Annotated in this window: 53 protein-coding genes and 4 tRNA genes (1 of these 57 only partly in view); 30 read left to right on the top strand and 27 right to left on the bottom strand. The window is 70.1% G+C overall.

Annotation, left to right across the window (positions count from 1 at the left end):
* The 4 genes from ACFU5G_RS01725 to purM form a co-directional block, all read left to right on the top strand.
* On the top strand, positions 1-4,067 hold the 3' portion of the coding sequence (locus ACFU5G_RS01725) for an ExeM/NucH family extracellular endonuclease (protein ID WP_377240128.1). Its footprint begins 484 nt before the window's first position; 4,067 of the gene's 4,551 nt are visible here — the last part of the coding sequence; the start codon falls outside the window, past its left edge; the stop codon is at positions 4,065-4,067.
* A 137-nt stretch (positions 4,068-4,204) separates the two neighbouring features.
* On the top strand, positions 4,205-4,504 hold the full coding sequence (locus tag ACFU5G_RS01720) for a hypothetical protein (RefSeq protein WP_377240126.1): 300 nt from the start codon (positions 4,205-4,207) through the stop codon (positions 4,502-4,504).
* 58 nt (positions 4,505-4,562) lie between these two features.
* A complete protein-coding gene (gene purF, locus ACFU5G_RS01715) occupies positions 4,563-6,110 on the top strand; it encodes an amidophosphoribosyltransferase (RefSeq protein WP_377240124.1) in 1,548 nt (515 codons plus the stop codon).
* A gap of 37 nt (positions 6,111-6,147) precedes the next feature.
* On the top strand, positions 6,148-7,257 hold the full coding sequence (gene purM, locus ACFU5G_RS01710; protein ID WP_377240122.1) for a phosphoribosylformylglycinamidine cyclo-ligase: 1,110 nt from the start codon (positions 6,148-6,150) through the stop codon (positions 7,255-7,257).
* Positions 7,258-7,317: 60 nt separating this feature from the next.
* Here the strand turns inward: purM and ACFU5G_RS01705 are convergent, their stop codons facing one another.
* Complete coding sequence (locus tag ACFU5G_RS01705; RefSeq protein ID WP_377217428.1) at positions 7,318-7,530, bottom strand: DUF3073 domain-containing protein; 213 nt, start codon at positions 7,528-7,530, stop codon at positions 7,318-7,320.
* 593 nt (positions 7,531-8,123) lie between these two features.
* Here ACFU5G_RS01705 and ACFU5G_RS01700 point away from each other — a divergent pair.
* Positions 8,124-8,333, top strand: coding sequence for a BldC family transcriptional regulator (locus ACFU5G_RS01700; protein ID WP_026365760.1), 210 nt, complete (start codon positions 8,124-8,126; stop codon positions 8,331-8,333).
* A gap of 64 nt (positions 8,334-8,397) precedes the next feature.
* On the opposite strand, the gene ACFU5G_RS01695 is transcribed toward ACFU5G_RS01700, so the two are convergent.
* From ACFU5G_RS01695 to ACFU5G_RS01675, 5 genes are all read right to left on the bottom strand, one after another.
* Positions 8,398-8,721 (bottom strand): DUF3618 domain-containing protein, encoded by a 324-nt coding sequence (locus ACFU5G_RS01695; RefSeq protein WP_377240120.1) that lies wholly within the window; start codon positions 8,719-8,721, stop codon positions 8,398-8,400.
* Positions 8,718-9,170 carry a phage holin family protein gene (locus ACFU5G_RS01690; protein ID WP_377240118.1) on the bottom strand — a complete coding sequence of 151 codons (453 nt, stop codon included), beginning with the start codon at positions 9,168-9,170 and terminating at the stop codon, positions 8,718-8,720. The genes ACFU5G_RS01695 and ACFU5G_RS01690 overlap by 4 nt, the downstream gene beginning before the upstream one ends.
* Before the next feature lie 527 nt (positions 9,171-9,697).
* Positions 9,698-9,770, bottom strand: a tRNA-Phe gene (locus ACFU5G_RS01685).
* Positions 9,771-9,821: 51 nt separating this feature from the next.
* Positions 9,822-9,895, bottom strand: a tRNA-Asp gene (locus ACFU5G_RS01680).
* Positions 9,896-10,039: 144 nt separating this feature from the next.
* Positions 10,040-10,112: transfer RNA gene (locus ACFU5G_RS01675), tRNA-Glu, on the bottom strand.
* A gap of 99 nt (positions 10,113-10,211) precedes the next feature.
* On the opposite strand from ACFU5G_RS01675, the gene ACFU5G_RS01670 reads away from it, so the two are divergent.
* Positions 10,212-10,556 (top strand): metallopeptidase family protein, encoded by a 345-nt coding sequence (locus ACFU5G_RS01670; protein ID WP_377240182.1) that lies wholly within the window; start codon positions 10,212-10,214, stop codon positions 10,554-10,556.
* A gap of 143 nt (positions 10,557-10,699) precedes the next feature.
* Here ACFU5G_RS01670 and ACFU5G_RS01665 read toward each other — a convergent pair whose 3' ends face one another.
* Complete coding sequence (locus tag ACFU5G_RS01665) at positions 10,700-12,118, bottom strand: M15 family metallopeptidase (RefSeq protein ID WP_377240115.1); 1,419 nt, start codon at positions 12,116-12,118, stop codon at positions 10,700-10,702.
* Between the two features lie 408 nt (positions 12,119-12,526).
* Between ACFU5G_RS01665 and ACFU5G_RS01660 the strand changes: the two genes are divergently transcribed.
* Complete coding sequence (locus ACFU5G_RS01660; RefSeq protein WP_377240112.1) at positions 12,527-13,138, top strand: antibiotic biosynthesis monooxygenase; 612 nt, start codon at positions 12,527-12,529, stop codon at positions 13,136-13,138.
* Positions 13,139-13,144: 6 nt separating this feature from the next.
* On the opposite strand, the gene ACFU5G_RS01655 is transcribed toward ACFU5G_RS01660, so the two are convergent.
* The gene (locus ACFU5G_RS01655; protein WP_377240110.1) at positions 13,145-13,993 is read right to left on the bottom strand and encodes a glycerophosphodiester phosphodiesterase; all 849 of its coding nucleotides are present in this window, start codon (positions 13,991-13,993) and stop codon (positions 13,145-13,147) included.
* Between the two features lie 187 nt (positions 13,994-14,180).
* Between ACFU5G_RS01655 and ACFU5G_RS01650 the strand changes: the two genes are divergently transcribed.
* On the top strand, positions 14,181-14,669 hold the full coding sequence (locus ACFU5G_RS01650; protein WP_377240108.1) for a hypothetical protein: 489 nt from the start codon (positions 14,181-14,183) through the stop codon (positions 14,667-14,669).
* Here the strand turns inward: ACFU5G_RS01650 and ACFU5G_RS01645 are convergent.
* Positions 14,644-16,050 carry an FAD-binding protein gene (locus ACFU5G_RS01645; RefSeq protein WP_377240105.1) on the bottom strand — a complete coding sequence of 469 codons (1,407 nt, stop codon included), beginning with the start codon at positions 16,048-16,050 and terminating at the stop codon, positions 14,644-14,646. The two genes, ACFU5G_RS01650 and ACFU5G_RS01645, sit on opposite strands and share 26 nt — an antisense overlap.
* Positions 16,051-16,255: 205 nt before the next feature.
* The gene (locus ACFU5G_RS01640; protein ID WP_377240103.1) at positions 16,256-17,170 is read right to left on the bottom strand and encodes an alpha/beta hydrolase; all 915 of its coding nucleotides are present in this window, start codon (positions 17,168-17,170) and stop codon (positions 16,256-16,258) included.
* 92 nt (positions 17,171-17,262) lie between these two features.
* Between ACFU5G_RS01640 and ACFU5G_RS01635 the strand changes: the two genes are divergently transcribed.
* From ACFU5G_RS01635 to ACFU5G_RS01625, 3 genes are read left to right on the top strand one after another with little or no spacing between them, the layout of a single operon-like run.
* The gene (locus ACFU5G_RS01635) at positions 17,263-18,078 is read left to right on the top strand and encodes an ABC transporter ATP-binding protein (protein ID WP_377240100.1); all 816 of its coding nucleotides are present in this window, start codon (positions 17,263-17,265) and stop codon (positions 18,076-18,078) included.
* Positions 18,075-18,836, top strand: coding sequence for an ABC transporter permease (locus ACFU5G_RS01630; RefSeq protein ID WP_377240098.1), 762 nt, complete (start codon positions 18,075-18,077; stop codon positions 18,834-18,836). Before ACFU5G_RS01635 ends, ACFU5G_RS01630 begins: the two co-directional genes overlap by 4 nt.
* A 15-nt stretch (positions 18,837-18,851) precedes the next feature.
* Positions 18,852-19,619: a MerR family transcriptional regulator gene (locus tag ACFU5G_RS01625; protein WP_377240096.1), complete on the top strand. Its 768-nt coding sequence runs from the start codon at positions 18,852-18,854 to the stop codon at positions 19,617-19,619.
* A gap of 285 nt (positions 19,620-19,904) precedes the next feature.
* Here the strand turns inward: ACFU5G_RS01625 and ACFU5G_RS01620 are convergent, their stop codons facing one another.
* The 3 genes from ACFU5G_RS01620 to ACFU5G_RS01610 are packed head-to-tail and all read right to left on the bottom strand — an operon-like array spanning position 19,905 to position 22,588.
* Complete coding sequence (locus tag ACFU5G_RS01620; RefSeq protein WP_377240094.1) at positions 19,905-21,161, bottom strand: DUF3883 domain-containing protein; 1,257 nt, start codon at positions 21,159-21,161, stop codon at positions 19,905-19,907.
* A 15-nt stretch (positions 21,162-21,176) separates the two neighbouring features.
* Positions 21,177-22,205: a hypothetical protein gene (locus ACFU5G_RS01615; protein ID WP_377240092.1), complete on the bottom strand. Its 1,029-nt coding sequence runs from the start codon at positions 22,203-22,205 to the stop codon at positions 21,177-21,179.
* Positions 22,206-22,210: 5 nt separating this feature from the next.
* Positions 22,211-22,588: a nucleotide pyrophosphohydrolase gene (locus ACFU5G_RS01610; protein ID WP_377240089.1), complete on the bottom strand. Its 378-nt coding sequence runs from the start codon at positions 22,586-22,588 to the stop codon at positions 22,211-22,213.
* A gap of 373 nt (positions 22,589-22,961) precedes the next feature.
* Between ACFU5G_RS01610 and ACFU5G_RS01605 the strand changes: the two genes are divergently transcribed.
* The 3 genes from ACFU5G_RS01605 to ACFU5G_RS01595 all read left to right on the top strand — a co-directional run bounded on the left by ACFU5G_RS01605 (position 22,962) and on the right by ACFU5G_RS01595 (position 26,615).
* Positions 22,962-25,316 (top strand): hypothetical protein, encoded by a 2,355-nt coding sequence (locus ACFU5G_RS01605; RefSeq protein ID WP_377240087.1) that lies wholly within the window; start codon positions 22,962-22,964, stop codon positions 25,314-25,316.
* Positions 25,313-25,705, top strand: a complete 393-nt coding sequence (locus ACFU5G_RS01600; protein ID WP_377240085.1) for a hypothetical protein — start codon at positions 25,313-25,315, stop codon at positions 25,703-25,705. The genes ACFU5G_RS01605 and ACFU5G_RS01600 overlap by 4 nt, the downstream gene beginning before the upstream one ends.
* A gap of 157 nt (positions 25,706-25,862) precedes the next feature.
* A complete protein-coding gene (locus ACFU5G_RS01595) occupies positions 25,863-26,615 on the top strand; it encodes an SHOCT domain-containing protein (RefSeq protein WP_377240083.1) in 753 nt (250 codons plus the stop codon).
* A 165-nt stretch (positions 26,616-26,780) separates the two neighbouring features.
* Here ACFU5G_RS01595 and ACFU5G_RS01590 read toward each other — a convergent pair whose 3' ends face one another.
* Both ACFU5G_RS01590 and ACFU5G_RS01585 read right to left on the bottom strand, forming a co-directional pair.
* Positions 26,781-27,995: a helix-turn-helix domain-containing protein gene (locus ACFU5G_RS01590; protein WP_377240081.1), complete on the bottom strand. Its 1,215-nt coding sequence runs from the start codon at positions 27,993-27,995 to the stop codon at positions 26,781-26,783.
* A complete protein-coding gene (locus ACFU5G_RS01585; RefSeq protein WP_377240079.1) occupies positions 27,988-28,308 on the bottom strand; it encodes a putative quinol monooxygenase in 321 nt (106 codons plus the stop codon). Before ACFU5G_RS01585 ends, ACFU5G_RS01590 begins: the two co-directional genes overlap by 8 nt.
* 158 nt (positions 28,309-28,466) lie before the next feature.
* Between ACFU5G_RS01585 and ACFU5G_RS01580 the strand changes: the two genes are divergently transcribed.
* From ACFU5G_RS01580 to ACFU5G_RS01520, 13 genes are all read left to right on the top strand, one after another.
* On the top strand, positions 28,467-28,697 hold the full coding sequence (locus tag ACFU5G_RS01580) for a hypothetical protein (RefSeq protein ID WP_377240077.1): 231 nt from the start codon (positions 28,467-28,469) through the stop codon (positions 28,695-28,697).
* Positions 28,694-28,999, top strand: a complete 306-nt coding sequence (locus ACFU5G_RS01575; RefSeq protein ID WP_377240075.1) for a DUF6284 family protein — start codon at positions 28,694-28,696, stop codon at positions 28,997-28,999. Before ACFU5G_RS01580 ends, ACFU5G_RS01575 begins: the two co-directional genes overlap by 4 nt.
* 15 nt (positions 29,000-29,014) lie before the next feature.
* Positions 29,015-29,221, top strand: a complete 207-nt coding sequence (locus ACFU5G_RS01570) for a hypothetical protein (protein ID WP_377240072.1) — start codon at positions 29,015-29,017, stop codon at positions 29,219-29,221.
* Positions 29,221-31,458, top strand: a complete 2,238-nt coding sequence (locus tag ACFU5G_RS01565; protein ID WP_377240070.1) for a hypothetical protein — start codon at positions 29,221-29,223, stop codon at positions 31,456-31,458. The genes ACFU5G_RS01570 and ACFU5G_RS01565 overlap by 1 nt, the downstream gene beginning before the upstream one ends.
* Positions 31,459-31,460: 2 nt before the next feature.
* Complete coding sequence (locus tag ACFU5G_RS01560; protein WP_377240069.1) at positions 31,461-32,582, top strand: hypothetical protein; 1,122 nt, start codon at positions 31,461-31,463, stop codon at positions 32,580-32,582.
* Between the two features lie 59 nt (positions 32,583-32,641).
* Positions 32,642-33,013, top strand: a complete 372-nt coding sequence (locus tag ACFU5G_RS01555; protein WP_377240067.1) for a hypothetical protein — start codon at positions 32,642-32,644, stop codon at positions 33,011-33,013.
* A gap of 142 nt (positions 33,014-33,155) precedes the next feature.
* A complete protein-coding gene (locus tag ACFU5G_RS01550; protein ID WP_377240065.1) occupies positions 33,156-33,503 on the top strand; it encodes a hypothetical protein in 348 nt (115 codons plus the stop codon).
* Between the two features lie 19 nt (positions 33,504-33,522).
* Positions 33,523-33,933, top strand: coding sequence for a hypothetical protein (locus ACFU5G_RS01545; RefSeq protein ID WP_377240063.1), 411 nt, complete (start codon positions 33,523-33,525; stop codon positions 33,931-33,933).
* On the top strand, positions 33,930-35,369 hold the full coding sequence (locus ACFU5G_RS01540; protein ID WP_377240061.1) for a DNA cytosine methyltransferase: 1,440 nt from the start codon (positions 33,930-33,932) through the stop codon (positions 35,367-35,369). The genes ACFU5G_RS01545 and ACFU5G_RS01540 overlap by 4 nt, the downstream gene beginning before the upstream one ends.
* 12 nt (positions 35,370-35,381) lie before the next feature.
* Complete coding sequence (locus tag ACFU5G_RS01535; protein ID WP_377240059.1) at positions 35,382-35,606, top strand: helix-turn-helix domain-containing protein; 225 nt, start codon at positions 35,382-35,384, stop codon at positions 35,604-35,606.
* Positions 35,603-37,411, top strand: a complete 1,809-nt coding sequence (locus ACFU5G_RS01530; RefSeq protein WP_377240057.1) for a hypothetical protein — start codon at positions 35,603-35,605, stop codon at positions 37,409-37,411. Before ACFU5G_RS01535 ends, ACFU5G_RS01530 begins: the two co-directional genes overlap by 4 nt.
* A 10-nt stretch (positions 37,412-37,421) precedes the next feature.
* Positions 37,422-38,606 (top strand): tyrosine-type recombinase/integrase, encoded by a 1,185-nt coding sequence (locus tag ACFU5G_RS01525; protein WP_377240055.1) that lies wholly within the window; start codon positions 37,422-37,424, stop codon positions 38,604-38,606.
* 333 nt (positions 38,607-38,939) lie between these two features.
* Complete coding sequence (locus ACFU5G_RS01520; protein ID WP_377240053.1) at positions 38,940-40,817, top strand: ATP-dependent endonuclease; 1,878 nt, start codon at positions 38,940-38,942, stop codon at positions 40,815-40,817.
* A gap of 129 nt (positions 40,818-40,946) precedes the next feature.
* On the opposite strand, the gene ACFU5G_RS01515 is transcribed toward ACFU5G_RS01520, so the two are convergent.
* Positions 40,947-41,022: transfer RNA gene (locus tag ACFU5G_RS01515), tRNA-Lys, on the bottom strand.
* Between the two features lie 221 nt (positions 41,023-41,243).
* On the opposite strand from ACFU5G_RS01515, the gene ACFU5G_RS01510 reads away from it, so the two are divergent.
* A complete protein-coding gene (locus ACFU5G_RS01510; protein WP_020015769.1) occupies positions 41,244-41,528 on the top strand; it encodes an iron-sulfur cluster biosynthesis family protein in 285 nt (94 codons plus the stop codon).
* A gap of 122 nt (positions 41,529-41,650) precedes the next feature.
* On the opposite strand, the gene ACFU5G_RS01505 is transcribed toward ACFU5G_RS01510, so the two are convergent.
* Positions 41,651-42,418: a M50 family metallopeptidase gene (locus ACFU5G_RS01505; RefSeq protein WP_377240051.1), complete on the bottom strand. Its 768-nt coding sequence runs from the start codon at positions 42,416-42,418 to the stop codon at positions 41,651-41,653.
* Positions 42,419-42,604: 186 nt separating this feature from the next.
* On the opposite strand from ACFU5G_RS01505, the gene ACFU5G_RS01500 reads away from it, so the two are divergent.
* Together ACFU5G_RS01500 and msrB are read left to right on the top strand one after the other, a co-directional pair.
* Entirely contained in the window at positions 42,605-44,113 is a 1,509-nt protein-coding gene (locus ACFU5G_RS01500; RefSeq protein ID WP_377240049.1) for a DEAD/DEAH box helicase, read from the top strand.
* Positions 44,114-44,220: 107 nt separating this feature from the next.
* The gene (msrB, locus tag ACFU5G_RS01495) at positions 44,221-44,619 is read left to right on the top strand and encodes a peptide-methionine (R)-S-oxide reductase MsrB (RefSeq protein WP_377240047.1); all 399 of its coding nucleotides are present in this window, start codon (positions 44,221-44,223) and stop codon (positions 44,617-44,619) included.
* A gap of 16 nt (positions 44,620-44,635) precedes the next feature.
* Here the strand turns inward: msrB and ACFU5G_RS01490 are convergent, their stop codons facing one another.
* The 10 genes from ACFU5G_RS01490 to mshD form a co-directional block, all read right to left on the bottom strand.
* On the bottom strand, positions 44,636-45,181 hold the full coding sequence (locus ACFU5G_RS01490) for a MarR family winged helix-turn-helix transcriptional regulator (protein ID WP_377240045.1): 546 nt from the start codon (positions 45,179-45,181) through the stop codon (positions 44,636-44,638).
* 68 nt (positions 45,182-45,249) lie between these two features.
* Positions 45,250-46,866: an MDR family MFS transporter gene (locus ACFU5G_RS01485; RefSeq protein WP_377240043.1), complete on the bottom strand. Its 1,617-nt coding sequence runs from the start codon at positions 46,864-46,866 to the stop codon at positions 45,250-45,252.
* Positions 46,863-47,366 carry a MarR family winged helix-turn-helix transcriptional regulator gene (locus tag ACFU5G_RS01480; RefSeq protein WP_377240041.1) on the bottom strand — a complete coding sequence of 168 codons (504 nt, stop codon included), beginning with the start codon at positions 47,364-47,366 and terminating at the stop codon, positions 46,863-46,865. The genes ACFU5G_RS01485 and ACFU5G_RS01480 overlap by 4 nt, the downstream gene beginning before the upstream one ends.
* A gap of 208 nt (positions 47,367-47,574) precedes the next feature.
* Positions 47,575-49,017: a sugar porter family MFS transporter gene (locus ACFU5G_RS01475; protein WP_377240039.1), complete on the bottom strand. Its 1,443-nt coding sequence runs from the start codon at positions 49,015-49,017 to the stop codon at positions 47,575-47,577.
* Positions 49,018-49,125: 108 nt separating this feature from the next.
* Positions 49,126-50,130: an anion permease gene (locus tag ACFU5G_RS01470; protein ID WP_377240037.1), complete on the bottom strand. Its 1,005-nt coding sequence runs from the start codon at positions 50,128-50,130 to the stop codon at positions 49,126-49,128.
* A gap of 1 nt (position 50,131) precedes the next feature.
* Entirely contained in the window at positions 50,132-50,749 is a 618-nt protein-coding gene (locus ACFU5G_RS01465) for a DUF47 domain-containing protein (protein ID WP_026365765.1), read from the bottom strand.
* Positions 50,750-51,087: 338 nt separating this feature from the next.
* Positions 51,088-51,687, bottom strand: coding sequence for a hypothetical protein (locus tag ACFU5G_RS01460; RefSeq protein WP_377240035.1), 600 nt, complete (start codon positions 51,685-51,687; stop codon positions 51,088-51,090).
* A 94-nt stretch (positions 51,688-51,781) separates the two neighbouring features.
* Complete coding sequence (locus ACFU5G_RS01455) at positions 51,782-52,795, bottom strand: NUDIX domain-containing protein (RefSeq protein ID WP_377240032.1); 1,014 nt, start codon at positions 52,793-52,795, stop codon at positions 51,782-51,784.
* Positions 52,796-52,812: 17 nt separating this feature from the next.
* A complete protein-coding gene (locus ACFU5G_RS01450) occupies positions 52,813-55,362 on the bottom strand; it encodes an RNA degradosome polyphosphate kinase (protein ID WP_377240029.1) in 2,550 nt (849 codons plus the stop codon).
* A gap of 114 nt (positions 55,363-55,476) precedes the next feature.
* Complete coding sequence (gene mshD, locus ACFU5G_RS01445) at positions 55,477-56,436, bottom strand: mycothiol synthase (protein ID WP_377240026.1); 960 nt, start codon at positions 56,434-56,436, stop codon at positions 55,477-55,479.
* Positions 56,437-56,562 lie beyond the last annotated feature (126 nt).

Raw genomic sequence — 56,562 nt, 5'->3', positions numbered from 1 at the left:
TCGAGACCGCCCAGGGCCCGGCCGGCCAGGGCACCGGCGTGGTCGGCTCGCTGGAGCGCACGGGCGACGCGGGCGACAACTCGGCGGACTTCGTGTTCAGCACCGAGGTGACCCCCACCAACGGCGAGGGCTCGGAGCCCGAGCCCGAGCCGTCGGAGCCGACCGAGCCCGGCGAGGTCACCCCGATCGCCGAGATCCAGGGCACCGGTGGCACCAGCCCGCTCGTCGGCGACACCGTCACGACGCAGGGCGTCGTCACCGCCGTCTACCCGACGGGTGGCTTCAACGGCCTCTACCTGCAGACCGCCGGCACCGGCGGCGGCGAGGACCCGACGCCGGGTGCGTCGGACGCCGTCTTCGTGTTCTCCGCGGCGGCCGCCGCCGACCTCTCGGCGGGCGACCACGTGGAGGTCACCGGCACCGTCTCGGAGTTCAACGGCCTGACGGAGCTCACGCCGTCCGCGGGCGGATGGACCGTCCTGGACGAGCCCGCGACCGTCGAGCCGACCGTCACCGCCTGGCCCGCCGACGAGGCCGGCCGCGAGGCGCTCGAGGGCATGCTGCTCGCGCCCGAGGGCGAGTTCACGGTGACGGACAACTACGACACCAACTACTACGGCACGGTCGGGCTGGCGGCGGGCGACAGCCCGCTGGTGCAGCCCACCACGGCCGGGCGGCCCGGGTCGGCGGAGTACGACGCGCAGGTCGCGGACAACGCGGCGCGCGCCGTGCTGCTCGACGACGGCTCGTCCACGAACTACAACTCGACCGCGAACAAGTCGAAGCCGCTGCCCTACCTGACCGGCGGCGCGCCGCTGCGGGTGGGCGCGGGCGTCACGTTCACGCGTCCCGTCGTCCTGGACTACCGGTTCGACGCGTGGGGCTTCCAGCCGACGTCGCACCTGACGCCGGACGTCGCCGACGCCGTGCAGCCGGCCACGTTCGAGAACACGCGCGAGGACGCGCCCGCCGAGGTGGGCGGTGACCTGAAGGTCGCCACGTTCAACGTGCTGAACTACTTCACCACCACGGGCGACGAGCTCACGGGCTGCACCTACTACACCGACCGCGCCGGTGACCCCGTCACCGTCTCGGGCGGCTGCGACGCCCGCGGCGCGGCCGAGGAGGAGGACCTGCAGCGCCAGCAGACCAAGATCGTCGCGGCGATCTCGGCGCTGGACGCCGACGTGGTCTCCCTGCTGGAGATCGAGAACACGGCGTCGCTCGGTGGCGAGCGCGACCAGGCGCTGTCCGACCTGGTCGACGCCCTGAACGCCGCCGAGGGCGCCGGCACGTGGGCCTACGCGGCCTCCCCGGCCGAGGTGCCCGACGCCGAGGACGTCATCCGCAACGCCTTCATCTACCGGACCGCCACGGCGGAGCCGGTCGGCGACTCGACGATCCTCATCGGCGACGAGGCGTTCCAGAACGCCCGTCAGCCCCTGGCCCAGACCTTCCAGCCCGCGGACGGCGCCGCCGACGCGGGTGACGACGTCGTCGTGATCGCCAACCACTTCAAGTCGAAGGGTTCGGCCGGCCCGTGGCCGGGCGACGCGGACCAGGGCGACGGCCAGGGTGCCTCGAACGAGTCCCGTACCCGCCAGGCGACCTCGCTCGCGGCCTTCGCCGAGGACCAGGCCACCGCGGCCGGCACCGACAAGGTGCTGCTGGTGGGCGACTTCAACGCCTACGAGAAGGAGGACCCGATCCAGGTCCTCACCGACGCCGGCTACACGGACCTCGGTCCCACCACCGGCGAGTACACCTACAACTTCGACGGCATGGTCGGCTCGCTCGACCACGTGCTCGCCTCCCCGGCGGCCGCCGAGGCCGTGTCCGGCGCGGACATCTGGAACATCAACGCGTACGAGCCGGTGGCGAACGAGTACAGCCGGTACAACTACAACGCGACGATCCTGTACGACGAGACGCCGTTCCGGTCGTCCGACCACGACCCTGTCCTGGTCGGTCTGGACCTGGGCGACACCACCACCGAGCCCGGCTCGGTGGACCTGGACCTCGTGGCCATCAACGACTTCCACGGCCGCATCGACAACAACACGGTGAACTTCGCGGGCACCGTGGAGGAGCTGCGGGCGCAGAACCCCGAGGGCACGGCGTTCATCTCCGCTGGTGACAACATCGGCGCCTCGCTGTTCGCCTCCGCGCTGCAGCAGGACCAGCCCACGATCGACGTGCTGAACGCGCTCGGCCTGAAGACCTCGGCCGTGGGCAACCACGAGTTCGACCAGGGCATGTCCGACCTCACCGGCCGCGTCGCCGACGCCGCCGACTGGGACTACCTCGGGGCCAACGTCTACGACGAGGCCACGGGCGAGCCCGCCCTGCCGGAGTACCAGGTGGTCCCGGTGAACGGCGTCGACGTCGGCTTCGTCGGCGTGGTCACCGAGGAGACTCCCACGCTGGTCACGCCCTCGGGCATCGAGGGCCTCGAGTTCGGCGACCCGGTCGAGGCGCTCAACCGCGTCACCGACGAGCTGCTGGACGGCGACGCCGCCAACGGCGAGGCGGACGTGGTCGTGGCCCTCGCGCACGACGGCGCGAGCGCGGGCACGCCCGACGGCGCCACGCTGGAGGAGGAGATCGCCGCCGGCGGTCCGTTCGCCGACCTGGTGCAGCAGACCGACCCGCGCGTCGCGGCCATCTTCACCGGCCACACCCACAAGCAGTACGCGTGGGACGCCCCGGTCCCGGGTGCCGAGGGCGAGACCCGCCCGATCATCCAGACCGGCAACTACGGCGAGTTCCTGGGCCACGTCTCGCTCACCGTCGACACCGAGTCCTTCGACGTGACCGGCTACAAGGTCGAGAACGTCGCGCGCACCGCCACCCCGGCCGCCGAGCTGATCGCGACGTACCCGGCGGTCGCCGAGGTCGACTCGATCGTGGACGCCGCGCTGGCCAAGGCCGAGGAGATCGGCGCCCAGCCGATCGGCGAGGTCACGGCCGATGTCACCACCGCGTTCTCGGGCGGCTCCTACACCGACGGCGTCTACGCCGGCGGCAACCGGGACGACCGCGCGTCGGAGTCGGCGCTCGGCAACCTCGTGGCCGACTCGCTGCGCGACTCGCTCGCCGCGGACGAGCGGGGCGGCGCCGACATCGGCGTCGTCAACCCGGGCGGCCTGCGCAACGAGCTCTACTTCGGCGAGGACGGGATCATCACCTACGCCGAGGCCAACGCGGTGCTGCCGTTCGTCAACAACCTGTGGACGATCACGCTCACCGGCGCTCAGCTCGACACCCTGCTCGAGGAGCAGTGGCAGACGGACGCCAACGGCAACCGGCCCTCGCGGCCGTACCTGGCGCTGGGGCTGTCCGACAACGTGTCGTACACCACGACCACGGCCGACCCGAACGCGACGCCGGGCGACAACGTCTCGTCGATCACCATCGACGGCGTGCCGGTGGACCCCGCGGCGGAGTACCGCATCGCGACGTTCTCGTTCCTGATCTCGGGCGGGGACAACTTCCGGGCCTTCACCGAGGGCACGGACGGCCGTGACTCGGGCCTGGTGGACCGCGACGCCTGGATCACGTACCTGAAGGACTCGTCCCCGGTCACGCCGAGCTTCGCCCGCACCCGCACGGTCGCCGCGGCCCTGCCGGGCACGGTCGAGGCGGGCGCCTCGACGGACGTCAGCCTGTCGGGTCTGGACCTGACCTCGCTGGGCGCCCCGCAGAACACGTCGGTCGAGACCTTCCTGGTCCCGTCCGGCGGCGAGCCCGCGGACGGCGTCTCGCTCGGCACCAGCCCGGTGGCGAACGGTGCGACGTCGGCCTCCGTCACGGTCCCGGCCGGCACCACGGCGGGCGCTTACCAGCTCGTGGTGACGGCGACGCCGTCGGGCACCACCGCCCGGCTGCCGATCACCGTCGAGGCCACGACCCCCGAGGAGCCGCAGGCTCCCGCATGGGTGCCGTGGAAGCTCTACTGGTGGGGCGACCAGGTGTCCTACAAGGGCAAGGTCTACGAGGCGACCCGGCCGACGATCCTCCAGATCCCGGGCTTCAAGAAGCACGGCCCCTGGAAGCTGATCGGCTAGCCCCTCCCGCCGAGATAGAACCGCAGCGAAGTAGAACCGCAGCGCATCCCTCCCCGGGTGCGCTGCGGTTCTGCTTCGCCAGGGTTCTACCTCGCTGCGGTTCTATCTCGGCGCCGGGCGGCGCGTACCCTGGTCGGGTGAGTGAAACCCAGGCATCGCGCGAGTCCTCCGACGACGTGGAGGTGCGTGACGTCGTCGACCCGACGACCGTACGCCGTGCCCCGCGGTACAAGGCGTTCTTCCTGACCGGTGCGCTGGTCGGGATCATCCTCGGCCTCGCGCTGTCGTTCTACCTGGTCAGCACGCCCTCGGGCACGGCGCTGATGAAGCCCGGCGTCTACGTCACGGTGCTGACCGCCTTCGTCACGACGGTGACCACGCTGCTGGCCGGCCTGTTCGCGGTGATCGCGGACCGCCGGAGCCTGCGCGGGCGCTGACACAGAGGTCACAGAACCGGCTGGCAACTTCGTTCCGGCCGCGTGGGATACTCGGATCATGCCTCTGCGCGGAGATGGCCGACTCAACCACGACCTCATGCCCGGCGAGAAGGGCCCCCAGGACGCATGTGGCGTCTTCGGGGTCTGGGCACCCGGCGAAGAGGTCGCCAAGCTCGCGTACTTCGGTCTGTACGCCCTGCAGCACCGCGGACAGGAGTCCGCGGGCATCGCCACCAGCAACGGTGAGCAGATCCTCGTCTACAAGGACATGGGACTCGTCTCCCAGGTCTTCGACGAGACCGCCCTGAACGCCCTGACCGGACACATCGCCGTCGGGCACTGCCGGTACTCCACCACCGGTGGGGTCACCTGGGAGAACGCCCAGCCGACGCTCGGCGCCACGGCGTCCGGCACGGTGGCCCTCGGCCACAACGGCAACCTGACCAACTCGGCCGAGCTCGTCAACCTCGTCGCGGAGCGCTACGGCGCGCAGCGCCGGGGCGAGCTCGCCCGCGGCAACACCACGGACACGGCCCTGATCACCGCGCTCTTCGCGGGCGACGCCGACCACACGCTGGAGGCCACGGCCCTCGAGGTGCTGCCGCGCCTCCGCGGCGCGTTCTCCCTGGTGTTCATGGACGAGAACACGCTGTACGCGGCCCGGGACCCGCAGGGCGTGCGCCCGCTCGTGCTCGGCCGCCTCGACCGCGGCTGGGTGGTCGCCAGCGAGACCCCGGCCCTCGACATCGTCGGCGCCTCCTACGTGCGTGACGTCGAGCCCGGCGAGCTCATCTGCATCGACGCCGACGGCATGCGCTCGGTGCGGTTCGCCGAGCCGGAGCGGGCCGGCTGCGTCTTCGAGTACGTGTACCTGGCCCGGCCCGACAACACGATCAACGGGCGCTCGGTGCACGCCGCGCGCGTCCAGATGGGCCGCACCCTGGCACGCGAGCACCCCGTCGAGGCGGACCTCGTGATCCCGACGCCGGAGTCCGGCACGCCGGCCGCCGTCGGCTACGCCGCCGAGTCGGGCATCCCGTTCGGCCAGGGCCTGACGAAGAACGCCTACGTCGGCCGCACGTTCATCCAGCCGTCCGACACGCTGCGGCAGCTCGGCATCCGCCTGAAGCTCAACCCGCTGCGCGAGGTCATCAAGGGCAAGCGCCTGGTGGTCGTGGACGACTCGATCGTGCGCGGCAACACCCAGCGCGCGCTGATCCGCATGCTGCGGGAGGCAGGCGCGGCCGAGGTGCACGTGCGCATCTCGTCGCCGCCGGTCAAGTGGCCCTGCTTCTACGGCATCGACTTCGCGTCGCGGGCCGAGCTCATCGCGAACGGCCTGGGGGTCGAGGAGATCGGGCAGTCCCTCGGTGCCGACAGCCTCGGCTACATCAGCACCGAGGGCATGATCGCCGCGACCGAGCAGCCCAGCTCGCAGCTGTGCGCCGCCTGCTTCACGGGCAAGTACCCGATCGAGCTGCCCCCGGACGACCAGCTGGGCAAGCACCTGCTGGAGCAGGCGGAGCTGCCGCTCGGCCAGCCCGAGGACGGGCTCACGAAGCTCACCGTGAGCACCGGCGGCTCGACCGCGCTCGACCACCCGTGATCCCCACGTACACCACCCGAACGACGCAGGAGCACCAGTGACTTCCGAAGGCCTGACGTACGCCGCCGCAGGCGTGGACACCGAGGCGGGCGACAAGGCCGTCGAACTCATGAAGGACGCCGTGCGGCGCACGCAGGGCCCCGCCGTGCTCGGCGGCGTGGGCGGCTTCGCCGGCCTCTACGACCTGTCGGCGTTCAAGGGGTACCGCGCGCCGCTGCTCGCCACGTCGACCGACGGCGTCGGCACCAAGGTCGCGATCGCCCAGGCCATGGACAAGCACGACACCATCGGGTTCGACCTGGTGGGCATGGTCGTGGACGACATCGTGGTGATGGGCGCCAAGCCCCTCTTCATGACCGACTACATCGCCACGGGCAAGGTGGTCCCGGAGCGCATCGCGGACATCGTGCGCGGCATCGCGCAGGCCTGCGAGGTGGCGGACACCGCCCTGGTGGGCGGCGAGACGGCCGAGCACCCGGGCCTCCTGGACCCGGACGAGTACGACGTCGCGGGTGCCGCCACGGGCATCGTGGAGGCCGACAAGGTGCTGGGCCCGGACCGGGTGCAGCCCGGTGACGTGCTGATCGCAATGGCCTCCAGCGGCCTGCACTCCAACGGGTACTCCCTGGTGCGCGCCGTGATCAAGCAGGCCGGCTGGGCGCTGGACCGGCACGTGGACGAGCTCGGGCGGGCCCTCGGCGAGGAGCTGCTGGAGCCCACGCGCGTCTACGCCTCGGACTGCCTGGCGCTGGCCGCGGACGAGGCGGCGCAGGTCCACGCCTTCACCCATGTCACGGGTGGCGGGCTCGCGGCGAACCTGGCGCGCGTGCTCCCCGCAGGGCTCGTGGCGACGGTCGACCGTGCGTCCTGGGACGTCCCGGCCGTGTTCCAGCTGGTGCGGAGCCTCGGCGGCGTGCCGCGGCGCGACCTGGAGAACACGCTGAACCTGGGCGTCGGCATGGTGGCCGTGGTCGGCGCAGAGGGCGCTGACGCCGCGCTGGCGCGACTGTCCGCACTCGGCGTGCCGGCATGGACGCTGGGCAGCGTAGAGACCCTGGACGCCTCGACGGCGCACGAAGAACTGGTCGCGGGGACGAAGGGCGTGTCCGGCGGCGCGGTCAGGCTGGTGAACGACTACCGCCCCTGAGGCGGTGGCTGGTCCTGACCGAGAAGCGGACGCGGGGCCGGCGCGAAGGCGCCGGCACCCTCAGCGCTTGTTGTCGTCCTGCTCTGCCCAGTCGGAGTACCTGTTGTCGTACTCCTCGTCCTCCGAGGAATCCCATCGCGACTGCGTCGCAACATCTGTATGGGAGGCTCCGCTGAGCTCCTGCTCGAGGGCGTGATAATTGGTGTCCGGGCTGTAGTACTTCAGCTCGCGAGCAACCTTGGTCTGCTTAGCCTTCTGACGGCCGCGGCCCATGGCTCCGACCCCCCTCAACGTAGGAGCGGGGCGGCACCGTGCATGGACGTGCGGCCCCGTAGCGTTTCGTCTGTCCAGGTTCCAACGTTACATGCTGGTACAGCGTTTCTTCCAGTCCGTGGACGTGATTCGTCCCATCCGCCGCTGTGACATTCCAGTCGTCCGGTCCGGCGTGGCGACCCGTTTGTACCGAGTGTCTGACCATGTCTTGACTTTTACTTGATGTCGAGCAGGCTGGCGCCGTGGTCGGGCGGCGTCCGGGGCGCCCTGGCCCGGACGGGCCGCCTCGAGTCTGCCGACTGCCAATTCCGCGCTTTGCCGACTCCTGGCGGGTGCGCGATCGGCGTTCGGGCATGGACTCGCGGTGATCCCCAGGCTGTGCAGAGGTGTGGACCAAAAGGTGGTGTCCGTGTGTCGCACGTGTCCGAGACTCGCCCGAAACGGGCGCGCGTGGCGAGTGGCGGAGAAAGTGAGGGAATAAACCCCGTCCCCAAGTCGCCTAAATCCCGTTTGCTGCTAACAATGGTGCAAGAGCGGGTGTCGTCAACCGCCTGGTACGGCCAGGCCGGCACCGTTCCGGAGGAGGTGCGGGGATGTCCATCCACGGAGAATCCGAGGTCCTGCTCACGCCTGCCGAGGTAGCGAGCTTGTTCCGTGTTGACCCCAAGACAGTAACGCGTTGGGCAAAAGCGGGAAAGCTCTCGTCGATCCGGACACTTGGCGGTCACCGCCGCTACAAGGAGTCCGAGGTTCGGGCGCTGCTCGGTGCGGCAGCGGACAGCTCGGGCGACACCGACAACTAGTCGGGCGTCGTTGACGGATTGGTCGGCAGGTAGGACGAAGGCGCGCCGGGTGCTGCCCCCCAGCTCAGCCCCGCGCGCGCCTGAGCACAGCGGTTACGACCACAGCGGTGCCGATGGCCACCAGGCCGATGGCGGCACCGATCACAACCTTGGCGTTGCGGGCCCGGCGCGGATCTTGCGCCGGGCCGTTCTTGTCCCCGAACTTGCCGGTGGCCATCGCTCCGGCGTCGCTCGCGGCCTGCTTGGCCTCGTGGGCGATGCGTGAGGCCTGGTAGCCCGGGCTGAGCCGGGTGGTGAGCTCGTCGATGGTGGCGGCGAGGTCCGCGCGGGTGCGGAGCACCTCGGCCTCGAGCTCGCTGCTGCTGGGCGGCGGTGTCGGAGTGCTCATCGCTGCATCCCTTCCTTGATGGACGTGATGTCGTCCTTGACCCGCTGCACGCTCTCGGGCGGGGTGGTGGCCTTCTTCAGGAGCTGGGCGCCGACGAGCGCCAGGATGGCCACCACGAGCACCATGAAGCCGCCGATGGCGAGAGCCGACAACCAGAGGGGCCAGACCGTCCCCAGGCCGTACACGGCTGCCAGGAGCAGCACGCCGACGGCGTAGGCGAAGATCAGGAGCGCGACGACGAGCAGCCCGACGCCGATGCCGGACTTCTTGGCCTTCTCGGCCAGCTCGGCCTTGGCGAGCGCGATCTCGGCGCGCACGAGCCGGGAGGCCTGCTCGGAGACCTGCTCGACCAGCTTGCCGAGCGAGGCCGGCCTGTCGGGTCCTGGAGCGCCTGCGGGAGTGCTTCCTGCCGGTCCTGTCTGGTCGTCGAACTTCACGTCGTCGATCATCTGCCCCTCCCGTGCCGCCGGTTTCGGCCTGCGCCGCTGAAGACAACTCAACAGGCCAAGAGCTCATGGGGCAATTCCTGGCGCGGCGTGGCTTCCAGGAAAAGGCATGAAGAGGATCACGCGGCAATGAAAAATTGGTGGAAGGAATTACCTTGGAGGTGGCTGGGCGCGGTGTTCGCGACGGCTGGGGAGCGGCGTCGGAAGTTGGCTCGCCGGAGAAGGTTTCCGGCCGGATCTGCCTGAAGCTGGAAACACGCACGTGACGCCGGTCCGGAAAGCCGAGGGGCCTCACTTCCCAAGAAGTCCTGACGATCTCGACCGCCGGATCCTGCGGAACTCGCTGGAGGAGGTTTGAGGGCGTGGGGGTTCAAGTCCCCCTCCGGACACCCGTCGAGACAGCGACCGTGAGGCCCTGACCGGCATCTCGACCGGCTCGCGGGCGCGTGCCGCGCTCCTGTGCGGCGGAACCTCAGGACCGGAGAAATGAAGAACCCCCGGACCTCAAGGGTTCCGGGGGTTTTTCGCTGTGGCTCCGACCGGCGTCGATCCGGTGACCTTTCGATTTTCAGTCGAACGCTCTACCAACTGAGCTACAGAGCCCTAGCGCGAACGCCCGGATAGTCGAGACCGACAATCCGGGCGCCTCTCGCGCGACCCTGACGGGACTTGAACCCGCGACCTCCGCCGTGACAGGGCGGCGCGCTAACCAACTGCGCTACAGGGCCATGGTCGCTACCCGCGACCGGGGGGCTCGTTTCGAACCGTGAGTACCCTAACCCACCCTGGGCCAGATCCTGAAATCAGATCCGGACCCTGCTGGGATGACCTGCCTCACAGCGGTCGAAACCTGGCTCGAGCGAGCCCCTTCGTACCCCCAACGGGATTCGAACCCGTGCTACCGCCGTGAAAGGGCGGGGTCCTAGGCCGCTAGACGATGGGGGCCAAGACCGGGCAAGTCTACAGGCGCTCGACCCCCTTCCCGCACGTCGAGGCCTAGTCCTGGACGTGTCGCCGGTCGGGGATGATGGGTGCGTGGTGGAGATGACGCGGGAAGACTTCGAGACGGCCGTCAGCGAGGGGCTGGACCTCGTCCCGCCCGACCTAGCGGCGCAGATGGACAACGTGGTGGTGCTCGTCGAGGACGACGCGCCCGCGGACGATCCCGAGCTGCTGGGCCTCTACGAGGGGGTGCCGCTCACCGAGCGCGACCACATGTGGGCCGCGGGCGCTCTGCCCGACCGCATCACGATCTTCCGGAACCCCACCCTCGCGATCTGCGAGACGCGAGAGGACGTCGTGGAGGAGGTGGCCGTCACCGTGGTGCACGAGATCGCCCACCACTTCGGGATCGACGACGAGCGGCTGCACGAGCTCGGCTGGGACTGAACGCCCGGGACTGAACCCCCCCGGACCGAACGCCCGGGACCGGACGTCCCGGAACCGACGAACCCCGGGTCACGAAGCGAGGCTTCGCGACCCGGGGTTCGTGGTCGGGCTTCCCGGTGCGGGACCGGGCTCGGGCGTGCGGCTCAGTACTTCGTGCCGTACTCCCAGTGCCAGGCCTCCGGCTTGCTGCCGCCGGCCTGTGCCCAGCCGGGGTGCTTCCAGCCGAACTTCCCGGCGTTGGCCTGCATCCAGCGGAACTCGGCGCTGCCGAACGACTGGATGCCGCCGGACAGGTCCACGGCCTGGCCCAGGCCGTGGTTCGACGTGCCGGGCACCGCGGCCAGGGCGCCGCGGGAAGCGGCGACCGCCACCTGCTCGCTGTAGGAGCGGTAGCCGTCCGTCAGCTTCAGGTTCCGGCCGAACTTGCCGTGGAACGCCTGGTTGAGGTCCTCGAGCGCAACCGCGGCGTCGCACCGCAGCCGCTCGCCCGAGGCGAAGCTCAGCTTGCAGAGCACGCTCCCCGGGATCTGACCGTTGCCGTAGTTCTTCGCGGCCTTGGACATCTCCTTGGCGCGCGCCGCCGCCTTCTCGCGGGCCTCCTCGGCCTTGCGCTCGGCCCGGCGCTCGGCACGGGCCTCACGCCGCTCCTCGGCGGCCTTCTTCGCGGCGGCGATCTCCTCGGGCGTGGGGCCCGGGTCGACCGACACGACGGCGTCGCCGTCGGTCTTGGTGATGAGCCGCTGGAGCGACGTCGTCACCTTCTCGATCCGGTCGGCCGACGGCGCCCCCGCCGCGCTCTCCGCGGCGGCCTTGTCGTCCTCGGCGTCGGCAGAGCTCTCCGCCTGCTCCGACTCCTTCGCCGCCGCGGTGCTCACGACCGAGTCGGCGAGCGGGGTGGCGAGGATGGGCAGGCTCTCGGTCTGCTGCCCGCCGAGCGGGGCGACGCTCGCGGACGCGCCGGCCAGGTTCGTCGGATCGGTGGCGTCGGCCGCGGTGTCGCGGGCGGCGTCATCGGTGGTGGCGCTCCCGGCCGAGGCCGAGGCGTCGGCCGCGCGGTCGGCGAGCGACGCGCGCTCGGTGCTCCGAGAGGCGGCGGTGTTCTGCCGCAGCCCCGTGGCGGTGACGGCGGCGTCGCGGGCCTCGCTCACCATGCCGCGGAGCTCCCTGGTGGCGGCCCGGAGCTTCCGGCGCTCCTTGGAGTTGAGGTCGCCCTCGCGGGTCACGTAGTCGGCGTCGGTCAGGACGGCGTCCGCCTTCTCGGAGGCGGACCGCACCTCGGGGTCCGTGACGACCGCGCTGGTGATGGCTACGGGCTGGGTGGCCGGCTGGGCGACCTTCTCGGCGGCCGAGGCGACGGCGTCGCCGCCGTCGCCGGTGAAGCTGACCGCCGCGGTGGTGGTCAGCGCCACCGTCGTGAGTGCCGCCGCGACCGCGAAGGACGAGCGGCGCACCATCCGGGCGGATCGTGCGGTGTGCCCCGCGGCCGGGACGGCGGCGTGGGCACCCTGTGCGCCCGGGCGCCGCGTGCGGCGGGGGACGAGGGCGTGGTCTCCGTGCCTCAAGGGCGCTCCATGGGCTCGGGGACAGGGGCAAGGCACGCGGTGTGCGCGACGGGCTTCGGCGTCTGGGGCACGCGGGCTTCCGTTCTGCGGCTGGGCACGGGCGACACCGTGAGGGGAGTTCCCCTCTGGGGGACGGTGAAGAATGCTCCGGCTGCTGTCTGGCCACGGCGCGTGCCAGGGCACGGGTCATGGCAGTTGCCGCGAAGAACCCGGCTCGAAGGCCCAGGGGGTGAGTTCTTCGCGGCAACGTTTAATGTTGAACGACCGTCCACGAGTTGCGGAACCCCCCGACCGGAGGTATGGCTCACAAAAACCGCGCAGGGACGGTGGCCGAGCCGTGAAGGCGGGACAACCTGGGGTGTGTGCGCTCACATTGATGGGTCCGGGGCCATGTATCAGACTTCGGGCATGGCCCATCACGATCAGGCCGCGAACGGATCCGTGCCCACCCCCGCCGGACAACCCGTGACCGTGTCCATCCACCGCATCGTCCACCCCGAGCACGTCCCCGAGGTCACCCGCTGGGTGCAGTCGGGCGTCAACCTCGCCAACCGCTGGGACGGGTTCCTCGGCTCGGGCTGGATCCGCGCCGCCGAGGGTTCCCGCGACTGGCACATGCTCTACCGGTTCGCCGACGCCGAGCGGCTCGCCGCCTGGGAGCAGTCGGCCGAGCGGCGGGACTGGCTCGCGCAGGGCACCGGCCTCGTCGAGGAGCTGCGCTACCAGCAGCGCACGGGCATCGAGGGCTGGTTCGAGGACCCCACGCGGGTGGACGAGCCGGCCGACGTCGCCGCCGTCGTCGTGCCGCCGCGGTGGAAGCAGGCCACCAGCATCTGGCTCGGGTTCTTCCCGGTGAACCTGCTGTTCACCGCCCTGTTCACCTACCTGGTGCCGGGCTGGGACGACGTCCCCCTGGTGCTCAAGGTGCTGGTCTCGACGCTGATCCTGACGCCGATCATGGCCTACTGGGTGCTGCCCTGGGTGACCCGCCGCCTGCACGGCTGGTTGCACCGCGCCTGAGCGGGCTTACGCCCGGCCCACGGCCAGGCGACGCGCCGGGGCGGGCCGCCGTCCGCGCAGCCGGATGCCGCCCCGGCCCGGCACGGGCAGGGCGGCGGCCTGGCCGGTGCGGCCCGCGAGCCACCCCGTGAGCCGCTCGGGCCGGTCGGTGATGATGCCGTCCACGCCGACGCCGGAGTCGGCGGTGATCAGCGTGGTCCACGCCTCCGGGTCGTTCGCCGTCCACGACATGACCTGCAGGCCCGCTGCGTGCAGGCGGGACACCAGGCGCGGGCTGCCCGCGATCGTGGCCACCGACGGGTTGCAGGCGACGACGCCGAGGCGCTCGCACAGGCGCAGCAGCCCGGGCGGGTCGAACGAGACGAGCAGGCCGCCCGGCAGGTGGGGTGCGACGTCGCGCACCGTGGCCACCGTGCCCGGCCAGAAGCTCTGCACCAGGACCCGGCCGTCGAAGCCGGCGGCGTCGATGGTCGCCACCACCCGCTCCACCTGCTCGGCGTCCCACGCGCCCTTCAGCTCCAGCAGCAGGTTGGTCCCGGGGTGCCGGGCCAGCACCGCGAGCACCTCGTCGAGCGTGGGGACGCGCTGCCCCGAGAACGCCGGCGAGAAACGCGCCCCGGCGTCGAGCCCGAGCACCTCCTGCGCGGTGAGGGCGGAGACCTTGCCGGTCCCGTCGGTGGTGGCGTCGACGGTCTCGTCGTGGATCACCGCGCCCACGCCGTCGGCGGTGGGCTGAAGATCGATCTCGACGTGGTCCACGCCCGCGTGGCAGGCGGCCTCGATGGCGGCGAGGGTGTTCTGCGGTGCCACCGCGGAGTACCCACGGTGGGCGACGACTGCGGGACGAGCGGCCATGCTGACCTCCGGATCTGCGGCTCTGCTCGCCACGTTAGCCGCTGACGGAGGCCTTCCCGGCGCCGCGGTGCGAATTCGAGGAGAGTTCCAGGGCCGTTCACCACCCGGCCCCGAGGGCGCCGCGTCGGCCACCCGGGCGAAACCCGCCGGATGCAGATTCTCAGCGCCAGGTGGTTACATGTGCGCCATGGTTCGACCTGCACCGCGCGCGACCCGCGCCCGCGGGGCGCTCGCCGCCGCGACGCTCCTCCTCGTAGTCCTCGCCGGCTGCTCCGCCGACGGCGAGGACCCGGCGGCTGACGGCGGGGCGAGCGCGACGCCGTCGGGCGGCGCGACCGCCACCGCGGCCGACCGGGACGCGCCCCTCGACGCGAACGAGGCGTGCGCCGCCATGTACGTCAAGGGCGACAAGACGCTCGAGGAGCGCATCGGCACCGCGCTCGTCGGCGCGAGCGACGGGCTCGACGTCACCGCGGCCGATCAGATGCACGCGATCGCGGTGGAGCTCGGGCGCCTGGAGTCCCGTGTGCCGGAGGAGTTCCAGGGCCCGGTGCAGAAGGTGCGGGTCCCGTTCCTGCAGCTGCAGAAGTCCCTCGACGACGGCACGCAGGAGCAGATCGAGCTCGACGTCGCCTCGACGGTCGAGGGGCTCAAGGAGTACCAGGCGCTCTGCTGAGCGGCTCGAAGATGCCCTGCCCCGGGGTCAGGACGCCGTGCGGGTCGAAGCGCTCCTTTGCGCGCAGCACGGCCGGCCAGCGGTCCCCGTAGTGGGTGCGCCAGCCGGCGGGCGTCAGGCGCAGGGCGTTGACCGGGTACTGCGTGCCGCCGGCGGCGAGGACACGGGCGTAGAGCGCGTCGTTGTCGGCGATCAGGCGCTCGGCCTCGGCGTCGTCGGGCGGGCTGACCGCGCGCAGGAGCGCGAGGAGGAAGAACACCTCGCCGTCCGGGACCCGCACCTGGGGCCGGGTGACGAGCGAGCTCCTGGCCGGGTAGAGCAGGGCCACGCCGCCGGCGTCGGCCGGGGTGAGCGTGGTGAGGAGCTCCGTGACGATCTCGTCGGTGGCGGCGTCCGGGATGAGGACGTTGAGCCAGGGCCCGGGCAGGCGGAGCGCCTCGATCTGCTCCACGGTCTCGTAGATCCGGTTCAGCCACTCGAAGTACGGCACGTCCGCGACGTCGACGCCGGTGGGCTCGATGCCGGCCAGCACGGCCTCGTCGTCGGGCGGCTCGGCGGTGTACCAGGCACCGCCCTCCAGGACGAAGGCGAAGTCGTCGTCGTCCGTCGGGACGAGCTGGCCCTCCAGGTAGTCGAAGCGGCCGTCGGCCAGCGCGGTCCGCTGGGCCGCGGTCAGGTCGGTGATCCCGGGGTAGGTCAGCGTGTAGACGCGCGCCATGGCGGGCGCGGGCACCAGCCGCACCGTCGCGCGCACGATGATGGCGAACTGGCCCAGCCCGCCGAGCACCGCCTCGAACAGCTCGGGCTCGTGGTCGGCGGAGCAGGTGACCAGCCGGCCGTCGCCCGTGACGACCTGGAGCTCGAGCGTGTTGTCGACGAGCATCCCGTGGTGCTGGGAGGCGCCGCCGATGCCGCCGACGCAGAGCGTCCCGCCCACGGAGAGGCCCAGGTAGTCGGTGCTCACCGGGGGTGCGACGCCGTCCTTGAGCGTTATACGTACCAGGTCGAGCCACTGGACGCCCGCGTCCACCACGGCGTGGCCGGGCATGATCTCGTGGACGGTGGCGAGGGTGCGCGAGTCGATCACGACGCCGGCGTCGGCCTGCGCCTGGCCGAACGTCGAGTGGCCCTGACCGCGCACGGCGACGACGATCCCGTGCTCGTTGGCGAACCGCACGAGGGTCACGACGTCGGCGACCGAGCCGGGGCGCAGCACCGCGCGAGGGCGGCGGTGCACCAGGTGTCCGTAGTCGGTGGCGGCCTCGGTGAGGGCGTCCTCGTCGATGACGAGCTCGCCGTCGAGGTGGGGGAGCTGAATCGCGGTGGAGTTCTCCGGGAGGCTGCTCAGCCACCGGGAGTCGGCCGGGTCGAATGCGACCACGGCGGCGCCTGCCAGAAATGTGCGACGGTCTAGCTGTGCCATGTGGGCCCCTCGGCGTTCGGGTGGGCGACTACGGTACAGGCCAGGGTATGCGCGGCGTAAGAGTCTTCTGTGGAGGTGGGTGGGCGACCTTTTTCGCGTGGCGGAGGTAGGACGCCGGAAAGAACTGCCGCGCGATGTCGCCCGGGGCGACCGGTCCAGCCGCCTAGCGCGAGCCGAGGTACCCCTCGAGCCAGGAGTCGATGTCGTCGAGCGCGGCCTGCGCCATGGGCGTCGGGTGCCCCGTGAACGCGTGCGGGGCGTCCGGGTAGAGGCGGAGGTCGACGTCGACGCCGGCGGCCGAGAGACGCGCGGCCATGGTGAGGTTGTCCGCCAGCAGGATGTCCGCCTCGCCGACGACCATGAGGACCGGCGGCAGCCCGGTCAGGTCGGCGTAGACCGGCGAGAGGTCCGGGACGGTGCGGTCCGGGGCATCGCCCGCGTACGCCGCGATGAAGAACTCGTCGGCGATGAGGCGACCGGCCGGCGTCCGCGCGCTGAGGTCGTAGGTCCCGAACTGGAGCACGGCCGCGTCGACGGCGGTCACGCCCCGGTCCCGGAGGCGCAGGAGCGTGGTCACGGCGAGCGTGGAGCCGGCGGAGAAGCCGCCGATCGCGAACCTGCTGGTCCCGAAGCGCTCCGCCAGGTGCTCGATGATCCAGAGCGCGGCGGTCTCGCAGTCGTCCGGGGCCGCGGGCCAGGGGTGCTCGGGGGCCAGGCGGTAGTCGACGCCGACGACGGTGACGCCCAGCGCGTCGGCGAGCCTGCGGTTGCGGACGTCGCCGCCGGCCGCCGAGCCCATGTAGAACCCGCCGCCGTGGAGCTGGAGGACGACACCGGAGCTCGGCGCGCCGACCGGTTCGTGGATGCGGACGGGGACGCTGCGGCCGCCGGTGCTCGCGACCTCCTCGACCGCCGGCGGGTCCGCCGGGGCAGGGTTGCTGAGCCGGGCGCGCACGGCGAGCAGCTCGTCCATGTTCGCCGGGCCCTGTCCGGCCGGGCGGTTCGCGTAGAACTCGCTGGTCGGCTCGACGAGGGGCAGGAGCCGGGGATCGATCAGGTGGGTGCGTCCGAGGTTCATCGGGACCCGACGATACGACCGGGCCGGGGTGCCCGCCAGGACAAACAGGAGGGGTTGACCCTGACGCAGGGTCAACCCCACATCCTCGTCGCATGAACACTCGAACGGACATCGGAACGAGTCCCGGAGCCGGCGCGGGAGCGCCCGCTATCCACGTGCACGGGTTGGAGAAGTCGTACAAGGACCTGGAGGTCCTGAAGGGCGTGGATCTCGAGGTGGCACGGGGCAGCATCTTCGCCCTGCTCGGCTCCAACGGGGCCGGCAAGACCACCGTCATCAAGATCCTGTCCACGCTCCTCAAGGCCGACGCCGGCACCGCGAGCGTGAACGGCTACGACGTCGCCACGCACGCCGCCGAGGTGCGGAAGTCGATCAGCCTGACCGGCCAGTTCGCCGCCGTCGACGAGATCCTCACCGGGCGCGAGAACCTGATCCTGGTCGCGAGGCTGCGGCACCTCAGCAACCCCGGCAAGATCGCCGACGACCTGCTCGCCCGCTTCTCCCTGACCGACGCCGGCGAACGCAGGGCCGCCACCTACTCCGGCGGCATGCGCCGCCGTCTCGACATCTCGATGAGCCTGATCGGTGACCCGGCGGTCATCTTCCTCGACGAGCCGACGACGGGCCTCGACCCCGAGGCCCGCGTCGAGGTATGGCGAACCGTCAAGGCACTGGCCGACGGCGGCACGACCGTGCTGCTCACGACCCAGCACCTCGACGAGGCCGAACAGCTCGCCGACCGGATCGCGATCCTCCACCAGGGCCGCATCATCGTCGACGGCACCCTCGCCGAGCTCAAGGCCCTGCTGCCGCCCGCCAAGGTCGAGTACGTGGAGAAGCAGCCCACCCTCGAAGAGGTCTTCTTCGCCATCGTCGGCAACGGCACGACCAGTGAGGGCCGGCGATGAGCACGCACTTCTTCAGCGACACCGCCGCCCTGACCGGACGCTCCCTGACGCACATCGTGCGCAGCATGGACACGATCATCACCACCGCCGTCACCCCGATCGCGATGATGCTGATGTTCGTCTACGTCTTCGGCGGAGCGATCAACACCGGCACGGACAACTACGTCAACTACCTGTTGCCCGGCATCCTGCTCATCACCGTGGCCTCGGGTATCGCCTACACCGCGTTCCGGCTGTTCATCGACATGCAGGGCGGCATCTTCGAGCGGTTCCAGTCCATGCCCATCGCCCGGTCGTCGGTCCTGTGGGCGCACGTGCTGACGTCGCTGGTCGCCAACCTCGTGTCGATCGCCGTCGTCGTGCTGGTCGCGCTCCTCATGGGCTTCCGCTCCGGCGCGGGCCTCCCGGCCTGGCTCGCCGTGGCGGGCATCCTGGTCCTGTTCACGCTCGCGCTGACCTGGCTCGCGGTCATCCCCGGGCTCACCGCGAAGTCCGTCGACGGCGCCAGCGCGTTCTCGTACCCGCTCATCTTCCTGCCGTTCCTCAGCTCCGCGTTCGTGCCCACGGAGACCATGCCCGGCCCGCTGCGCTGGTTCGCCGAGAACCAGCCGGTCACCTCGATCGTCGACACGATCCGCGCCCTCCTGGCCCAGCAGCCGGTCGGCACCGACATCTGGGTAGCCCTGGGCTGGTGCGTCGGGATCCTCGTGATCACGTACTACTTCGCCATGGCCGCCTACCGCCGCAAGATCTCGTAGGGCACGCTGAGCAGCATGCTGACGATCGGCCAGGTGGCGTCGTACGCCGGGGTGACGGTGCGGGCGGTCCGGCACTATCACCAGATCGGGCTGCTTCCGGAACCGGAGCGAGACCGCTCCGGCTACCGGACGTACGACGCCGCCGCGCTGGTCCGGCTGATCCGGATCCGCACCCTTGCCGACGCCGGCGTTCCGCTGGCCAGGGTGCACGAGCTGCTCGACGCCTCCCCGGAGGAGTTCGCCCGAGCCGTCGAGGAGATCGACAGGAAGCTGCGCTCCGAGATGCGGCGTCTGCGGGAGAACCGCAGGAGGATCGCCAGGCTGGCGGCCGGGGAGAGCCTGGCGCTCCCGCAGAGCGTCCTGGGCTATCTCGAACGCCTGCGGGGCCTCGGGGTCGACGAGCGGTACATAGTGCTCGAGCGGGACGCCTGGATCATGATGGCGGCCCGACTGCCCCACGAGATCGACGACGTCATGGCGATGAAGCACAGGGAGCTGGACGACCCCGACGCGGTGCAGCTCTACAAGCTGATCAACGAAGCCGTCCGCTCGCCGGTCGACGACGCTCGGATCGTCGAGATCGTCGACGTCATGGAGCGGCTCGCGCGCCGGGCCGTCGAGGCCGGCGAGGTGGTCCAGGCCGACGACGACGGCCTCGACCAGCCGTTCGTGGACCTGCTGGACGCGCTGCCTGCCGAGTCACCGGGCGGCAGACGGATCATCGCTCTCCTGGAGGAGCGGGGCTGGAAGGGCTGGACCCGGATCGAGCAGGTGCCACCGTGAACCGACATCAGATAGGTCGCACCTGAACCCAACAACGCGGGCACCCCAGGTCGGGAACGGTTTCTGACCTGCGGTCGGGTGGGCCCCCCGGGGATCGAACCCGGAACCCGCGGATTATGAACCGGAGAATTTCATCGGTTAGCCGCTGGGTCTCGTCGCGTGCCATTCGGTGCGACAGCGCGGCTGCAGTTGGTGCTGTAGGTGTGCATAGGTGCTCGCTGTGTGCCAGTGATTCCGTGGGGTTACCGCTGGGCGTGCCGGCCGGAAAGGCCCAACCGCCGAGCCTCAGTGGTCCTTGATCACTATCCGGAACTGCGTCGCCGCGCGATCGGCAGCGAGAATCTCTTCCGGGCCGAGGAGGCGCACGTTGGCCTTCACCGGGTTCAGTACATCGGTGACGCCGGCCAGGACGAAGTCGCGGTCCGTGCGCGCGCGCCACCACTCCTTGGCGGTGAGGTTGAACTCCAGGCGGGGGCCTTGGATGCCCTTAACCTCTAGGTGTATGACTCGGGAGCCATCGCTGAATTCGAGGTCATATCCACAGCCGTCCTTCTGGCGGTCGGCGACGAACGTCCAGCCCAGGTTTGCGAGGTGCTGCGTGGCCAGAGCGACCGCACGTTCTTCGACGATCTTGTCGCGTTCGCGGTCGCTTGTTGTGCGCGGCCGCGAGGGGACGCGGACGGAGCCTTCCGCGGCCGGTCCCTCGGTGTACGCGGGTTCGCGCTCCGGCGACGGCTCCAGGTGGCCGTTCGCGCGACGAGCAGGAACCAGATCACCAACGACCTTCATCTCAGACGCCGGGAAGTCCGTGGTCACACGTTCTGCAGCGCGCCTGCCCCCAGCGTCAAGGCTGTCTTCCAGGTCATGGGCGTCCGGACGAGCGCCAGTGCCCTCAGCGACGATGCCCTGGTACTCCGGCCAGGAGATCGGAGTGATCACGTTGCCGATGTGCCTGTTGCTGATCTCTGCCCAATCAGCGCGAACAGGCGTATGGAATTCCTGGTACCCGCTCAGCTCTGCAGTCCATGGGCCCTGCCACCCTGGGGCGATGTACTCGATGCGGGCCGTGCCTGTGTAGCTCATCGGGTTCTCGCTGCCAATGCCCTCGTCGTAGAAGAGCACCAGCGTTCCTGGTCCGGCTTCGTTGAACGACGTCGTGCCGAGGAAGGTCGAGTCATAGGGGTAGTAGAGATTCTGGTCGCTATCGCTGGCGCCGTCGGCGACTACGTCGGTTGCGCTGAGTACGAAGCACCGCGGCGTCTTGCTTAGCCCGACGAGCATGCGGGAGTAGGCACGCACGGTCACGGTCGACCCGGCGCTGGTGTCCCAGTGCGGGTCGTACGTCAGGTCGAGCGCCTCGAGGATTGCCGCTGTCTTCTGATGGGCGGTCATCCCGTGGAATGGTTGACGCCCGGTGAGCGCAACATGGATCCGGTCCAGCGCCTCACTGACGACGGTCGAGCCCGAGGACGTCCTGACCGGGGCCGCATACAAGAGCCGCATCACCTCGTTGGCGATCGACTCCTTCGTCATCTTCTTCATCTTCAGGTCCGGCGCCTAGACCCAGAAGCCACGAAGCAGCTCACGCCGCGTGGCGGGCGCGGGAACGCGTGTGAACTCTCCGACACCGACACGGAAGAGCACGTCGATCCCGTAGGAGTGGAGGAGGGAGGTCAGGCTGTCGTTGGGGCGTTCGGGAAACAGCCCGGATACGACGTCGGGTGCCGGCTCGGCGCTCGTCGCGTAGTGCAGGAGCTGCGCGAGAACTTGGCGGACGCAACGTGTGTCGGCGGCGCTCTTCGCTTCGATCAGTTCGTGGGTTCCGTCGGAGACGACCTGGAGGTCTGTGACGCCGGCCGCGGTGCTCGTGCGTCCGAACTTCACGTCGTCGGGCAACGTCGCGGCGTATGCCTGGACGAGCGCGTTCTCGCCCCGGAGGATGACCCGTGTGCTCGCGGTGGTCGTGACCACCACTTCGTGGGTCGTGAGGCTCTCGATCGCTTGGAGCGGTCGTTTCGGGTCGGACTCAAGTTCCTCCGCCAGCTGGTCGTCGCGGCCGATATATGTCGCGGCCGCGGGCGTCGGGAGCTGGATCCCGAGCTCCTCGATGACCCTGTCCGCGGTGTCGCCCTCGTGAACGAGCATCCGTCGGAAGTTGAAGGCCTCCTTGTAGCCAAGCAGGCCATTCAGCACCTCGTACGGGATCTGCACCTCTTCGAACCGGGACAGGCTGTAGACGTGCTGGTAGGCGCCCTTCTCAGGGTGGGTGAGCCAGAGCGCTTGTGCGAACTCGTCGTTCTCGAACCGGAAGCCCACGGCGCCGATCGCCCACACGGCACCCTGCCCGGTGAAGATCACGGCGTCGCCCTCGTGGATCCGCTCGATCTTGTCTCGGTTGGTGTCGTAGGTCCCCCAGAACCGGACCTGGCCGTCGGGATGCAGGCGAAGCAGCTCAGTCTTCTGCTGGGTGGTCAGCGTGGCGTCGAAGACGGCGTCGCTGATGTCTACCTGCTTATCGAGCGAACGCTTCAGATTCTCGCGCCCGTCCTTAGCGCCTCGCGAAGGGTGGATCAGGAGGTTCGTCATCAGCGCTACGCGTCCTCTGGCTCGGTCTGCAATCGAGTGTGCTTGACTGCCCGCCCCCGTGAGGCCTCGGCACGGTAGCGGACTTCGTTCCGGGCGACCTTGTCGCCGGCGACCGCCACGAGGTCGGTCCCCGTCGCGTCGGCAAGGTAGGTCAGGTAGATCATGACGTCGGCGATCTCGTCCTCGAGGCGCGCGCGGAACTCCGACTCGTGGGAGAGGCGTTCCGCGACTTGGTCGTTCGTCAGCCACTGCAGCTCGGCGAGCAGCTCACCGACCTCGCCTGCCAGAGCCATCGCGAGGTTCTTCGGGGTGTGGAACTGAGACCAGTCGCGGGCGTCTCGGAACAACTTGAGCCGTTCGGTCAGATCGTCCAGATCGCGCACAGTGCGAGCCTAGCCTTCAGCGGTGAGGAGCGACCGTGCTGAGCGCTGCGGTCCGGGCGGCCCTGTGGGACGCGTCACAGCGCGTGATATGGTCCTCGGCGGAAAGCGCATCATGCGCTTGCCGGCCACGGTCCTCGTCGAGAGGCCCGCCGACGTACGTCGGGTGAGCCAGCCGGTCGTGAACCCATCCCATGGTGGGCAAACGACCCAGGGTGATCTGATCGGGAAGCACTTGGAAAGCGGGGCCCTGGGCCGGTCGCAGCCCAGCAGCGTCAGATGCTCTCGGTCGACGAGATCTCCTTTCGCCAGAATCGGCAACCACAGACGACCGTCTGTTCGTTGTTTGCGGCCACGGGAGCTGAGGAGCTCACACGTGACCGATTCACAGCACACCCCTGCCATCGAGCCGACGCCCGCTGGCCAGAACACCCCGATCTTCCAGGCGCCCATGGCGGCGTCCGCGCCTGTGTCGGCCGTCGTCGAGACCACCATGTCGAGCAACCCGGACGGCGCGGCGCCTGCAACCTCACCGACCGTCACCTGGGGCGCTGAGGAGATCACACTGCTGGACGAGCGACCGATGCCGCTCACCATGCACGACGTCGGCCTCAAGCGTCGCTCAGTGGTCGTGGAGCTCGGCAGGAGCCCTCGGATCGCTATCACTGAAGAGGCCGCCTACACCCTCACCTACGCTGCCACCCCTAACAGCTGGAGCGTCGTGCGGGAGACCGCCAAGCACGACATGCTCACCCCCCGTCGGCCGAGCGCGATGCGGATCTACGAGATCGAAGCAGACCTCATGCTGCCGCAGCTGGCTGTCGGGCCGCAGCCACGCACCGAGACCGACCCCAACATCGTCGCAGCACCTCGCGTCCGTGGTGGTCTCGACGAGAACGGCAAGCCGATCGCCGACTACCAGATGACCTTCCGCGACCAGGAACACCTGGAGGACTGGACCCGCGAGGTAATCAAGAGCACCGACAAGCAGGGCGGCGACTACCAGACGTCGATCATCGAGAAGGGCGTCTCCGAGCCCATCACGGTTGTCTTCGGGACGATCACCCTCGAGGACGCCGGCGACGGGGCGCCCTCCTCGTTCACGGTCCCTGTGATCATCGACGGCATCACGCGTGCCGTCCGCAGCTGGCAGGTCCGCCTCGGCTTCGAAGCCCGTGACATCGACCAGGTCGCGGACGCGATCATCTCCAGCACGATCCGCCCAGCCGAACCAGGGCGGGCCAACCGGACTCACCACGAGCGGGTTCTGGAGACGCGCAATGCCGCCACCGACGCGTGGCGAGCGGACTGGACCACCAGTCACATCCAGGGAGCTGGCAGAAAAGAGGTCGAGGCCGGCCTCCGGACGGCGCAGGCACTAACGCTCCGTGGCCGTCTCGTCGTCGGATGCACGACCGCGACGACTTGCCATCTCGAGGTCGAGGACCGATTCCCTGACGCGGCTTCGGAACTGGTCCGCTTCACCCAGGAGAACAAGGCCTGGCGCCCCGAGGCCAGCGCCGCCAACGCCATGCACGGCGTCGTCCGTTCCCTGAAGGGGACCGGCGACATCACGGACACGGCCATGGCGGACTTCCTTCTGGGGACGTTCCCCGTCGATGACCTGGTGCCGATGACTGCCCAAGCCCTGAAGTGCTCCCAGAACTTCACCGTGAGCCAGGCGGCCCTGTACAGAGCGGCCTTCGTCCTGCGGTTCTTCACCCGCCCCGGGACCTTCAAGCGCAGCAAGGCCGATCTCCGGACCAGCCTAAATGCCGGGCAGATTCGCGATGCCCGGTACGCCCACATCCTCTCCCCGCTGGTGGAAGCGCCGTGGCGCCTGCACAAGGCCAGCAGCCTCGCGCAGGCCAGGAACGCGTACAAGCGAAACGGCGCACTGACAAAGCCGGTCCGTGAAGCCTGGGACATCGTGGTCGACACCCCGATGAACCTGTATGCCAAGGCCGTGGCCGGCGACGGGGACGCCCGGATCACTCTCATGACCGCCGGGGGCGCGGCGCTGATCGCCGACCGCTTCCTGACCACCGAGGTGGTCGCCGGTGTGGGCAGCGGCGGGCAGTACGAGGCGCCCTGGCGTGCTGGCTCGATCTCCGAGGTCATCGAGCTCCTCGGCCACGAGAAGAACCATCGCGGTCTGCTCCAGCTCGCGCTGGCGATGCAGGAGTTCCAGGTCGACAAGGAGGCCGCGAACGGCCTGCCTCCGCTGGAGCGGCAGCGCCGCTCCACGACCGAACCGTCGCACTTCTACCTCCTCCACGCCGCCGCTGACGACCTGCTCGCCACCCAGACGGACGGCGTCCACCGTGAGAAGGGCAGCGAGGTGGAGCTCACGACCCAGTTGCTCCTCCTGATCGCGGACTACGACGGTACGCGTCGGAAGCCGACCGGTTCGGATGGCGGTGGCAAGGGCGGCACTCCGAGCCCTCGTAAGACGCTGCAGGACATCGTCGACAGCTTCATCTCTCAGATGAGGAGCCTCGATGAGTCGGGCACGACGCTGACGACCAAGGGCGGCCAAGACACCACTGTCTTCTACGTGGACGAGGCGTCCCAGCTCGAGATGGGCAAGACCCACCGAAAGCTCGGCGCGGTTATCGACTGGATCGGTGACCGCGCCCTGACAGAGCAGCCGGTGTGGGTCCCTGAGCCTGATGAGAACGACGAGTTCACGGAGGACGTCGAGCAGGACGCCGAGGAGTGGGGCGCATGAACCGTCCAACGATGCTGGAGGGGCCTTACGGCCTTCACTGGCAGACCATGAGCCGGCTTGTCCAGTACTACGCCGTCGGCGACGAGTGGGACCCGCTCCGGCTGTGGGGGCTCCCTGCGAGTGGTGACCCGGAGCCTCTGCCCAAGGTCGGGCCTGCCGTCTACACCGCGGTCAGCAGCGACCGCTGCTTCTGGGTCGGCCAGACGCAGAATCTGCATGACCGGTTCACGAGCCACATGGCGATCCCATACCGCCGCCACCGCTGGCTGTACGTCGGTGCCATGGTGCTCAAGCCGGATACCCCGGCGGCTATCGTCAACCGGCTGGAGACGGAGACCGCTCAGCGCCTCCGTCCTGCCGACGGGAAGGCCTGGCCCCAGGCCGCGTGATGCGCATATCCCGTGCCCACCGCCAAGGCCGGTGGGCACGGGATACGTGCATCCGATCAAAGCGTCAGACAAGGGCGGGATGTGTTCCTACACGCTTCAGGTGTATGATCTTCCTGAAGGGTGGACCTGCTGCCCTCGTAAGGAAGGGGGCCACCCGGTGGCCAAGACCAAGACCTCGGGCTCGACAGAGTTCGACAAGCTTCGTGACCAGATGGCTTCTGACCGCGCACTCCGCAACGAGGTTCGCGACTCGCTCTTCGCCATGACAGAACAGATCAACGTGTCTGACCGGGGATCCCGGTTCGTCGCCGGTGGCACTGTGGAGTGGATCGTGGCATCAGCCTGCTACGCGGCCGACGTCATCGCGCTCCCCGAGGGCCACAACGCCAACGGGTTCGACCTCGCCGGCGTCAGCGCAGTCGTCAAGGGTCTCTTCTCCATCAAGAGCAGCCTCTCGCCGGCCAGCGCGTTCAGGATCAGCAACGGCATCAACGGTGCCGGGAAGGGCTTCGTGGAGCCGACGATCTTCCTCCACAAGCGGCTCGGCGGCATGGTCTTCGCCGACCCTGCAGTCCACGTCGAACTGGCGAACCACGCCACCAAGAAGGCTGACGCTGTCGTCCTGAGCCTGAAGGCGATCATCGAGCATGCGCAGCAGCATCCGGAGTGCGTCATCTCCCTGGAGATTCCGTACAACCAGGGTCGCGGGACCTACGACCCGGCGCTGAGCTTTGCGCAGCGCCTCCTCCGTGAGGGCAACTACCCCAACCTCAAGCGACTCTTCGCCGAGGTAAAGCCCACGGGCAACACCATCTCCGTGGAAGTCGGTAAGCTCAAGCAGCTCCGGGACGACGGTGTGCTGAACCAAGACCAGTTCGAGCGTGCAGTGGATCGGTTGCTCAAGGGCTGACATGGCGGTCGGCCGCTTGTCATGGCACTTCGCATCGACGTGGCGCAGGCGTCCCTGGGGGCGTCAGGCCGTGCTTGCTCGTCGAGGTGAGCATGGATCAGTAGGGGCCGACGACAGGGCCCCATCCGGTTTGGGATGGGGCCCTTATTCGCATGGGATTTCCGGCTATGCGGCGCTGGTTCGCTGGGCTAGTTGCTGAAGTTCCACGGGGGTCCGGCGGCTGAGTTGCATTAGGTCACGGATCGCCTGCCGTGCCAGCGGGTGCGACCGGATCTGTTCGGGCGCCAGTTCCTCCGCCTCGAGCAGAGCGGCAACGGCCTCGCCAACCTGCCGACGTTGTGTGTATGCCCGCGCCTTGTCGAGCAGCAGCCGACTCTGTCGCTCTGCCGAGAGCTCGGTCGTGTCGATCTGCTCAGCCAGGTCCAGGGCCATCCCCGCGTCGCCCAGGTCGACTGAAGCGGTAACTGCATGAATTTCCACGTTCGCCGGGCCGAACTCGGTTCCGAAGTCACTCCGACCGGGGCCGACAGCTGCGGCGACGGCGCGGGCCTGATCCAGCCACCTGTGTGTGGCCGTTCTGTCTCCCTCCCGTGAGCTGATCACGGCTCGGACGAGTTGCAACGCCCCGTAGAGCGACTTGCCCTCGGTGCTCAGCGAACCGTCGTCGAGCTTCGGTTGAAGCGCCCGGATCGCCTCGGATGCGGCGTATTCAGCCTGCTCCGGGCGCTGGACTCGCAGAAACGTGTGGGCCAGACGGAACGTGCCGGCCAACACCTCCAGCGGCTGCCCAGACCTCCCAGCGGCGGCAATGGCACGGTCGGACGCCACCCACGCCGCGTCCGCCTCGTCCTGCCGCGCCAGCACCGCGGCGGTGACTTGGTAGACCTGGGCGAGAACCTCGTGCTCGGCATCCGTCGCGGTACTGCGTCGCACCCGGCGTTCGAGCATCGGAATGAGCGTGACGAGCTCCTCCCCAATCTCGCTGAACGCCGAGGCGTGGGCCAGTTCCCACAGTCGGTCAACGTGCTCGCGCAACTCGTCGATCGGCCGTTCGTCGGCCGGTGCTGAGTCCTCCAGCAGGGTCGCAATCCCCGGGTATCCGGTTAGGGCCAGGCGGACGCCGTCCAGGTCGCTGCCTGGTTCGGCCGGACCGTCGCCGACTGGCTCGGCGGCATCCGAACGCAGGTCCAGCACGGACACCTCAAGGGCGTCTGCCAGCGTCTGGAGCGTGGAGAGCCGGTCTACCGGCAGCACCCCACGTTCGACCTGAGACACCCAGGACTCCGACCTGCCGAGTTCTGCGCCGAGGTCCTTCTGCGAGAGCTTCCGCTCCTTGCGCAGTGCTGCGACGCGCGCTCCGAAGATCTTCTGGTCACTCACCCTGTGCGTACCCCTTTCCGTCGACGGCAGTGAGCCAGTCGACCTCGACGTCATCGACCAGCGCCTCACGGCCCGCAAGGAACTTGCGGGTGTGCGGCTGGCGCTCGTGCTCGTCGAACGCGGCCCGGTCGCGGTAGAGCTCGTAGAAGATCCGCTGGTCCGGCTGCCCCTCGACGAGGTGGTTCACGTAGACCAGCGTGCCGGGCTCTGAGGCCCGGATTCCTGCCAGCGTCTCGGCCACGAGCGCGTCGAACGCCGCTGCGGCGCCTTCCTTCAGCGTGAAGCGAACCGAAAGCCCGAACTGCCCAGCCATGTGCACTCCTGTCTCAGAACTCCTGTTGGTAGCAACATGCTACCGGTCGCAGAAAAAATGCGGGCGGCTGTTGACACGCAGAAAAACTGCGGGTTAGGTTCAACCCACACCAGCCGGACCGACCATCGGTCCGGCCTGAGGCACCAGGGGGTCGAGCAATGACGCAGAGGACTGAGGATCTGGCAGCCGCAAGGCGGCTGCTCCTCGCGCTGTCCGAGGGCCTGATTAAGGCCGGCCGACTGCTCGTCACGGCTGGCCTGGTCGACGACGGCCGGGCCGTGGCACGGATGCGCGCCGAGGTCGTGCTGATGCGCAAGCGAGTTCGCAAGGTCCACAACGCCGCCATCGCCGCCGCGGGCGGCGACACCGCTACGGGGGAGAACCGATGACCACCTACACCGCACTTGCCGCGTTCGATGACGACGAGCCCACGGTCGACGACCTGGCTGCTCTCGTCGCCGAGGAGCCCGTCGTTTCGGCCGAGGTCGCCGTGGTGGACGCCGAGTGCCGGCTGGCCACCTCGCCGGACGAGGTCGCGGTCAAGGCGCACCGCAACGCGGTCACCGCGCTGAACACGGTCCTTCGTACCCGTGCCGGCCGCGCCACCACGACAGCCCCGGCGTACGCGCCGGGTAGCCCGCTCTCGACGGCCCGCCGGGTCGTCATCCGTCCTGCCACCCGCACCGCCTGAGAAGGAGCTACCGCCATGGTCACCATGTCTCTGTTCTTCGTCCTGCTGGTCATCGTCGTCGCTGGCGTCTCGCTCAAGAAGACCGGCAACGGGTCTCTCGTCCTGGGCATCCTGTTCGGCCTGGCCCTCGCCACCACGGCATTCGGCGCCCCGGTCCTGGACGCTGCCCAGGACGCGCTCAACGGCCTCATCTCCGGTGTCTCGTCCGTGGCGGGTGCCTGATGACGAACCCCAACGAGCGCCTGCACGGCGCCCCGGACGACGGGCTGCCCAACGACGACGAGCTGTCCGCGATGGTCTACGGCACCACCCAGGACGCTCCTGCCGTCGGGCCCGGCACGGCCCTGGCCGAGCCGGACGCCACCTTCGACGTCGTCGACTACGACAACGCACTGTCCGGCGAGGTGATCGACGCCCCGGCCGAGCCGGAGCCGACGACGGCGCCCAAGGCGCCCCGGGTGATCGAGCACCGTCGGGCAGACCAGCGCGAGGTGCTGCCGGACTGGCTCAAGTCCCGTGCCGCGTTCATGGCCACTGCCCGCTGGGCCGTCGGCTACGGCTCGCACGTCTGCGCCTTTCACGCGGTGCGCCTGCCGGTGTACGCGCTCAAGCTCGCCGGTCGCGCTCCGGTCGGCGCGGGCCGGATCACGTCGGCCGTGTGGCGTTGGGCTGCCGACTCGGACAACGTCGAGACGCGGCGTGCGCTGCTGGCGTCGACCAAGGGCGACCCGAACGCATACCTGAAGGTTCGCGGCGACGCCCGCGCCGTGGCCCGCCGCCGCGGTGGCCTGGCCGTGTTCGGCCTCGCCACGGCGGCCGGCGGTGCCGCCGCGGTAGCCACGCTCGCCGATCCGGTGTGGCAGGGCGCGACGGCCGCCGTGGCGCTGGGCGTGCTGGGCATCGTCGGCCGCAACCGTGACGCCAAGATCACGGGCAACGCCACCGCCGAGGCCAAGATCCCGCCACTGACCGCTGACCTGATCAAGGACGCGCTGCTGGCGCTGCGCCTCGGGTCGGTCAACCAGGGTGTCAAGCAGGACGACAAGGCCATCCGGTTCCTGTCGATCGTGCGCGACGGCGCCGGGTTCCGCGCCGACATCGACCTCCCGCCGGGCGCGACGGCGGCGGAGGTCATGGAGAAGCGTTCGCAGCTCGCCTCAGGCCTGCGCCGGCCGATGGGCTGCGTCTGGCCCGAGGGCGACCCCGACGTTCATGAGGGGCGTCTGATCCTGTACGTCGCGGACAAGTCGCTGAGCGAGTCCAAGCCCGCCGAGTGGCCGCTGGCCAAGAAGGGCACCGCGAACCTGTTCGACCCGATCCCGCTCGGGCAGGACCCGCGCGGGGGAGCGGTGGAGACCACGCTCATGTTCTCCGCCGGGATCATCGGCGCCATCCCGCGCATGGGCAAGACGTTCACGCTGCGCCTGCTGCTCCTGGCCGCTGCCCTGGACCCGCGCGTCGAGCTGCACGTGCACGACCTCAAGGGCGGCGCCGACCTGGCCCCGCTGGGCAAGGTCGCGCACTACTACCGCTCCGGTGACGACCCCGAGGACATCGCCGCTCTGCTGGCCGACCTCAAGGCCATGCAGAAGGAGGTCGGCCGCCGGGCACGCCTGGTGCGGACCGAGCTGGTCGGCGACCCGCGCTGCACGGAGGGGAAGGTCACCGACGAGCTGGCGTCGGACAAGTCCCTGCGTCTGCACCCGATCCTCGCCGCCTACGACGAGACACAGGTCCTGTTCGAGCACCCCGAGGTCGGCAAGGAAGCCCGCGCGATCGTCGAGGACCTGGTCCGCCGTGGCCCGTTCGTCGGGATCATGGTCTGGCTCGCCACCCAGCGCCCCGACGACAAGTCGATCCCCAAGTCCGTGTCCTCCAACGCCGGCCTGCGCCTGGCCCTGAAGGTCATGGACGCCACGGTCAACAACATGATCCTGGGACCGGGCATGTACGGGTCGGGGTACTCCGCGACCACGTTCTCCCGCAAGGACCGGGGCGTGGCCTACCTCGCGGGTGAGGGCGACGACCCGATCATCGTGCGCACCGCGTACATCGACGCCCCCAAGGCCGAGACCATCGCCGACCGTGCCCGCGCCGTCCGTGAGGCCAAGGGGTACCTGACGGGCATGGCCGCCGGCGACGAGCCCGCAGACACCGACCACTCCACGATCCTGGACCACCTGCTCGCGGTGTGGCCCGCGGAGGACCCGGGGTGGCCCACCGGGAAGGTCTGGTCCGACGAGCTCGCCGCACGCCTGGCCGCGTCCAAGCCCACCCTCTACACGGGCTGGGACGCCGCCCAGGTCAACGCCGCTGCCAAGCGCCACGGCGTCACGTCCAAGAACGTCAAGAACGGCGGCGCGGTCCGTAAGGGCCTCGTCCGCGATGAGCTCGTTGCCGTCCTGTCCGACGACCTGCCCGACTTCACCACCCTCACCGACGAGACCAAGGAGGACTGACCATGAGCACCACGCACACCACCACCGATGCACCGCGGCGCGGGTCGCGCCGCCTGGTCCTGGGCGGAGCCGTCTCCGTCGCCCTCATCTCCACCGTCTCCGCCTACCTCGCGATGGTCGGGTTCGGGCGGGACGTCCTGGGTATGGACGCTGCCACCGCGTACACCACGGCGGGCGTGTTCGAGCTGTCCCTCGTGACTGTCGCGCTGCTGGCGCGTGAGGCCGCTCGGGACAACCGGCCCGGCGGCACGCTGCTCACGCTCACGTGGGCGCTGTCGTCCGCCTCGGGCGTGTTCGCCGCCGTCCACGAGGTCTACCTCGACCACGCGGCCGGCGCGGTCCTGTTCCGGTTCATCGTGCCCCTGCTGGCCGCCCTGATGTGGCACCTGGCCCTCATCGGTGACCGCCACCTCGCGTCCGGGGCGACCTGGTCCGGCATCCGGCAGACCATGCGGATGCACGCCCTGTTCCTGACCACCGAGGACGCTGTCCGGGCGCACGCCGCCGACGACGGCACACCCGCCGCCCACCGCGCCATCGTCCGGGCCGAGGCCCGCCGCCGGGCCGCCCGCGCCGTCGCCCTCAAGTCCGTGCCCCCGGCCGAGATGCGGACCCGGACCGCGGAGTGGATGGACTCCCTGTCCGCCGTCGCGGACGCCGTCACGGACGTGGCCCGCCTGCACGTCGAGGCCAACAACCGCGTCGCCGGACACCTCACCACCGGCCCCGTGTCCGGGGCGGACTACGCGGACAAGGCGGCTGAGGCTGTCCGGGCCGAGGTGGCGGACATCCTCGCGGACACCACAGCGGACAGCGATCGCCTGTCCGCCACCCCGGCAGCCGGACAAGACACCACGACTGTCCGGGCCACCGTCCGGCCCAAGTCGCCCCGGACCGTCCGCCCGACCGCGTCGGCCGCTGACCGGGCCGTCCGCCTCGACATCGTGTCCGGGCTGCTGGCCGAGGACCCGGACGCCACCGCCAGCGACGCCCTGTCCGCCCTGGCGGACAAGGGCCACCACGTGACCGACCGGACCGCCCGCCGCCTGCTGGCCGACGCCCGACTCACCACCGCCACCCCGGCCCCGGTCGCCCCGGCGCTGCTGGTCGCCGTCGAGGCCTGACACAAGGAGCTACCCAAGCCCACCCGCCCGTCCCCGCACCACCCACCGTTGGAGGAACCGTGAACCAGAACGACGACATGACCCCGCAGGAGTACGCCGACCTGGTCCGCGACGCCCGTGCCCTGGTCGCCGGCATGGAACGCGCCACCCGCCGCACCGCCACCGTGTTCGTCATCGCGATGGGCGCCACCATCGCCGCCACGGCCCTCGACCTGGACCTGGCCGCCTCGTTCAGCTCCGTGACCGCGGTCCTGGCGTTCGCCTCCGCGCTGATCCTGCTCATGGCCCGGATCGCCCTCGGGCCCGCGCCCGCCGAGGTAGCCACCACCACCCCCACGCCGGCCCTGTCGGGCCCGGCGAGCGGTAGCGCAGGACCCGCTACCGGTAGCGGCCCCGCTACCGCCGAAAACGGCGTGATTCCAACGAAGTAGCGGGGTAGCGCCCCCTCCCGGCGCACCCCGAAACCCCCACCTCACGCACTGCTGAGGGCACGGCGGGCCGCTACCGCTACCTGCCGTGCCCCTACCCCACCCATGCCAAAAACAGGCCGCACACCAGGAACGGAGACCCGCCATGACCAGCACACCGCCCGCCGATCGCACGTACTCCCGTCAGGTCATCGCCGCGTGGCTGCACGGCTACACCACCGGCCACAACGTCGGCTGGCACGACGGCCGCACCGCCGGGCACGCCGAGGGGTACGACGCCGGGCACGCCGACGGCATCCCTACCGGCCGCCGCCTGGCCGACGACGAGGCCGCCGCCAGGTTCCGCCACAACCGCGCCATCTCCGCCGCCATCCGCCCGAACCTCGCCCGACCGCTGCCCTACGGCGCGGCCAAGCCGCGGGCGACGCCCGCCGACTGCTTGGCCACCTGGCCCACACCACCCGCCCTGCACTCCGTCCGTCACGCCGCCTGACCCCGAGGGAGACACCACCATGAAGCACACCACCCGCCACCTGACCGTCCTGCCGGCCCTGCCCGCACGCCGCGTCGAGGCGTTCGTCCTCGACGTGCACCGCACGCACGAGAGCTGGTGCTACTGGCCCGCCCAGGACGGACAGCGCGAACGGTTCGAGCTCTCCGAGGCCCAGGCCGGCACCTACCCCGTGCGCGCCGAGACCAGCCCCGACGGCAAGCAGCTCGCCGTCGTCGACCTGGACACCTACGTCACCCGCCGCACCACCTGGCGATGGATCTTCCCCCGCACCGAGCGGCCCTACGCCCGCACGGTGTCCGACGTCGCCTGGCTCGCCGACGAGGTCGCCGACGGCATGCCGGCGATGACCGACGACGACGGCACCACGCTCGCCACCTGGCGGCGCGTCACCGAGGACGGCACCCGATGACGCCCGCACTCAGCCTGCCCCTGGGCCGCCCGCTGCGGGTGGGCGGGCTGTTTGCCGGGTACGGCGGCCTGGAGCTGGCCCTGCAGCTCGCGTTCGGTGCCGTCGACCTTGAGTGGCTGGCCGAGGTCGACCCGGCCGCGTGCCGCATCCTCGCGACCCGGTTCCCCGGTGTGCCGAACCTCGGTGACGTCACCGCCGTCGACTGGGCGGCAGCGGCGCCGATCGATCTGCTGGCGGGTGGGTCGCCGTGTCAGGACCTGTCCCAGGCCGGCAAGCGCCTCGGCATGACCGAGGGCACCCGCTCGAACCTGTGGGTTGCGATGCGCGAAGCCATCGCCGTCACCCGTCCCCGCTTCGTCGTATGGGAGAACGTTCGTGGAGCCTATTCAGCCTGTGCCCAGTCAGAGGTCGATAGCGAGCTGGGACCCTGCCCGCGATGCCTGGATCCGAACACCTCAGCAGGACATGCTCCCCATCTTCGAGCCCTCGGACGTGTACTCGGAGACCTTTCCAGTCTCGGGTATGACGCTGCGTGGACAGGCTTACGCGCTGCCGACGTCGGCGCCCCGCACGGGCGCTTCCGCGTCTTCGTCCTTGCCTGGGACACCACCCAGGAGGGCAACCTCGAGCCTGCCGCTGGTGCCACCGGGCTGGGAGGGCGAGCCACTCTTGCCGACGCCGAAGACCACCGACGCGAAGGGAGCCTCGCCGGGCGACCTGCGCCGCTCCGAACCGGGCCTGCGAGCGTTGCCGATGGTGCTGGCGATGCCAGCGCCACAGCGCCCGACGGACGGCGGAAGCCCGGCGCCGGCCAAGCGTCGGCGGGACGGGCATCAATCGACGCTGGCCGATCAGATGGAGCAGCTGTGACCCATCTCCTGCCCACCCCGGCGGTGAACGACATGGGCGCGGGTAAGACGGTCGGGGCGTGGGATGCGTGGACACAGCGGATGCGTGCCCGGCACGGCAACGGCAACGGGCACGGCAACAGCCTGCACATCGAGGCCCTGCGCATGCTGCCCACGCCCCGGGCCACCGACGGCACCAAGGGCGGCCCGAACCAGCGCGGCTCGGCCGGGGACTTGATGCGGCCTAGCGCCGTCACTGATCACCAGGCGTTCGGCGTCTACACCCCGGCCATCCAGCGATGGGAATCGACCCTCGGGCGGCTCACGCCGGCGCCCACGGAGCCCACCGGACGCGGCGGCGCGCAGCGCCTGGCGCCGCGGTTCGTGGAGTGGATGCAGGGCCTGTCTGGTGGCTGGGTCACCGACACCGATACCACCCGCAACGAACAGCTCCGGGCCCTAGGCAACGGCGTCGTCCCGCAACAGGCCGCCGCCGCCCTGCACCGCCTGCTCGCTCTCCACGCCGCTGTTACCAGCGATGAGCACGTGAGTGAACGGCCTGCCGAACCGACCGGCCTCGCGGCCTGACAGGAGGACACCATGACCGCACATCCCATCGGTGCCATGCCCGGCCGGGCCGTTCCGGTCCTACTCACCCCTGACGAGGTCGCAGACATGCTGCGCATCCCCGTTCGCTCCCTGTACGTGCAGCGCTCTGCTGGTCGCCCGACGCCACCCGGCGTGAAGATCGGCCGTCACCTGCGCTACCGCCTCTCGGACGTCGAGGCGTGGATCGAGGACCAGTTCACCCGGAGTGCAGCATGAGCGCCCCGCAGCCCGACGAGGCAGCCCCCGAGGGCACCGCGACCGACCCGGCAGCGCCCGCCGTGGCGTCCGATGGTGCACCGGAGAAGAAGACCGCCGCCGCGGTCCTGGTGGACCTGGCACTCCAGCGGTACGACCTCGGATGCACCCCGGACGGGGACGCCTACGCGGTGCCGCGCACGGGCGGGAACGTGGTGCGGATGCTGCGCGGCGGCCGGTCCTCGCTGCGCGCCGAGCTCGCCAAGGCGTACCGCCAGCAGACCGGCGCCATCGCGGGACAACAGGCCCTCGCTGACGCCCTGCTCGTCCTCCAGGGCACGGCAGGCGAGGCCGAGCCGGAAGAGGTCCACATCCGCGTTGCCGAGCACGACGGCGCTACCTGGATCGACCTGGGCGACGCCGCCGAACACGTCGTGCGCGTCGGTGTCGACGGGTGGTCCGTCGTCACCGAGGCCCCGGTGCTGTTCCGCCGCACCGCCCTGTCTGGCGCGCTGCCGATGCCGGAGCCGGGCGGCACCCTGGACGACCTGTGGGCGCTGATCAACGTCACCGAGGCTGACCGGCCGCTCGTGCTCGGGTGGCTCGTCGCCGCCCTCGGGTGGGCGCACATCCCGCACCCCATGCTCGCTTTGCTCGGTGAGCAGGGCACCGGGAAGTCGTCCGCGACGAAGAACCTGGTCCAGCTCGTGGACCCGTCCCCAGTGCCCTTGCGTAAGCCGCCCCGCGACGCCGACGGGTGGGTCACCGCCGCCTCGGGTTCCTGGGTGGTCGGGCTGGACAACCTGTCCACGATCCCGCCGTGGCTGTCGGACTCGCTGTGCCGGGCCGTGACCGGAGACGGCGACGTGCGCCGCGAGCTCTACTCCGACGACGGGCTGTCGGTGTTCTCGTTCCGCCGCGTCATCCTCATGAACGGGATCGACGTCGGAGCCATGGCACCCGACCTCGCGGACCGGTCCATCGTCGTCAACCTGGACAGGATCACCGAGGACCGCCGCCGTCCCGAGTCGCAGCTCGCCACCGCGTGGGAGTCGGCGCACCCGCGCGTGTTCGGTGCGCTGCTGGAACAGGTGCGGATCTGCAAGACCCGGATGCCGTCTGTTCGTCTGGGGACGATGCCGCGCATGGCGGACTTCGCCATGGTGCTCGCAGCGCTGGACCAGGTGCACGGCACCGACTCCCTGACCGCGTATAGCGACCAGGCCAACAGCCTGGCCCTCGACGCTGTCACGTCCGATCCGTTCCTGGCGGCTCTCACCGAGACGATCACCGAGGCGTGGCAGGGCACCGCTGCCGACCTCCACGCCCTGGTCCAGCCCGACGGGCTGCCCCCGCGCACGTGGCCGCGCAGCGTGCGGGCCGTGGCCGGGGTGATCAAGCGGAACGCGCCGGCGCTGCGGTCGGCGGGCTGGACCGTGGACGACCTCGGCACCCGGAACAAGCAGAAGGTCACCGTCTGGGCGCTCACTCCACCTGAGATGGCCCGTATTCAACCCCCGCAACACCCGCAACCCCCGTCATCGCAGGTCACAGCGTTGCGCGAGGCGGGGGTTGGCGGGGGTAGGCGGGTCAACGGCGGGGGTTCAACCCCCGCCTACCCCCGCCAACACCCGCCTACCCCGGCCGACTTCGACGCTCTGACCAGCACAAACGGGGGAGCGGGGGTTGCGGGGCGGAAATGCGGACCATCTCAGGTCGCCGCCTGCGACGACTGCGGAGAACCGCTGACCGGCCCCGGCTACACCACCCGATGCCGCCCCAACCACGACGTCACGACCCTGGAGGTCATCAACCATGTCGCGTAAGCCAATGCCCGTGGGCACCCACGGCAAGATCAACACCACCCCGTACTACAACGGCGCTCGGGTAGTTGGGAGCGGGAAGACCTGGCACACGCTGGACGGCGAACAGATCCCCGTTAAGCACCTCCGATGGGCCGCGAGGTGCCGGTTCCGCGACAACGACGGCCGCACCCGCCCCGTCGAGGCATGGGGAGGCACACGCACCGAGGCAGAGCAGCGTCTCCAGACCGAGCTCACCACCCGGAAGCGCACTTCGTCGGACACGATCACCGCAGACACCCGCCTCGATGTGCTCGCGGACTACTGGCTACGAACGAAAGTCGATCCGAGTAGCCGGGCTGTCGGCACGCGACAGACCTACAGGTACATCACGGAGCACTACGTCATCCCCGGCCTGGGCGGTCTCCGCTTGCGAGAATGCACGGTCTCGCGCTTGGAGGCTTGGACTGCGGCCGAGGCGGCTAAGCACCCGGCGAACGCGCGGATCGCGTTGACCTGCCTCAAAGGCATGCTGGACTCTGCGGTCCGTGAGGACGCGATCAGCGTGAACCCGGCACGGTCGGTCACCCCAGTTCCCGCTACGGTCTCCAAGGACGTTCGTGCCCTGGATGTGGCGGGAGTCGTCGAACTGCGCGCGACGCTTGCTGCTGACGCAAAGGCGGTGGAACGGGGCCTTCCCGACCTGGTGGACGTCATGCTCGCCACAGGATGCCGTATCGGCGAGGCCCTGGCGCTCCGCTGGTCGGAGGTCAACCTTGACGAGCACATCGTCTATCTCACCGGGACTGTCGTCCGCGAAAACGGCGTCGGCCTGTTCCGGCAGGACACCACGAAGGGTAAGAAGCCGCGCGGCTACTTCGTTCCGAAGTTCGCGATGACCATGCTGGAGCGCCGCGCCGCCGAGGTTGCACCCGGACCCCTTGATCTGGTGTTCCCGTCAGCGAGACAAGGCCTCCGGGAGGGGAGCACAGTCGAGAAGCAGTGGCGGAAGTTCCGCGAACAGCACCCACAGTGGACCTGGATCACGCCTCACACATTCCGTAAGAGCGTCGGCACCGCGGTAGGGCGCGGCGCGGACATCGAGGCTGCCGCGAAGCAGCTTGGGCACACGAGCTCGTCCATCACGGCGAAGTACTACGTCGAGACCCCGAAGGTAGGGCCGGACCACCGGGAGATCCTGGAGAAGTTCGGGGGCTGAGCGCGCCTGGTGCCGCTGGGCGAGGAGTAGTTGACGAGATCATCCCAGGTCGGAGAAACGATCCGACCTGGGGTGATCTCGTCAACTCGAAAAGTTGGGGCGCCGGAGGAAGGGCCGCGCTTCGAGCGGGGTGTTGTGCTCTCGACGGATAGGGCGTTCTCCTGATTCACCCTCACAACTCCTAGTGGAAGACGTATCCCACTGGAACGATGACCCCAGCAGCAAGGACCTCTCTTGGTTGCGGGCTCGTCCGCAATATTTGATACCGACCGCGCTTCTAAATCGGCGGCGGCCAACGCAGTGGCACTCGCACGTGCTACGGAACGGATTGCCGTGGCGCCACGAATCGAAACACTAACTGTCCGCAACCTGCGTTCGGTCGGTGACAGCAAGGTCACCCTCCGGTTCCCCGAGTCAGGGGCGCTCGTGCTGCTCGGGGAGAATAACGCAGGAAAGAGCAACGTAACACGCGCACTAGATATAATTTTCGGCGACATCTGGCCCGGGAACAAGAAGTTGGACGAGCATGACTTCCACGGACGTGACAGCGATGGACTGGAAGTCGAGGTCAGCGCTCAAGTGTCAGGGGTCCCATGCGGATACTGCCGAGATGGCGAGGTGCGGTCCTTCAAATGGACGTTCGACCCCCAGGACCTCGCACCGGACGGAAATCCGACCAAGTATCGGTTCGCCTGCTCTAACAGATTCTGTGACAGAAGTTTCGTAAAAGGCGAAATGCGTTCGGCATTGTCGGCGGCTGTGCTGGATGCTAATCGGCGGCTGGATTACCAGCTAAGTTACGCGAGTAAGGTCACAATGTTGTCCAAACTTATGCACAGGTTCCATGAGCGCCTACTCGAATCGCCAATGCGTAAGCAAAGGCTTGCTGAGATATTCGCGGACCTGCGTGACGAGTTTAATGAGGTGCCGGAGTTCGCGGCGTTTCAGAAGTTACTTGCGGATACCGCCGAAGACTTCGGACAGAACCTGCCGTATCGACTCGATGTTGACTTTAGCGCGTACGATCCGAGCAACTTCTTCCGATCGCTCCGGATCCATCCAAAACTCTCCGGTGAGGTGCGGAGTTTTGACGAGCTCGGCACCGGGCAGTCGCAGGTCCTCGCGCTCGCATTTGCGTATGCCTTCGCGAAGGCTTACGGCAAATCCGAGGGAACTATACTGGTTATCGACGAACCCGAGTCGAACCTTCACCCACTCGCCCAGCAATGGCTGGCCTCTCGTTTGAATGGGTTGAGCGCGCCCGGTCTTCAGGTAGTCGTCACCACTCACTCCCCGCACTTCGTGGACCTTACAAGGCCCGAGAATTTGGTCATGGTGAGCAAGGGTGACGACGGCGCAACCCGTGTGGTCCAGCGCTCACGTGTGGAACTACACGCTGCGCTGGTCGAACGCGGTGCTGACGCCGTGCGATCCACGCCTGACACGATCGGTCAGTTCTATGCTGCCGCCGCTACGTCTGAGATCGTGAGCGGCTTGTTTGCTCGCCGCTGCGTGCTCGTTGAAGGGCTGACGGAGGCGCTGGCACTTCCTGAGCTATTGCGGTCCCGCGGGCTTGACGTGCTGAGAGAGGGTATTGCAGTGGTCCCGGTCGAGGGCATAGGCAACATCGCGAAGTGGTACCGACTCTTTACCGCACTCGGCATTCCCTGCTTCTGCATTTTCGACTCTGATTCGGACAAGGGTGGGAGAGATGCGAACGATCTACTGGCCAAGCGTCACGACATCTCGGCTGCGCTCGGTCGCGAAGGGGACCCCGCCGCGCCGGCCGTAGAAAGCGGTGACCCGCTGTATGTCGGTGACGGGTACGCCGTTCTCAACCCCAACTTCGAGGGAGCCATGCGGGCGTTGTTCCCGGCCAAGTGGTCAGAACTTGACGAGTTGGCGGTTGCCTCGGTCGGCGTGTCAAAGCCCTTACGTGCTAGGTATACCGCGAAGCGGCTCCTTCCGGAGGACTACGCGGTGACCCCCGGCCTAAAGGTGGATGCGTTGGCGCGTGCAACTCGTGGTGGAGAACGCGGGGAGGCTACGCCCGACGATCCGCGGAGCGAACCCACATCACCCTGGCCACCCGCCGCTGACCCTTGGCCACCCGTCGCTGACCCTTGGCCACCCGTCGCTGACCCTTGGCCGCCTGTCGCTGACCCGCGGCCATCCACCGACCCGTGGGCGTCGGACGAGCCACCGTTCTAAGTGCCCAGTCCTTGTGCGTTACGAGGTCGAGGCTCGCAGTTCCAGCGGGTGATAGCGATGGGTTTCTGCTGGGTCCGACCCTGTTAACGCGGATGCGGTGGCTCACCATCGAGTCCTGACCTGCGACGATGGTGGGCCCCCCGGGGATCGAACCCGGAACCCGCGGATTAAAAGTCCGCTGCTCTGCCAGTTGAGCTAGAGGCCCGCGTGCCCGGCGTCCGGGCGGCGCGAGAAGAAAGCCTACCGGTCAGCTCCCGGATGCTGGTGCGGCCCTCCGAGCGGGGCACCATAGGGCCTGTGGCGACGCCTGTCATCCGCTGTCCCAGCCAGTGGGAGATATCGGGTTAAATGCGTCTCACGCTTGCGGTGAGTGGGAGGGCTTGGTTCGGTGGACGGGACCACGAGAACCAATGTGAGGAGCTCATCGTGCTCACCGTGACTGACAACGCTCGTACCGCCGTCCAGGACCTCGCTCAGCAGGCCGGAGTGCCGGTCGAGGGTGGTCTGCGTATCGCGCAGGCGGCCGACCAGCCGGGGAACTTCGAGCTCGCGCTGGTTCCGGCCCCGCAGCCCGACGACCAGGTCGTCGACGCCTCGGGTTCCACCAACGTGTTCGTCGAGGCGCAGGCAGCACCTGCTCTGGAGACGCTGACCCTGGACGCGGACCCGCGTGCCGAGGGTCCGGGATTCGTGCTCACGCCCACGGCGTGACCTTCCGGCGCCCGCCCGTCGGGCGTCGAACCGCGAAGGCCCCCGGAGCCGCCTGTCAGGTGGCGTTCCGGGGGCCTTCGTCGTGCGTAGGGGGCGTCAGGCGGTTCGGCGCGGCGCGCCGCTCAGAGCGCCACCCCGAGGATCCACGAGCCGCCCAGCACCAGGGCGCCGAGGGTCACGAGCAGGAAGAGCGTCACCCAGAGCAGGCCGCCCACGCCGGTCAACCGGGCGAGCATGTCGGCGTCGGAGGTCCGGGCCTGACCGCGCGAGCGCTGCACCTGGAGCTCGAACACCGGCCGCACCGCCCCGAGCAGCAGGAACCAGGTGACGGCGTAGGCCACGGCGCTCTGCACCTCGGGCGCCAGGAACCACGTGACGAACACGAGGGCCGTGCCGCTCACGAGGATCGACCAGAGGCCGAACCAGTTGCGGATCTGCAGGAGCAGCAGCGCGAGCAGCGCCACGAGCAGCCACAGCAGGCCCACGGCGTAGCCGAGCTTGAGCAGCCACGCCGCGCCGAGGCCGATGAGGCCGGGCCCCACGTAGCCGGCGAACGCCGTGATGACCATGCCCGGGCCGCGCGGCTTGCCGCGCGAGACCGTCAGGCCGGAGGTGTCGGAGTGCAGCCGGATGCCCTCGAGCTTGCGGCCGGTCAGGAGGGCGCCCAGGCCGTGCGACGCCTCGTGCGCGATGGTGATCACATGCCGTGCCAGGTGCCACAGGGGCCGGAAGAGCACGACGACCAGGGCGACCGCCGCCATGGCCAGGACCATGACGTTCGACGGCGGGTCGACCGGTGTGACCGCGTTCGTCCAGATGGTGCCGATCACGTCGCCGATGGCGGCGAACGGCCCGGCGGAGCTGGTCGTTGCGGAATTCATGCGCCACATAGAACCACACCGGACGTGACGTGCGCCGCAGTCACCGGGCGGCGAACGTGCGAGAATGATCGGTCGTGGGCGGCAATGGCCGCCTGACGTCGTGGCCCCGGCCCGGGTGGACAACCCGCCCGCCGGTGTGAGCACGGCGGACCACCGGCGCGACATGCGCCGCCACCGAGCCCGAGAGGCCCATCCTTGACTACCTTTGCCGACCTCGGTCTGCCCGCGCCCGTAGTGCGCGTTCTGACGGACCGCGGCATCACCTCGCCGTTCCCCATCCAGACGGCGTCCCTGCCGGACTCCCTCGCCGGGCGCGACGTGCTCGGCCGCGGCCGCACCGGCTCCGGCAAGACCCTCGCGTTCGCGCTGCCCGTCGTGACGCGCCTCGCCGCGAGCCAGGCCCGCCGCGCGGCCGGCCGGCCGCGCGCGCTGATCCTGGCCCCGACGCGTGAGCTCGCGAACCAGATCGACGACTCGATCGCGCCCCTGGCGCAGGCCCTCGGTCTGAAGACCACCACGATCTTCGGCGGCGTGGCGCAGTCGCGCCAGGTCACCGCGCTGAACGCCGGCGTCGACATCGTCATCGCCTGCCCCGGCCGCCTCGAGGACCTGCTGGGCCAGCGGCACCTCACGCTCGACGACGTCGAGATCACCGTGCTCGACGAGGCCGACCACATGGCCGACCTCGGCTTCCTGCCCGGCGTGAAGCGCATCCTCGACAGGACCGGCGCGCGCACCCAGCGCCTGCTGTTCTCGGCCACGCTCGACAACGGTGTGGACGTGCTGGTCAAGCGCTACCTGCACCAGCCGGTCACCCACTCCGTGGACGACGCCGCCGCGCCGCCGCCGCAGATGACGCACCACATCCTCGCCGTCGCCGACAAGGACGCGAAGAAGAACGTGGTGCAGCAGCTCGCGCAGGGCACCGGCCGCCGCGTGCTGTTCACGCGCACCAAGCACCAGGCCAAGAAGCTCGCCAAGCAGCTCACCGCCGCGGGCGTGCCCGCCGTCGACCTGCACGGCAACCTCGGCCAGGGCGCGCGCGAGCGCAACCTCGCCGCGTTCTCGTCGGGCGAGGTCAAGGTGCTGGTCGCCACCGACATCGCCGCGCGTGGCATCCACGTCGACGACGTCGAGCTCGTGGTGCACGTGGACCCGCCGGCCGAGCACAAGGCGTACCTGCACCGCTCCGGGCGGACGGCGCGCGCGGGCTCCGGCGGCGACGTCGTGACCCTCATGCTCCCCGAGGAGCGCGGCGACGTGCGTGACCTGACCCGCAAGGCGAAGATCACCGCCCGCCCGCAGGACGTCGCCCCCGGCGACGCCACGGTGACCAGCCTGGTCGGCGAGGTCGCCCCCTACGTGGAGTACGTGCCGCCGGCCCCGCAGCAGCCGGCCCGCCAGGGTCAGCCCAAGCGCCAGGGCGGCCGTGGCCGGTCCGGCCAGGGCGCGGCCCAGGGCGGACGTCAGGGCTCCGGCCAGGGCGGCGCACAGGGCGGCGGCCGCCAGAGCCAGTCGCGTGGTCAGGGCACCGGCGGCTCCGGTCAGGCGACCGGGCAGCGCGGCGGCGGGCGTCCGGCGTCGGGTGGCGGCCGTACCGCCGCCGACCACTTCCCGCGGCCGGACGGCGCCGCTCCGCGTCGTCGTCGGCGGGGCGGCCGCGGCCGCGGCGCGGGCAACCAGAACGCGTCCGCCGCGAACTGACGCACGTACGAGTCAGACCCACAGGTCACGCGAGTGACCTGTGGGTCTGACCTGTCTCGGGGAACACTCGCGAACGGCGCGAGGTTGACATGGCTGGAGGTGTCGAGATGACCTACAAGGTGTCCAAGTCCGACCAGGAGTGGCGCGAGCAGCTGTCGTCCCAGGAGTACGCGGTGCTGCGCCAGGCGGGCACGGAGCGTGCGTGGACGGGCGAGCTGCTCGACGAGAAGCGCACCGGTGTCTACCGGTGTCGCGCGTGCGACGCCGAGCTGTTCCGGTCGGAGACCAAGTTCGACTCCCACTGCGGGTGGCCGTCGTTCTACAGCCCGCTCGCCGGCGAGTCCGTCGAGCTGATCGAGGACCGCTCCCTGGGCATGGTGCGCACCGAGGTGCGCTGCGCGAACTGCGGCTCCCACCTGGGGCACGTGTTCGACGACGCGCCTCAGACCCCGACGGGCGACCGGTTCTGCATGAACTCGGTGAGCCTCACGTTCGAGGAGAGCTGACGGCGGGCGTGCCGCGTCAGCGCACGCTCTGCTTCCACGCCACGATGTCCGCCGAATAACGGTTGAGCAGCCTGGCGAGCTGGGCGACGTCCTCCGTCTCCCAGGTCGCCAGGGCGCCCTCCAGCATGGCGACCCGGCTGGTCCGCGCCTGCTCGAAGCGGTCGACGCCGTCGGGCGTCAGGGTGATGCGCTGACCCCGGCTGTCGTCGGGGTCGACGGTGCGTTCCACCAGGCCGAGCTCGACGAGGCGGCTGAGCTGTCGCGACACGGTGGCGCGCCCGACGCCGAAGAAGGTCGCGAGGTCGGACCCCCGGGCCCCGGGCCGTTCGGCGATGTGCGCCAGCAGGGGGTAGGCGCTCGCGTCGAGCTCGGGATGGACGCGCTGGGCGATCGACGCGCCGTTGGACTGCGCGCGGCGGATCACCAGGCGCACCTCGCGCTCCAGGCCCTCGAACGGTCCGGGAGGGGTCGCGCGCTCGTCGGCGGTGTCGCCGCCGGCACCCTTGCCGGCGGCGACACCCTGCGCCGTGTCCTTGCTGGACCTGCCTGTACTCGAGAGCATGCGCCCATGATGACGCGTCAAGCGCCTGGATCACAGCCCGCGGGCACGAAATCCCCCGCTTGCCAGCCTTAGACCTCGGACGCTTCGAGGTCCTGGAGCTGGTCGATGCCCGACCGGTGACCCAGCGGCACCTCCTTGATGAGGGAGACGCAGACCAGGGCGACCAGCGCGAGCGGTACGGCGGCGAGGAAGATGTCCGCGATGCCGTTCGCGTAGGCCTTCTCGACGACCTCGACCAGGAGGGCCGGGAGTGTCGAGAGATCGGGCAGCGTGCCGCCCCCGGAGGACAGCGCCGAGGGGTCGATCCCCTGCTTGACGAGCTCCGGGGCGATCTCCGTGACGCCGGACTTCAGGTTCTCCTTGACGCTGTGCCCCAGGATCGCGCCGAGCGCGGAGACGCCGATGGCGCCACCGAGCGAGCGGAAGAACGTCACGGTGGACGTACCCGAGCCCGAGTCCTTGATGTGCAGGGTGTTCTGCGTGGCCAGCACCATGTTCTGCATGAGCATGCCGACGCCCGCGCCGAGCACGAACAGGTAGATCGACACCAGCACGAACGAGGTGTGGTAGTCGAGCGTCGACAGGAGCAGCAGGCCGCCCGTGAGCAGCACGCCGCCGACGACCATGAACGGCTTGTACCGGCCGGTCTTGGAGATGAGCTGCCCGCTGATCGTGGACGACAGGAACAGGCCGACCACCATCGGGATGGTGTAGAGGCCGGACTCCGTGGGCGTCTTGCCGCGGGAGAGCTGCATGTACTGGCTCAGGAACACCGAGGAGCCGAACATCGCGACGCCGACGGCGACCGAGCCGATGACGGCCAGGACGAGCGTGCGGTTCTTGAACAGGTACATGGGGATGAGCGGGTTCTTGACCCGCAGCTCGACGAGCACCGCGATCGCCAGGATCACCAGGGAGCCGCCGACCATCGCGAACGTCTGCCACGACATCCAGTCGAACTCGCTGCCCGCGAAGGTGATCCACAGCAGCAGGGTGGCGATGCCGACCGAGATCAGCGTGGCGCCGATGACGTCGATGCGCGCCGAGCCCTTTGGCCGCTTGGGCAGCTTCAGGGTCATCTGCAGCACGATGATCGAGGCGATCGCGAACGGCAGGCCCACGAAGAAGTTCCAGCGCCAGCTGATGGCGTCGGTGAGGAAGCCGCCGAGGATCGGGCCGCCGACCATGCCGATACCCATGATCGAGCCCATGAGGCCCATGTACCGGCCGCGCTGGCGCGGGCTGATGATGTCGGCGATGAGCACGGCGGCCAGGGACTGCAGGCCGCCCGCGCCGATGCCCTGGAAGGCACGGAACGTGATGAGCTGGCCGACGTCCTGCGAGAAGCCCGCGGCGGCCGCCGACAGCACCGAGATGACCAGTGCGATCTGGATGAGGGTCTTGCGGTTGGTGAGGTCGGCGAGCTTGCCCCAGATCGGGGTCGAGATCGTCGAGGTCAGCAGGGTCGCCGTCACGACCCAGGTGAAGGCCGACTGGCCGCCCTCGAGGTCGGTGATGATCTTCGGCAGCGACGACGAGACGACGGACATCGCGAGGACCGACACGAACATGCCGAGGAGGATCCCGGACAGCGCCCGGAGAACCTCGGTGTGCGTCATGGCGGGTGGTTCGCCCTGCAGGTGGTCGGGCTCGACCACCGTGGACGTGGTGTTGGGGCTGGTCATGCACACTCCTGCTGGTTCTGGGGGGTCTTCCGGTGCGTGATGTCCGCACTGATGGTGTCGACGAGGCGGTCCAGAGTGCGGGTCGCCTCGGCGAGGTCTTCGGGCGACCAGGCGGCGAACGCCTGGTCGATGAGGATGGAGTACTGCTTGGTGGCCTCCGCCGCGAGGGCGCGGCCCGACTCCGTCAGCTCGACGGTGCGGACCCGGCGGTCCTCGTCGTCGACGGTGCGGACGACGTACCCGGCGTCGGCCAGCGTGCTCACCTGGCGGCTCGCCACGGAGAGGTCGACGCGCTGGCGCGCAGCGATGTCGGAGAGGGAGGCCGGGCCGCACTTGGCGAGCAGGTGCAGCACGGCGACGCCGGCCCTGGGCCAGTCGAGCTCGTGGGCGATACGTGCCGCCGCCTCCCGCTGGGCGCGGGAAAGACTCTGGAGCGCGGTGATCAGGGCGACGGCGGGGGCTTCGGTGCCGGACGGCGTCCGGCTGCTGTGGGAAGTCATGATGCCTCGCGTTTGATTGCTTAGAGCAACTATATCGCGATGGTTGCCGAATGCAAGGGTCTTGCCGGCGTCGGTCCGGGTGACGGGGTGTGACCTGCGCGACACGTCATCCGGCCGCGTTGTTCGGCCGCGTGGTCCGGCCGCGCAAGAGCGGACGGCGCCGCTCCCCGGTGGGGGAGCGGCGCCGTCCGGTGAGGGTTCGGCGGCGTCAGGCGCCGGCGCGGGACTCGTCGCCCATGTCCTCGAGCTCCACGCCCTTGGTCTCGGGCACCTTGGTGAACACGAAGAAGAAGCTCAGCGCCGCGAAGGCCGCGTACATCAGGTACGGCACGCTGGCGCCGAAGGCGGACAGCAGCGGCGGGAACGTCAGGGTGATCGCGAAGTTGGCGATCCACTGCATGGCCGCCGCGACGCCGAGGGCCGCCGCGCGGATGCGGTTGGGGAACATCTCGCCGAGCAGCACCCAGACGAGCGGGCCCCACGAGGCGCCGAAGAAGACGACGAACGCGTTGGCGCAGATCAGGGCGATGATGCCCCACGGGCCGCTCAGCGAGATGTCCTCGCCCGAACCGGTCGCCTGGGTGAACGCGAGGGCCATGAGGCCGAGCGACACGGTCATGCCCGCCGAGCCGATGAGCAGCAGCGGGCGGCGGCCCACCTTGTCGATCAGCGCGATGGCGATGAACGTGACCGCGACGTTGGTGATCGAGGTGATGGTGGAGACCAGGAACGCCTGGCTCTCGTCGAACCCGACGGCCTGCCACAGCGTGCTCGAGTAGTAGAAGATCACGTTGATGCCGACGAACTGCTGGAACACCGACAGCAGGATGCCCACCCAGACGATCGGCTTGAGGCCCAGCGCGCTGCCCCGCAGCGAGCCCTCGGAGGCGTTGGCCTCGTCGATCACGATGCTGCGGTGGATCTGGTCGAGGCGGTCGTCGACGTCCTCGTCCGGGCCGAGCACGCTCGCCAGGACGGCGCGGGCCTCGGCGTCGCGTCCCTTGGCGGCGAGGTAGCGGGGCGACTCGGGGATGCGCAGGGCCAGGATGCCGTAGACCGCGGCCGGGATGACGGCGACGAGGAACATCCAGCGCCAGGCCTCCCAGCCGAACCAGAGGACGTTGGCGGCGCCGCCGGCGGACTCGGCGAGGATCTGGTCGGAGAGCAGGGCCGCGAAGATGCCGACGGTGATCGCGAGCTGCTGCAGCGAGCCGAGGCGGCCGCGCATCGCGGCGGGCGCGATCTCCGCGATGTACGCGGGTGCGATCACGGACGCGATGCCGATGCCGACGCCGGCCATGAACCGCCAGACGGCGAGGTCCCACGCGGAGAACGCGATGGCCGACAGGATCGAGGACACGAAGAACAGCACGGCGCCGAGCACCATGACGTTGGTGCGGCCCCAGCGGTCGGCCAGGCGGCCGCCGGCCCAGGCGCCGAGCGCGCAGCCGAGCAGCGCGACGGCGACCACGAGCCCGGTGATGGTGGGGTTGAGCGAGAACTGACCCTGGATGGCGTCGACGGCCCCGTTGATCACGGAGCTGTCGAAGCCGAACAGGAAGCCGCCCACCGCGGCGGCGAACGCGAGGGCCGTCGCCTTCCGGTGGGCCGATTGCGCGGAGGCGTTCGGGACCGTGTGACCAGTGCTCATGCTGCGATGCTAAGTCGCCCCCCGGGGCAGTCGCGCGGCGAGCGGTCCGCCGGGTGCCCGGGGCGTCGTCCGCGGACCGCCCCGGAGGGCGCCGGCCTCAGGCGGGCCTCAGGTGAGGAAGGGCCAGAGCGCCCAGGTCGCCAGCGCTGCCACGAGGGCCGCCGCGGGGATGGTCAGCACCCACGCGATCGCGATGTTCTTGGCCACGCCCCAGCGGACGGCGGAGAGCCGGCGCGTGGCGCCCACGCCCATGATCGCCGAGGTGATCGTGTGCGTCGTGGAGACCGGGGCGTGCAGCACGAACGCGTTGACGTACAGCACGAGGGCCGAGACCGACTCGGCCACGAAGCCGCGGGCCGGGTCCAGCTCGATGATCTTGCGGCCCAGCGTGCGCATGATGCGCCAGCCGCCCGAGTAGGTGCCCGCCGAGATGGCGGCGGCCGCGGAGAGCTTGACCCAGAGCGGGATGCCCGTGTCCGGGTTGGCCCAGCCCACGGTCAGCAGCGCCAGGTAGATGACGCCCATGGTCTTCTGCGCGTCCTGCAGGCCGTGGCCCAGCGCCATCGCGGCCGCCGAGGCGGTCTGCGCGATCCGGAAGCGCCGGTGGGTCTTGGCCGGGGCCGCGCTCTTGAAGATCCACAGCACCGCGATCATCCCGGCGAACGCCAGACCGAAGCCCACCAGGGGCGAGATGATCATCGGCAGCACGACCTTGTCCACGATCGCGGACCAGTAGACGGCCATGCCGCCCGCCAGCCCGGCCCCGACGAGCCCGCCGATGAGGGCGTGCGTGGACGACGACGGCAGCCCGAACCACCAGGTGATCAGGTTCCACGTGATGGCGCCGAGCAGCGCGCACAGCACCACGGCGAGCTCGGAGTGGGTGCTGGCACCCGTGAGGTCCACGATCGAGGTGGCGATGGTCTCCGCGACCTCGGTGCCCAGCAGGGCGCCCGCGAAGTTCATGGTCGCCGCCATGAGGAGGGCGACGCGGGGCGTCAGCGCCCGGGTCGACACCGACGTCGCGATCGCGTTGGCGGCGTCGTGGAAGCCGTTCGTGTAGTCGAAGCTCAGGGCGAGCGCCACCACGAGGACGACGAGGGCGACCTCCAACTCAGGACTCCTTGAGGGCGATGGTCTCGACCATGTTCGCCACCTTCTCGAAGCTGTCCGCGGCGTTCTCGAGGACCTCCACGATCTCCTTCAGCTTCATGAGCTGGACCGGGTCGCCGGCGAGGTCGTCGAAGAGCTGGGCGATGAGCTTGCGGTGCAGCTTGTCCGCCTGGTTCTCCAGGCGGTTCACCTCGACCCAGTAGTCCGCGAGCTTGTCCATCGAGCGCAGCCGCGGCATGGCCTCGGCCGTCAGCTCGGCGCACCGCTGCAGCACCTGGACCTGGTCCGAGACGCGGTCCGGCAGGCCCTCGACCTTGTACAGGACGATCAGGTCGGCGGCCTCGTCCATCTCGTCCATGCAGTCGTCCAGCGCCGAGGCCAGGCTCGAGATGTCCTCGCGGTCGAACGGCGTGACGAAGGTCTGGTTGAGGCGCCGCATGATCGAGTGCGTGGCGTCGTCGGCGAGGTGCTCGACGTCGTGCATCTCCTCGGCCAGCTTCTCGCGGCCGGCCTTGTCGGCACCGAGCAGCTCCGCCAACAGGGACGAACCCCTCACGAGGTGCTGGGCCAGTGCGGCGAGAAGGTCGAAGTACGTGGTGTCGCGCGGAGTAAGGCGCACGAGGGCTCCCGTTCTGAGGGCTCTGGAACAGAGATCAGCGTAGGGCTGTTGCCGACTATCGCCAATTTGCAAGGTCATGCTTTGGCAACTCGTGACACACGGCACAGGCCGGGGAGCAGCACATTCCGGGCGGCCTCAAGGGCCGGCAGGAGGGGAGGTAGAGCGACGCCGAACCGGGAGCGCCTCTCGGCGCGGGGCCGCTCGTAGCGGCTTGAGGTGGAGCCCGGGGCTACCGCAGCCCGGCGTCGCCTGCACCATATTAGTCGCGCGTGCGGATCTGCCAAGGGGGTCGGACATCACAGGGCACGCGCGCGCGGAGGGCTTGACAGGTTTCCGGCCTACTCCAGGGACCCGGCGCGCCACAGGTCAGCGGCGCGTTCCAGCTCCTCCGCGGTGCGCAGCAGGGAGCTCGCACCCCGGGTCATGCGGGTGGCGCCGGTGGGGTCGGCGATCTCCCGGGAGTCCGCGTCGAAGGCTGCCCCGGTCGACAGGATCCGGCAGAAGGCGCCGGCCCGTTCGAGGGCGACGGCGAGGTCCCCGGTGAACACGCCGGAGAGCACGGCGTCGGCCAGTACCTGCAGGTCACCGGGTTCCGGCGGGCTCGGCACGCCCGCCACGGCCTCCTGGACGGGGGCGGCTTCCACACCGAGTCGATACCTGAGCATGACGGTGGGCATGTCCCGGCGCACCCACTCACGCAGCACGTAGAGGCGCCACAGGGCGCCAGGGAGGGAGACGGCGGAGGCATCGGCCCACAGGCCCGCCACGGTGTCCAGGCCCTCGTTCTCGACGAGGTGGACGAGCCGCTCCACCACCTTCGGGTCCTCGGTGGTGCGTGCGCGGTCCACGAGGGCCCGGGCGGTCGCGTGCGCGATCTCGTCGCGCAGGGCAGGGTCCACCTCGCCGGGAAGCGCGTCGGCGTCCCGGGGGTCCAGCATGGCCGGCCGTCTCGGCGGTCGTTGGTCGCTGCTCATGGTGACCGATAGTGCGCCGAAATGGAACGTGTGTCCACCACGATGGTGGCCGAGCGGGTCACCAGACCTGCGGACTTATCTTCTCGGTAGCCACGACGCGCGGTCCGGCGGGCGTCTCGGCGATGTGCGCCACGAGGGCCTCGCCGGGCTCGAGGAACGGGTCCACCGTGGGCAGGCCGGCCGCCACCGTGCCGGTCGCGTGCTGGGCCAGGACGTCCAGCACCGTGGGCAGCACGGGGCGGTGGGTGCAGATCACGGACGACTCCGTGGTCTCCTCGAGCAGCTCGCCGACGGTCGCGGCCACGCGCGACGGCGAGCGCTCGTGCTGCGCCTCGGTGAGGTACTCGCTGTAGCTCGGCCGCACGCCGGACGCCCGCACGTACGGGTCGATCGTGGTGGCGCAGCGCTCCCACCGGGAGCTGATCACGTGCTCGACGCCGTACGCGGCCAGCACCGGCACGAGCGCGGCGGCCTGCCCGTGCCCGAACGGCGTGAGCGGGCGGTCGCGCTCCCCGCCGTGCCAGGACGTCCGGGACACCGCGCGACCGTGCCGGGCGATCACGAGCGTGCGGGTGTCCAGCAAGCCCTCGGCCTCGGCCGCCAGCAGGGCGTCCAGCGGCCTGCGGTCCGAGACCCGGGTGAGCCGGACGGCGGCGTCGTCCGCGTCCAGCCACTCCGTCGTGTCGACCTCCTCGCGGTCCACCGGGGCCACCGGCGCGCGCGCCGCGAGCCCGGCGGTGTCCCGGCCCCGGCGCGCGCGGCGCGACGCCCAGTAGTGCACGCGCTTCACGCGGCCCTCGGGCGTGAGGTACTGCAGGCCGGGCAGGGGGCGGCCGAGCACGATCTGCCTGCCCGTCTCCTCACCGACCTCGCGGATCGCGGCGTTCTGGAACGTCTCCCCGTTCTCCAGCTTGCCCTTGGGCCACGACCAGTCGTCGTACCGGGGCCGGTGCACCACCTGCACCTGCACCTTGCCGGCCCGGCGGCGCCAGACGATCCCGCCGGCGGTCATCACGACAGGGGTGTGCGCCCCCGCCGGGGGCGAGGTCGCCGTCGTCGGCTCGGTGCCCACCACCGACCTCCGCCCCGTCACCGGACAGGCTCGAGCCGACGCCGCTGCCGCTGGATCAGGACCGCCTGCAGGTCGCGGAGGCCGTTGCCCTCCGAGCCCGAGGAGGGACGTTCCCAGGTGCCGTCCGGCAGGAGGTGCCAGGACGCCGTCGTGTCCGCCATCGACTCGTCCAGCAGCCCCAGGAGCTCGCCGACGTGGGTCGGGTCGGAGATCCGGATGAGCGTCTCGACGCGGCGGTCGAGGTTGCGGTGCATCAGATCGGCCGACCCGATGAACACCTCGGGACCGGACTCGGGCCCCTCCGCGATGGCGGGGCCCACCGAGTTGGCGAACGCGAAGATGCGCGAGTGCTCCAGGAACCGGCCCAGGATGGACCGCACCCGGATGTTCTCGCTCAGCCCCGGCACGCCCACGCGGACGGCGCAGATGCCGCGCACCACCAGGTCGATCTTCACACCGGCCTGGGAGGCGCGGTACAGAGCGTCGATCACGGTCTCGTCGACCACCGAGTTGATCTTCATCTTGACCCACGCCTCGTGGCCCGCACGGGCGGCGGCCGCCTCGCGCTCGATGCGCTCGACCAGGCCCGAGCGCACGGCGCGGGGCGCCACGAGCAGGCGGTGGAACGTCGACTTCGGGGCGTACCCCGAGAGCTGGTTGAACAGGCGCGTCAGGTCCTGGCCCACGTCGGGGTCGCAGGTCAGCAGGCCGTGGTCCGTGTACAGGCGCGCCGTCTTGGGGTGGTAGTTGCCCGTGCCGACGTGGCAGTACCGCAGCAGGGAGCCGTCCGGCTCCTGGCGCACCACGAGGGAGAGCTTGCAGTGCGTCTTGAGGCCCACGATCCCGTACACGACGTGCACGCCCGCCTCCTCGAGCTTGCGCGCCCAGGAGATGTTGGCCTCCTCGTCGAACCGCGCCTTGATCTCGACCAGGGCGAGGACCTGCTTGCCGGCCTCGGCGGCGTCGATCAGCGCGTCCACGATGGGCGAGTCGCCGGAGGTCCGGTACAGGGTCTGCTTGATCGCCAGCACGTTCGGGTCGGCCGCGGCCTGCTCCAGGAACGTCTGCACGCTCGTGGAGAAGCTGTCGTACGGGTGGTGCAGCAGGATGTCCCGGCGGCGGATCGCGGCGAACACGTCCGTCGGCTTGGAGCTCTCCACCTCCGCGAGGTGCCGGTGCGTCGACGGCACGAACGGCGGGTAGTGCAGCGAGGTCAGGTCGAGGTCAGCGATGAGGTTGAGGCCCGTGAGGTCCAGCAGCGCGGGCAGCTCGTAGACCTCCTCCTCCTTGACGCCCAGCTCGCGGACGATCAGGTCCCGGATGCGGGGGCTGATGTCCTTCTGGATCTCCAGCCGCACCGGCGGGCCGAAGCGGCGGCGCAGGAGCTCCTTCTCCATCGCCTGGAGCAGGTTCTCGGCGTCGTCCTCCTCGACGTCCACGTCCTCGTTGCGGGTCACGCGGAACGTGTGGCTGTCCCGCACCTCCATCCCGGGGAACAGGTAGTCGAGGTGCTGGGCGATGACCTCCTCCAGCGGCACGAACGAGAGCGGCCCGCGCTGCGGGTCGGCCTTCTTGGTGCCGGGGCGGCGCGGCTTGCCCGACGCGTCGACCGCGATGAAGCGCGGCAGCAGCGGCGGCACCTTGACGCGCGCGAAGTGCTCCTTGCCCGTGGCCGGGTTCGCCACCACGACGGCGAGGTTGAGCGAGAGGCCCGAGATGTAGGGGAACGGGTGCGCCGGGTCCACGGCCAGCGGCGTGAGCACCGGGAAGATCTGCTTGCGGAAGAACTTGTGCAGCCGCTCCTGCTCCTTGGTGTCCAGCTCCTCCCAGTGCACCAGCGTGATGCCCTCGGCGGCCAGCGCCGGCTGCACCTCGTCCTCGAACACGCGCGCGTGCCGGGTCATCAGGCTGTGCGCGCCCTCGGAGATCGCCGACAGCGCCTGGCGCGGGCTGAGGCCCGAGGCGCTGGTGACCGCGATGCCCGTCGCGATGCGGCGCTGCAGGCCGGCGACCCGCACCATGAAGAACTCGTCCAGGTTGGACGCGAAGATCGCGAGGAAGCGCACGCGCTCCAGCAGCGGGATGCGCGGGTCCTCCGCGAGCTCCAGCACCCGCTGGTTGAACGCGAGCCAGCTCAGCTCGCGGTCGGCGAACCGGTCCACCGGCAGCGGCTCGCCCAGCAGCGGGTCCAGCACGCTGGTGCCGCCCGGGCTCTCGGCGATGTGCTCAGCGATGTGCGCGGCCAGGCTGGGGTCCAGGGAGTGCGGCGCCAGGATGTCCTCCGCCGGGGTCTCACCCGACGGGGCCGCCGGCTTGGACAGGGCCTGCCGGGGCGCGGACGCCTTCGACTGAGCCTGCGCCGCCTTGGGCTGCGCCTCCTTGGCCACGGCCGCCTTCGCCGGGGCCTGCTTGACCGGGGCTTCCTTGGCCGGTGCTTCCTTGGCCGGTGCCGTCTTCACGGACCCGGCGGCGGGGAGGCCGTCGGTCGGCGCGTCCGCCTTCGCGGGGCCGTCGCCGGCCGAGCCGTTTGTGGGCTCAGGGCTCGCCGGACGGGGGGTCTGCTTCATGAATCGGCCATTCTTGTCCCGGGTCCTGGTGGAGGCGTTCCCAGCGCTGTCCTTCATGTGGTTCATGGTGTCACCGTTCGGTACACAGTGGGTGACGCTCCCGGAGAGCGTCCGTCACGGGCGGGCATACTGCACGTGTACAGCTGCCCGCGTGAAGCCCGCCCGCTCGTACGTGGCCAGCGCGGGCGTGTTGTCGCCCTCCACGTACAGCACGGCGCGCGTGGCCCCGGCCCGTGCGAGATGGTCCAGCCCGACGTCCGTCAGCAGCCGGCCGAATCCCTCGCCCTGGTGGTCCGGGTCGACACCCAGCGCGTAGATCTCGCCGTCGCGGGCGTCGTCCGGCTGGCCCGGCTCCGTCTTCGTCCACTGGAACGCGACCGGGTCGGGCTCGGCCCCTGCCTCCGCCGTGGCGTCGGGGAGCAGGAGGAAGAAGCCCTCCGGGTCGAACCACGGCTCGCCCTGGCGGGCGCGCAGGTCGTCGAGCGACATGCGGCCCTGCTCCGGGTGCGTGGCGAAGGCGCGCGCGTTGACCCTGAGCCAGGCGGCGTCGTCGGCCCCGGGGCGGAAGGTGCGCACGTGGTAGCCGGCGGGGGCCTCGGGAGCCCCCTCCGCCGCCGGGAGCGGGCGGGCCAGGAAGAGGAGCTCACGCACGGGCCGCAGGCCCGAGGCGGCCGCGAAGCCGCGGGCCGACTCCAGGTCGCCGTGCGCCCAGACCCGGAGCTGCTTGCCCTGCTGGCCCGGCTCGCCGGACCGGGACGGGAGCGTGGCGTCACGCTCCGCGGTCCGCAGCAGTACCCGGCCGCGACCGTTCCGGCGGTGGTCGGGATGCACCACCAGCTCGGCGCTCGCGGTCTCGCCGGAGCGGTCGATCTGCACGTAGCCGACGGTGCTGCCCGCCGTGTCGTGCGCGACGACGTGCGTGAGCCACTCCGCGTCGGTGCCGAGGTTGAGCAGGGGCTGCTCGGACAGCGGTGCGACGCCGTCGTGCGCCTCCGCGGCCTTGGCCAGGTCCCGGACGGCCTGCTGGGCGTCGGCGTCGAGCGGGCCGATCTCGATGGGGGCGGCGATTCGCATGACTCATCTTCTCCCGTCGGTCGAGCTTGTCGAGTAGCGGGGGGCCCCCCACCCCGCCCGCCCCCGGGCCCGGCGGCCCCGGCCACACGGCGGGACAGCCCGGCGGGCGCCCCCCCCCCGCACCCC

This window comes from Promicromonospora sp. NPDC057488, assembly GCF_042802395.1.
Taxonomy (GTDB): domain Bacteria; phylum Actinomycetota; class Actinomycetes; order Actinomycetales; family Cellulomonadaceae; genus Promicromonospora.
The sequence above is the reverse complement of the archived record's forward strand: the minus strand, read 5'-3'. Positions and strand labels throughout refer to the sequence as shown.

Bases quoted from the DNA above. Each gene is read 5' to 3' on its own strand.
- purF (WP_377240124.1), top strand. From the start codon at position 4,563: ATGCCTCTGCGCGGAGATGGCCGACTCAACCACGACCTCATGCCCGGC.
- ACFU5G_RS01705 (WP_377217428.1), bottom strand. From the start codon at position 7,530: ATGGGCCGCGGCCGTCAGAAGGCTAAGCAGACCAAGGTTGCTCGCGAG.
- ACFU5G_RS01700 (WP_026365760.1), top strand. From the start codon at position 8,124: ATGTCCATCCACGGAGAATCCGAGGTCCTGCTCACGCCTGCCGAGGTA.
- ACFU5G_RS01695 (WP_377240120.1), bottom strand. From the start codon at position 8,721: ATGAGCACTCCGACACCGCCGCCCAGCAGCAGCGAGCTCGAGGCCGAG.
- ACFU5G_RS01690 (WP_377240118.1), bottom strand. From the start codon at position 9,170: ATGATCGACGACGTGAAGTTCGACGACCAGACAGGACCGGCAGGAAGC.
- ACFU5G_RS01670 (WP_377240182.1), top strand. From the start codon at position 10,212: ATGACGCGGGAAGACTTCGAGACGGCCGTCAGCGAGGGGCTGGACCTC.
- ACFU5G_RS01660 (WP_377240112.1), top strand. From the start codon at position 12,527: ATGGCCCATCACGATCAGGCCGCGAACGGATCCGTGCCCACCCCCGCC.
- ACFU5G_RS01655 (WP_377240110.1), bottom strand. From the start codon at position 13,993: ATGGCCGCTCGTCCCGCAGTCGTCGCCCACCGTGGGTACTCCGCGGTG.
- ACFU5G_RS01650 (WP_377240108.1), top strand. From the start codon at position 14,181: ATGGTTCGACCTGCACCGCGCGCGACCCGCGCCCGCGGGGCGCTCGCC.
- ACFU5G_RS01640 (WP_377240103.1), bottom strand. From the start codon at position 17,170: ATGAACCTCGGACGCACCCACCTGATCGATCCCCGGCTCCTGCCCCTC.
- ACFU5G_RS01635 (WP_377240100.1), top strand. From the start codon at position 17,263: ATGAACACTCGAACGGACATCGGAACGAGTCCCGGAGCCGGCGCGGGA.
- ACFU5G_RS01630 (WP_377240098.1), top strand. From the start codon at position 18,075: ATGAGCACGCACTTCTTCAGCGACACCGCCGCCCTGACCGGACGCTCC.
- ACFU5G_RS01625 (WP_377240096.1), top strand. From the start codon at position 18,852: ATGCTGACGATCGGCCAGGTGGCGTCGTACGCCGGGGTGACGGTGCGG.
- ACFU5G_RS01620 (WP_377240094.1), bottom strand. From the start codon at position 21,161: ATGAAGAAGATGACGAAGGAGTCGATCGCCAACGAGGTGATGCGGCTC.
- ACFU5G_RS01615 (WP_377240092.1), bottom strand. From the start codon at position 22,205: ATGACGAACCTCCTGATCCACCCTTCGCGAGGCGCTAAGGACGGGCGC.
- ACFU5G_RS01600 (WP_377240085.1), top strand. From the start codon at position 25,313: ATGAACCGTCCAACGATGCTGGAGGGGCCTTACGGCCTTCACTGGCAG.
- ACFU5G_RS01585 (WP_377240079.1), bottom strand. From the start codon at position 28,308: ATGGCTGGGCAGTTCGGGCTTTCGGTTCGCTTCACGCTGAAGGAAGGC.
- ACFU5G_RS01580 (WP_377240077.1), top strand. From the start codon at position 28,467: ATGACGCAGAGGACTGAGGATCTGGCAGCCGCAAGGCGGCTGCTCCTC.
- ACFU5G_RS01575 (WP_377240075.1), top strand. From the start codon at position 28,694: ATGACCACCTACACCGCACTTGCCGCGTTCGATGACGACGAGCCCACG.
- ACFU5G_RS01570 (WP_377240072.1), top strand. From the start codon at position 29,015: ATGGTCACCATGTCTCTGTTCTTCGTCCTGCTGGTCATCGTCGTCGCT.
- ACFU5G_RS01565 (WP_377240070.1), top strand. From the start codon at position 29,221: ATGACGAACCCCAACGAGCGCCTGCACGGCGCCCCGGACGACGGGCTG.
- ACFU5G_RS01560 (WP_377240069.1), top strand. From the start codon at position 31,461: ATGAGCACCACGCACACCACCACCGATGCACCGCGGCGCGGGTCGCGC.
- ACFU5G_RS01550 (WP_377240065.1), top strand. From the start codon at position 33,156: ATGACCAGCACACCGCCCGCCGATCGCACGTACTCCCGTCAGGTCATC.
- ACFU5G_RS01545 (WP_377240063.1), top strand. From the start codon at position 33,523: ATGAAGCACACCACCCGCCACCTGACCGTCCTGCCGGCCCTGCCCGCA.
- ACFU5G_RS01540 (WP_377240061.1), top strand. From the start codon at position 33,930: ATGACGCCCGCACTCAGCCTGCCCCTGGGCCGCCCGCTGCGGGTGGGC.
- ACFU5G_RS01535 (WP_377240059.1), top strand. From the start codon at position 35,382: ATGACCGCACATCCCATCGGTGCCATGCCCGGCCGGGCCGTTCCGGTC.
- ACFU5G_RS01530 (WP_377240057.1), top strand. From the start codon at position 35,603: ATGAGCGCCCCGCAGCCCGACGAGGCAGCCCCCGAGGGCACCGCGACC.
- ACFU5G_RS01505 (WP_377240051.1), bottom strand. From the start codon at position 42,418: ATGTGGCGCATGAATTCCGCAACGACCAGCTCCGCCGGGCCGTTCGCC.
- msrB (WP_377240047.1), top strand. From the start codon at position 44,221: ATGACCTACAAGGTGTCCAAGTCCGACCAGGAGTGGCGCGAGCAGCTG.
- ACFU5G_RS01490 (WP_377240045.1), bottom strand. From the start codon at position 45,181: ATGCTCTCGAGTACAGGCAGGTCCAGCAAGGACACGGCGCAGGGTGTC.
- ACFU5G_RS01485 (WP_377240043.1), bottom strand. From the start codon at position 46,866: ATGACCAGCCCCAACACCACGTCCACGGTGGTCGAGCCCGACCACCTG.
- ACFU5G_RS01480 (WP_377240041.1), bottom strand. From the start codon at position 47,366: ATGACTTCCCACAGCAGCCGGACGCCGTCCGGCACCGAAGCCCCCGCC.
- ACFU5G_RS01475 (WP_377240039.1), bottom strand. From the start codon at position 49,017: ATGAGCACTGGTCACACGGTCCCGAACGCCTCCGCGCAATCGGCCCAC.
- ACFU5G_RS01460 (WP_377240035.1), bottom strand. From the start codon at position 51,687: ATGCTGGACCCCCGGGACGCCGACGCGCTTCCCGGCGAGGTGGACCCT.
- ACFU5G_RS01450 (WP_377240029.1), bottom strand. From the start codon at position 55,362: ATGAAGCAGACCCCCCGTCCGGCGAGCCCTGAGCCCACAAACGGCTCG.
- mshD (WP_377240026.1), bottom strand. From the start codon at position 56,436: ATGCGAATCGCCGCCCCCATCGAGATCGGCCCGCTCGACGCCGACGCC.